The organism is Prochlorococcus sp. MIT 1303 (genome assembly GCF_001631965.1).
In the GTDB taxonomy this organism is placed as follows: domain Bacteria; phylum Cyanobacteriota; class Cyanobacteriia; order PCC-6307; family Cyanobiaceae; genus Prochlorococcus; species Prochlorococcus marinus_D.
Genome location: NZ_LVHK01000036.1, coordinates 1 through 55,736, shown reverse-complemented (window position 1 = coordinate 55,736; position 55,736 = coordinate 1). Strand labels below are relative to the sequence as shown.

Below are 55,736 nucleotides of genomic sequence, written 5' to 3'. Positions count from 1 at the left end.
CCTCAACCCCATGTGGCGGCAAGGCATGTATGTCATGCCCTTCATGACCCGCTGCGGCATTACTGGCAGCTGGGGGGGCTGGAGCATCACCGGTGAAACCGGTGTTGATCCAGGCCTCTGGAGCTTCGAAGGTGTTGCTGCCGCTCACATCATCTTCAGTGGCCTGTTAATGCTGGCCGCAATCTGGCATTGGACCTACTGGGATCTTGATCTTTGGCTAGATCCACGCACTCAAGAGCCTGCATTAGACCTTCCAAAAATCTTCGGCATCCACCTGACACTTGCAGGTGCTGTTTGCTTCGGCTTTGGAGCCTTCCATCTATCTGGACTTTATGGTCCAGGGATGTGGGTCTCTGATTCCTATGGACTAACAGGTCATATGGAAAACGTCGCTCCTGAATGGGGAGCGGCTGGCTTCAATCCATTTAGTCCAGGCGGCATTGTGGCGAACCATATTGCTGCAGGAATATTTGGATTCCTTGGTGGCCATTTCCAAATGCTCAACCGCCCACCTGAACGGCTTTACAAAGCCCTTCGAATGGGCAATATCGAAACAGTCCTAGCCAGTGGCTGCGCGGCTGTTTGCGCTATCGCCTTCATCGTTTCAGGAACGATGTGGTATGGATCTGCTGCCACACCTGTTGAACTGTTTGGACCTACTCGTTATCAGTGGGACCAAAATTTCTACAGAACTGAAATCAACCGTCGTGTCCAATCAGCCATGGATGACGGCGCTACTCAAGAGGCGGCTTATGCCGCTATCCCTGAGAAGCTTGCCTTCTACGACTACGTAGGCAACAGCCCTGCAAAGGGTGGTCTATTTAGAGTTGGCGCCATGGTGAATGGCGACGGCCTTGCTACTGGCTGGCTCGGTCACATCTCTTTCCAAGACAGGGCAGGTAATGATCTCCAGGTACGCCGGATCCCGAATTTCTTCGAGAACTTCCCTGTATTACTTGAAGATCAGAACGGCGTCGTTCGTGCTGACATCCCCTTCCGCCGTGCTGAAGCAAAGAATTCCTTTGAGCAGCAAGGCGTGACGGCAACCATCTATGGAGGTTCTATGGATGGAAAAACCTTCACTGATACCGCTGATGTAAAGCGTCTCGCTCGTAAGGCTCAACTTGGTGAAGCCTTTACTTTCGACCGCGAGACCTATGCTTCAGATGGTGTTTTCCGAAGCTCGCCTAGGGGCTGGTTCACCTTTGCTCACGTCAACTTTGCGCTCTTGTTCCTGTTCGGTCACTGGTGGCATGCAGCTAGGACCTTGTACCGCGACGTGTTTGCAGGAATCGATCCTGACCTTGGCGACCAAGTTGAATTCGGTGTTTTCCAAAAGTTGGGCGACTCTTCTACTCGTCGCGTTCCAGGGCAAACTTAAGCCTTCAACAGGAACTACACCTTCAGCTGATCGACCCTACGGAGACTCTCAATGGATGCTTTTGCTTACACCCTCTTAATGACCCTGGTGGTTGCCACTCTGTTCTTCGCGGTTGCATTCCGTGATCCGCCGAAAATCGGTAAAGACAGTGGCAAATAAAACGCCAATCTCTTCAAAGCCCCGCTTCGGCGGGGCTTTTTTTTGTCTTTAAGCACTTCTTACTCCAATCTCGTTGATCCAAATAATCATGCAGTCTCATTGTCTCGCAAAGGATTTACTGCACTAAAGCCTGAGAATGCAGTTCAACAGGTCCTTCTCAAGGCTCGAATTACTGTCTAGACTTAGTTCACTAAAATTGGAGTCTTACGGGCATGCAATGCCCCTCCTGCCAAAACACTGATAGTCGGGTACTTGAATCCCGCGCTGCTGATGCCGGGCGAAGTGTAAGAAGGCGCCGTGAATGCTTACATTGCGACTTTCGCTTCACGACCTACGAACGCGTCGAAACTGTTCCAATCACAGTTTTGAAGCGTAATGGTAATAGGGAGACTTTCAATCGCAGTAAAATCCTTAATGGCCTTACAATTGCCTGTCAAAAAACCGGTCTCGAGCAAGACAGACTTGAGTCAATGGTGAACGAGCTTGAACTGCAACTTCAGCAACGAAGTGGGCGTGAAGTGAATAGTGCTGAAATCGGCGAAATGGTTTTGGACCAACTATCGGAAATGAGCGAAGTCGCTTACGTACGCTTTGCGTCGGTATATCGTCATTTCCGTGGAATTAATGATTTCGTAGCAGCACTTGAAGGCATTCATGCCAACAAGGAACAGCTCGCAGCCGTTCGCTGAGAATAAGGAGTCAATCTGTAGAGTGATCAATTAATTCCGAAAGGTCGGCGGGCCACTCGGATTTCCTTGCGCACTGCCATAGGGCAGACCGCCATCCAACAATGTCTGCGACTCCTACTGAACAAGTTCAGGACTCTGCTGCTGAAAGCACTAACAGCGAGCAGGTAATCAATACCACTTCTGAAACAGCCGAAGCTGCCAAGCAAGCCTTGGCTGAAGAAGACCTGAGCATTCCAGAGGATGTCCCAACAGCCGATGACCCGAGCAGCCGAGCAGCCAAAAACGACCTGAGTGGAGCTGGATTCACCCTCGATGAATTTGCATCGCTACTGAGCAAGTACGACTACAACTTCAAGCCCGGTGACATTGTCAACGGCACGGTATTTGCCCTTGAATCAAAGGGGGCAATGATCGACATCGGGGCCAAGACCGCAGCCTTCATGCCCCTTCAGGAAGTGTCGATCAATCGGGTTGAAGGACTCAGCGACGTCTTACTCCCCGGAGAGATCCGTGAGTTCTTCATCATGAGTGAGGAGAACGAAGACGGACAACTCTCCCTTTCAATCCGCCGCATCGAATACCAACGTGCATGGGAACGGGTAAGACAGCTGCAAAAGGAAGATGCCACCATCTACTCCGAAGTATTTGCGACCAATCGCGGGGGTGCCCTGGTAAGGGTGGAAGGCCTGAGAGGATTCATCCCGGGATCACACATCAGCACCCGCAAGCCAAAGGAAGAGCTTGTCGCGGACTTCCTACCTTTGAAATTTCTCGAAGTCGACGAAGAACGCAATCGCTTGGTACTGAGCCATCGCCGTGCTCTGGTGGAAAGGAAGATGAATCGCCTCGAGGTTGGCGAAGTCGTCATCGGCGCCGTTCGCGGCATCAAGCCCTACGGAGCCTTCATCGACATCGGTGGCGTGAGTGGCCTACTTCACATCTCCGAAATTAGTCACGAGCATATCGAGACCCCCCACTCGGTTCTTAACGTGAATGATCAGATGAAGGTCATGATCATCGATCTCGATGCGGAGAGAGGTCGAATTTCACTATCTACCAAGGCCCTTGAGCCCGAACCCGGAGACATGCTCACCGATCCACAGAAAGTCTTTGACAAAGCCGAAGAAATGGCCGCCCGTTACAAGCAAATGCTGCTCGAGCAAGCCGAAGAAGGCGAAGATCCAGAAGTTGTCCCCCTCGACTAATCCTGATCGCTAGCCCATGCCTCAACTGTTGCTGAAGGGGACGCCCATCGGCAAGATCCAAGGGGTGCTGTTCGACAAGGATGGCACCCTTTGCCATAGCGAACCCCACCTGCTCACTCTGGCAAAAGGAAGAATCGAACAAGCCATTCGTAGGTTTCACCGAGGGAATGCCAGCGAAAGTGTGGTTTGCAAAATTCAGGAACTTCTCTCTGCTGCCTATGGACTCAACGCTGAAGGACTCGATCCAGGCGGAACCATCGCCGTAGCGTCAAGGCATCACAACCTAATCTCCACAGCAACGGTGTTCTGTCTGCTCGGAGAAGGCTGGCCACAGGCTCTTGCTCTGGCCAATGAAGTGTTCACAGCTGTGGATGCTCTTGAGAATGAAGGGCCCTGCCTAGCAACAACGAGAACTCTGCTACCAGGTGCCCTTTCGCTCTTGCAAGCGCTGCGACAACAAGGGGTGATCTGCGCCGTGATTAGCAATGACAGCGCCTCAGGGATTGAGACCTTCCTGAACCAAAACAATCTTCATGACACGGTGACCGAGCTCTGGAGCGCTGAGCATCAACCAGCCAAGCCCAATCCAAATGCCGTCAAAAGACTCTGCCAGTTAATGGGATTAGCCCCCGCCCACTGCGCCTTGATTGGTGATGCCGATTCCGATTTACAGATGGCTCGCCAGGCTGGTATAGGTCTCAGCCTTGGTTACATGGCCGGCTGGAATCAACCCCCAACACTGACGAACTACCACCACCTCATCCACCACTGGAATGATCTAGTCGTCAAGGCAGACCCTAAAATTACGCATAACTTCAGTTCTCCATGAGCCGTTACGTCTTCACCTCTGAGTCCGTCACAGAAGGGCATCCCGACAAGATCTGTGATCAAGTGAGTGATGCCGTTCTAGACGCCCTACTCGCTCAAGACCCGAGCAGCCGAGTTGCCTGTGAAACAGTTGTCAATACAGGGCTCTGCCTCATCACAGGCGAAGTGACCTCAAACTCCCAGGTTGATTTCATCCATCTTGTTAGAAACGTAATCCGCGAGATTGGCTATAGCGGTGCTCGTGCAGGTGGATTTGATGCCACCAGTTGCGCCGTGCTCGTTGCCCTGGATCAACAATCACCAGACATCGCCCAAGGGGTTAATGAAGCCGACGACCATTCAGGTGATCCTCTTGACAAGGTGGGAGCCGGAGACCAAGGGATCATGTTTGGCTACGCCTGCGACGACACCCCTGAGCTGATGCCCCTACCGATCAGCCTCGCCCATCGCCTTGCCCGTCAACTCGCGGCAGTCCGTCATGACGGGTCTCTGAGCTACTTGCTACCTGATGGGAAGACCCAAGTCAGTGTGGTCTACGAAAACGACCGTCCTGTCGCGATCGACACGATTTTGATCTCCACTCAACACACCTCGGAGGTAGAGGGCATCTCGGATGAGAATGGAATCCGTGAGCGGATCACTCAAGACCTCTGGACCCATGTCGTAGAACCAGCGACTGCTGACCTCCCCCTCAAACCCAATCGTGAGGCGACCCGCTTTTTAGTCAATCCAACCGGTAAGTTTGTGGTCGGAGGCCCACAGGGGGATGCTGGCCTTACTGGCCGAAAGATCATCGTAGATACCTACGGCGGCTATGCCCGCCATGGTGGTGGAGCCTTTTCGGGCAAAGACCCAACCAAAGTGGACCGCTCTGCCGCCTACGCCGCTCGATTTGTGGCCAAGTGTCTTGTAGCAGCAGGCCTCGCTCAACGTGCAGAGGTGCAACTCAGCTATGCCATTGGCGTGGCTAAACCCGTCTCGATCCTAGTGGAATCTTTTGGCACCGGAAAAGTAACGAATGACGAACTCACAGCCTTGGTGCAAGACCATTTTGACCTGCGACCTGGTGCCATCATCGAACAATTCAAGTTGCGAAAGCTGCCTCAGCAACGCGGAGGACGGTTCTACCAAGACACTGCTGCCTATGGCCACTTCGGCCGCCCTGATCTAAATCTTCCCTGGGAAGACGTTACGGACAAGGCCTCCACTCTGCTTCAAGCAGAGGCCCAACAACAAAAACAGGGAAGCAGCCTCTAGAAACCCCATGCCTAACTCGTCCCTGGCGCTCGGCATCGACCTTGGCACCAGCGGCGTACGGCTTGCCGTGCTCAACGAGCACGGCAAGCTGATCCACACAAGCACAGCGGACTATCCAAAAGGGCTTGAGATCCCTGAAGACTGGAAAACCTGCTGCACAGAGCTAATTCGGGCTTTGCCCACCAACCTTCGGCTGGCCCTGAGGGCATTAGCCGTGGATGGCACATCAGGAACTCTGCTGGCCTGCGACCACACTGGGACAGCCCTTAGCAGAGCCCTTCCATACAATCTGAGCTGCCCGGAGCAAAGGCAAACACTCATCTCCCTCGTATCCCATGGAGAACCAGCCTCAAGTGTGAGCAGTAGCTTGGCAAGGGCTCTACGACTAATCAGCACACATGGCCAAAGCGTTCTGCTACGCCATCAAGCGGACTGGATCAGCGGCTGGTTGCTAGGCAATTGGTGCTGGGGAGAAGAAGGCAACAACCTGCGCTTAGGCTGGGATTTAGTCAATCAGACCTGGCCTGCCAGCATTGCCGAAACAGCCTGGCGGGCAGCACTTCCTGAGATCGTAAGCAGCGGCAAAGTTCTGGGTACGGTGGCACCTGAGCAGTCCCAAAGCCTTGGCCTACCGAAACAACTCCTCGTAGTAGCAGGGACCACCGACGCCAATGCTGCTGTTTTAACTGCCAATGCAGGTCCCGACGACGGCATCACCGTGCTGGGCAGCACCCTTGTGCTGAAACGTTTTACGGAAGGTCCAATCCGTGGTGCTGGCATCACCAACCATCGCGTTGGCGGACGATGGCTCTGCGGCGGAGCCTCCAATGCCGGTGGCAGCGTCCTTCGACAACTGTTCAGTGATACCGAGCTCAAAGAGTTAAGCCGCCAAATCAATCCAGAGTTCAACAGTGGTCTAATGCTGCGCCCTCTTCCCGGCCCCGGCGAACGCTTCCCAATTGACGATCCCACACTCGAACCACAGCTAACTCCACGACCTGTGAGCGATTCCCTCTACCTCCATGGCCTACTGGAAGGCCTCGCACGCATCGAATTGCAAGGCTGGCAACGTCTCAAAGAACTTGGCGCGCCCCCTCCCAAGCAAGTGATCAGCCTGGGAGGAGGTGCACGCAATCCCCAATGGCGTCGATTAAGAGAACGGATCCTTGGCATACCCGTCAAGACTTGCACCAACCCACCAGCTGCCGGAGTAGCCCGTCTGGCCTTGCAAGCGATCTCTCCTCAACACAACTTGGTTAGTACCAAGCAAGAATCGGATCACCAGCGCTGAATGGTGCTAACCAAATGGCATGACCACATTTTGACTGGACTGGTTGTCATGAAGAAAAGTTCAATGAGCTTCAATGTGATCGAACTAGAGATACTTCCGTCTTTAACAACGCTTTGACTAACTCCTCTTGGTAAGAGCTCACTTCAGGCTCTCCAATCTCTAGTCTCAAAATTTCCAACACCACTGCTGATGAGCTCCGACCCCCTCACCCCTGATGTCAGTGCACGCATCTGTCGCCACATGAATGGCGACCATGCCGAGGCTGTCATGAATTATGCGCGTTACTACGGAGGAATTAAAGACCCCCAAACAGCCAAGATGATTTTAATCACCTCGGAAACGATGGAACTTGAAGTGGATGGGGATGCCTTAGAGATCAAGTTCGACCACACCCTCACCGATAGTGAAGATGCCCATCACACTCTGGTGGCCATGCTGAAAGCCATGCCGAAATCATCTGGCTGATATGGCCTCATCAGGGAACCCTGCCATAAGAACAAGGGGAATCCTTGTCTCAGAAGCTGAACTGCATTGCTTTCATCCCTGGTTCGAGCAGGTCATGCCCTGCTCATGCAACCCCAGTGCCCCATCTGCCGGGCAACGATCACCTCAGATGCCGAGTCTTCCAAGCCTTGCCTGAACTGTTGCATGAAACTCGATCTACCAGCCGATGGCTTAAGAGGCCTAAGTCCCCTGAACTGGCGGACTCTGGGTTGGTACGAAGGTCATCTCCGCCGACTGTTGTTGAATCTGCGTCGCGATCGGAAGCTCTCAGCGATCCACGCCTTAGCAAAACTGCTGACCCCGCTCGTCCCCATCAACGCTGTGCTGGTCCCGATTCCGAGCTGGGAAAACCTAAACCGAGCAAATCCTTTACCCCAGCTTCTGGCCAATGGCTTATGCCGTCCCTGCCATGGCCTCTTACGCCGCCGCTATGCAACCGTGGGTCAACACCATCTCGACCGACAGCTACGCCAGCGAAATCAAATTCATTCATTCGAGGCGGTGCCAGGCCTTAGCAACAACTCAACTGACTGGTCCTTTCATCGGGTTTGGATTGTTGATGACATCCTCACCACCGGTGCCACAGCTCTGGCAGCCAAGAATTGCTTGCAAAATCTTGGCCTGACTGTAGGCGGTGTTGTCTGCCTCGCCAAAACTCCTAAACATCAATCCTCTCAACAATCACAAACGTGATCTTGATAATCAACCCTGTTTAAAACCAATATTTAAGGCTGGGTAAATTGCTGACAGCTCAAAATCATTGCGCCCCTTGGAAGATTATCGAGCAAAAAACAATGACAACCATTCGCCTCAAGAGCGAAGTAGCAATTCAACCGCCACCACTGCTAAGGCTGGCAGCAAAATAGAAACTAAAACAACGAAGTAGCACGAAAATGCAATGATTTTAGACGAGACAAGCCCACAGAGATGAGCCGCGAAAGGATTCCTCCCCAGAGACTGCTGCGATCAAACAGCCAATTCCAACCTCAGCGATCCCAAGCCTCTAAAGCTTCCACAAACCTCTTCTGATCGCCCAACCATTTAGGAGCAAAATGAATACGCCCAGTCTCCAAATAGATGCACACCCAATGCCCTAATCAAGGTATTGCTGAGCAAAGATAATTCTGGCAGAGAAGTCCAACAATTGGTGGAAGGGTTAAAGAGATATCCCGAGCAATAGATCATCCACCGAGAACTTGGAACAATTCCGATGACTGCAGCGAACGCCAGCATGGCTACCGCCAGGCACAGCCTTTACCCTCAATTAAAAGCGCATAGGGCAGAGAATACAGAAAGCCAACAGACCGACAAGATCAACTGCTCGAACACGACACCGAGCCAAACTGGCAGCCTGAGCAATCAGGAGAATTCCTCTAGCCAGATGGGCCAACCAGGAGGAAACAAGCAGGCTGATAGCGCTTTGTCCAACAGACTGCCCCCAGCCCCCGAGCATCAAGTCATAGAAGGGAGGGTGTGAGTCGGTTTTCAGCTAATCGAAGATGGAAAGGCCTGCAAGCTAAAACGCCTGGATCACAGTGCGCAGCTCATCACCCCAAAGACTAGAGCGATCGATCAGGCACAAGGCTTTGATGGCAAAAAACAAGCTCACCATCAACGCAGGGAAGCCAACGCCAGTGCTGAACTACTGATGACCTTTGGACTGCCCCCTGCAGCATCATGATCATCGCCGCCAAGAGGCGATTGGGTTTGCGCCACAGCAAGGTTTTTGACCCAGCGGTCTAAGGCAATGATTTCATCGCCACCCTGGCAAGGCTTTGCCTCACCCAGTGATTTAAGATTCCGAGGTCGCGAAAGCGACGCGCCGGGATAGCTCAGTTGGTAGAGCAGGCGACTGAAAATCGCCGTGTCCCCAGTTCAAATCTGGGTCCTGGCATCAATTTAAGATGCCCATTGCCGTGTCTTTCTCTCCGTCCAACGAAAAGAGCGACCGCCTGTTCAATAATGCAGACAATTTTGCGATGATATTTGATGAGGCCTGGAAAAACTATCAGTCTAAAAAAGAGGAGAATAAGCTTAGTCAGGAGACTAAGCTAAATCTAGTCCTAGACACGATCAAGGACCATCCATTCCTATTAGGATCTCCATCCATTGCCAAAGAAGTGGCTCAATTTCGCATCCGACTTCTTGATCTGATCTAAAATATAGATCAGGATGAAAGCAGATTTGTTTGCGCATCCTCCACGCATTGAGTATCGCCAACATCATCGTCAAAGGTCCCATCCCCATTCTCAAGACCCTGATCAACATTCCCCTCTGCCTGGAAATCTTCTGTCTTCAAATTAAAGGCTTGGTCTGATTCACTATTCTCAGGCTTAACCTCTTTAAGGATCTGACCTTCTGATGAAATAGCGTAAGTGAGGTTGAACAAAGTTCATCGGTCTGGATCAACATCTAAAAGCCCCTGCAGGTGCCTCACGCGCTCCTCACTATCAACAAGGAGCTTCTTAGTGGCTTGATGGCAGCCATCATCTTTCAAAAATTGACTACTCTCAAGTATCGCGACCCTTTCTTCAAGCTGAAGTAGCCTCAAAATCAAGGCCTCACTCAACTGACTAAAACCATGCAGTTGCTTACTAAGCAACTTTTCAACAGAGGCCTGGTTTTCACTGACCGTCATCAGATATTTCCTCCCAGAAAGAATCTTGCCGATGGTATCGGTGCCAAGCTCGCTGTCCATCTCACAAGCTTCAACGAGGCAAAGTTGGTTTCATGACATCTTCTCCAATTGCTACCACGAGACCAAGACAAGATTGAGCAGATGAAGCAAGCAGCGATTGGCTGGTGGCGTAATTTTCCAGAGATTAGATAGAGCTTGTTTTAGTTAAGGCAATCGCCTGGGTCAATGGCCCGGCAGCGAAACCGAGCCAGACAGTTCGCAAGTATTTATACCTAAGGGAGTACTGATTGCTCTTCTCCTCTCGCCTGCTAGAGACTGACAAGGATGAATCTATAGGTTGATGACCTTATATCCAAGCCAAAAAAATCATGAAGCCATGCAAACTGAAAACAATTAAAGATTTTGGCTTCCAGCTCACAGGAAGACACCTCTTGCTTGTTTATCATGGCCAAAGGGAGTTGATTTCCCTGCAAACCATTGAGCTTCGAAAGGGCTAAAGCCTGAACTTTCCATCACCGTCGTTCCCCATGCCTCTGTTTCGCCCCCCTTCAAGTGAACAACCCGGTGATCAATCTGCCCTAACCCCCTCAGGGAAAGAAATTCCCATGGCGATGTCGATGATGGTTGACTCCATGGTACGCATGATTCAAAAAGCCAGTGGCAATCAGCCAAGTGTTAAAAACGAAGACTCAAACGAATCTCTTGATGAACATTGAGCAGTTCGTTGATCAAAGTGAAGGGACATGGCGGTCAATGCGAAGTAGCCATTCACTAGCCTTCCAACAATTTGAGGAAGTACTAAGCGAGATTCGCATCCAAAAGGTGAATACCGAAGAGCCGGAAGTTATCCAACTCCTGAAGTCCACGACAAGTCTCAACAGAATGCCCGTATCGCCGTTCAAAATAGAATGGCAAGCTGAAAGTGACTGGGAGCCAAATGTAAAGTCAGAGGACACATCGGGCTCATGCCTTTTAATACCTATCCCAAAAACCCATCAGAAAGGGGTGATCTTAAGAAGTATGGGCTATGCAGAAGCTGAAAAAGCTGTCTCAAATTACGAATTCCTATCAGATGGGACTTGCCTGCTGATGACCAAATATGGGCAATCTATTGCTGAAGAGAGAATCTGGTTTGTTTCCAAACACATTCGGTGCCGGTCATCTGTTCTACGAACATCAGAAGGCTCAGGCGTCCTGCAAACATCTTTTGCCTCAGAAGTGCGCAGTCTAAAAAACTAAAGGGTCAACAAAACAAGATGCGTCAGAGTTCTTTACTAGGTTTCGCCAAAACATTAGCTGCTCACTACAGCAACAAGGCACAAGCTCAGAAAGATCCAATCAACTTTGCCAGAATCAATATCTACTTTAGGCCACTATTATGGGATGTATTTCAAGGGCCTGGATATTATTCAGAGCAAAGTTATGACTATGCGCCCTGGCGTCCTTATCGCCAGGGCGTGCATAAATTACTAGCAAACAAAGAAGCATTCATATTGGAGAATTATAGTTTGCAAGAACCTAAGCGCTTTGCTGGCGCAGGGTTTTACCCTGACCTGCTCAATCACCTATGCGCTGATACGCTCCTTCCGCGACGCGGCTGCGCTATGCACTTCAAGGAAGTAAAACCAAACCAATATCGAGGACAAGTTGAACCTGGTAACAACTGCCTAGTTCCTCGCAACAACACCATGACTTATCTGGTCAGCGAGGTGGAGTTTGATGAAAAAATTTGGATTAGTCGAGATCGCGGATTTGACCCAAAAACACATGAACAGCTCTGGGGCTCAAAGCACGGACCACTTCACTTCCAACGTATTGTAAATCTAGGCGATCATCTTAACGAAAGCTGGTTGCGCTCTGCCTCACACTGAATTAACACATCCAAGAAAATAGTGATGTGTCGTGAGACTGAAATAACAAGAGGGAGAAATCCCATGACAGTTCAATGCATCTATCAACTGTCCCATGCACTCACATCCTGCTTTCCAGGCCCACTAAGCCATTGCCGTTTTTTACCTTGCGAAAGCCAGGAACTCTCGAACACTTAGGGATAAGAGCATGAGGGAATTAATAGGCACAATATCTTGACAGTTAGCCAGCAAAATAATAATACTAATAAAGTACTACATCTATAATCAATGCTACTGCCAGAGATTCACAGGCAAGGCGAATCAGCAAAGAAGAATACCCCTAAATTACAGGAGGAGAAGCCCCGATACGATTCATCTCAAGACTGTTAACCTTAGCTCGAACAAAGCGATGTGGGTCCTCCTTATTTTTAGCCACATTCTCTACCAATGCGCCCCATTCTTCTACATGAAGCAAAGGCTCAATAGCCAATAACGCTGCATATCGACAGGCCCAGTAAGGAGACTTGCCTGGGTTCAGCCATTGAGACAAATAGGAACAACCAATCTCGGGGCTATATTGCATCAGTGTGAGAATGGACGCCGGTTTGAATTTAATAAAATCAGGCCAACGCCTATCAAGTGCAAAAAAACATAAATCCTGAATTTTCTGTTGTGCTGTTTCCGGCCAATCGGTCATACATCTAAAAAGAAGCATAAAGAAATAGAGCGCGCCATAATCCTTCTCGGCTCGTTCCCAGCATTTCAACAACAAAGGCCAAAGCTCTTTTGGATTACGACTACGCAAGGTCTGAACAGCAAGATAACAGCGACTGAAATCAGTCGCGAATAGTTCCTCTATCAGGAAAGCATCTGTAGGAGATTCATCATAATGATGCACCAGATCAAGATCATCTGGGTCATCACGCATCAGCCCATCCAAAATAACCAACAAATCAAGACCATTCTGCTGCCCCACCTCTTCAGGCCAAAGAGCATTCAAGGCCCGCATTCGAAAGGTCGGAGATACAGGTGCCCTTAACGTGGCCTTAAGTAAGTCAAACTCACCTGCATCGATAACATCCTGAATTGCAAGATGACGATCCATCTGAACAGGAAGAGTAAGATGCAACTCCAACTCCACCAATCGAGCTCTTTGCCCACAAAGTTTAAACACTGCAGCAAGGGCAGCACCACTAACCCCAGGGTTGGCATGATCCTGCAAAGACTTAATTCTTGGAGCCGCTGAAGCCACCCCAAGACAAGACAGGCTCTGAATCAACACGCGCCGATGCTGCTTGGGATCATCTAGCAAGGTCATCATGAGTTGATGTAGACCAGGATCCTGACAATCCAACTCTTGTAGTGCCCAAGCCGAAATCTCAACCAAATATGGATCACTGCTTGTGAGGCAGCGACCAATGGCAGGAATTGCAGCGGTACATCGAAGACGAGCCAAGCCCTCAACGGCCTTTTTACGGGCAATCACAACAGGAAATTCAGAGGACTCTGACTCAATCAGGCGCAACAAGGCCCGTTCAGTCATGGGTCCAGGGAATTTGCTTAGGTGAAAGGCTGCCTTGTAGTAATCACTGGCCAACTCCAACTTATTGATAGGCGTACAAAGAATCTTGAGAGCCTCTTCCTGGCTGAGAGATGGAAGATTATCGAATGGGCTCTTCAGCTCTTTCACTAGATCAGAATATGAACGATGAGCAAGGCCGAAAGGTTGACCAAGTCATTACTCTGGAACACTGCATTCCTATCTCAGTCATCTTTTAAGAAATATTAGGCAATCGTGAACTCTGCTGTTTTGCGAAAGGGACTCATATCACATTAGAGGCATGCTTCCTGGACGAAGCTGGAATAGAAAAGTATTGCTACCAACTGACAATGAATCAGAGAGTCAATAGAGGCAGCATTCATTGAAATATCTAATGCCCTAATTGATCCTTATCATCTTGCCAAGACCCTCAAAAACCTCTCAATCAATCGTCCCCTCCCATAGCATAGTAGCCTCAGCATTGATTACGGAATGACTCTTTACAACTGACAAAGAAGCCAAATATCTACCCCAATTCAACACAGAAAACACTAGCCAGATTTCAGTAAGTACAATGTGATAGATGCTTCGAGCGAAGATGCATTCATTAAAGAGGTGGAAAAATCATAATACAATGCATCGGTAAATTCATGAGTTTATATTGCTAGCTGTTCAGGGGTAGGAGCTTCTGTTGCTACTAGAACGATAGCTTCAATAATGGTTGACTGATTCAGCCAGAAAAGCTTACTTCTATCTCTTTCCCCTAATGCGACAAAGCAGAAAAATAACAAATAATGCCCAGAGCTCCATGGATAGCTGCTAAAAGAATCATTAGCCAAAGAGCAAAACAGTAAGTTCAAAGCCAGGGTAGCAGGAAATCTATGCGCCAATTGAGGCCGCAAAGTATTATCGACTTGTCCATTCCTTATCGACAAAGAAATCTACCATCATTTGCTTAATGGAAATGCCGTGCTATTACCTGCCCAATTGAACGAACTTATGAATAGCTCACACAGATCAGCCTCAACCAAAGGAGCCATTTCTGCTTCCGTACTACAACCTGTAGCTTTTGATTCATCAATATGAGTCATATTGATCAGCAATAAATCATGTTTTGAGATAAAAAAGATGCATGAATAAGCAAGGGATTCCATTCTATGGAAATAGAACGCAGGGCTAAAACTCTTAGGACATTGACTGATATACAATCTGGGAAGGACTCGAGACTTGCGCAAGCATTGGTAATAGCCTTAAAAACAAGGCAAACTTTCAACCATCCAACAAGAGGACTGGAGTGCCTCAATAATCAATTTTGACTCTGAACAATCAAGCCTCACTGAACAGTTTATCGTCGCTTTACTGACCACTATTACATCGACAATTCAATCACCCCAAAAAAGGGAACCTCTAATGGCTTCAGATCAATGACATTAAAGACCCTTTTAGCTTCTATCACCATCCTGAGGCTGTTCTAGCTAATAGCAATTATCAAGCTCTTGGAATCCACAATCTCCAGCACACCCAAACTTAACTGCTCAGGAAGCAAACCAAACACAATCCTAGGATCCTTTTAAGGTCCAAAAAATATCGCAATGACTCTGACTATGCCTTTAACGAAGGCATAGCAGCCAACCTTCACAAAGCAATCAGGATGGCAAGGGGGTTGACTAACTTCAACACTAAAGAAACACGGCGGAAATTTTAGGCCAAGATCCTCCCTAGAAAAATTCCAAGAGAGTGAAGGAACAATTTCTACTTAACGCCAAAATCCTGCACAATTCACATACGTCATCATGGTCATGTTGTTATTCCCTTACCGTTCTATCGGGCAGGTTTGCATAAGGGCCTGAACCATCAAAACAGTGGATCTCTCGGCTCTAGTGATTACCTTGCTCACATCGATAATGCATGCATTCTCTTCTCAAGTCGACAACATTGACACAGGACCAACCCTTCAGCATCAATACTGACGAGTCGTTGCTGAATGAAGACGAAGCCGCTGAACTGGCCGATGAATTAAAGGCTCTGCTCAGACGTGGAGACACACCGAAAGCCGATGCAGAGCAGATTCAACGCATGGTGTCGGGTCTTGGCGATCATCGAGGATTGCTTCGACGTACCTTTGCAGAAAGTCTCGGCGTCGTAGGCAAGGCAGCGGTGCCAGCACTTTGTGCGGCCCTACACAAGCATTCCAGTGCCACGGTGAGGCGCGCCGCCGCAAAGACCCTCAAACTGGTTGGCGATCCAAACACCTTGCCAAATCTCCTCGAGGCCCTTCTAAACGATCCAGACCCTGTCGTTCAAGGATCAGCAGCAGGAGCCATGGCGATTTTTGGTGCAGATGCAGTAGAGCTCCTGCTAGAGGTAATCATGAATCCAAACAGCACAGCAATGCAATGTGGATTCGCTAGCTGGGGGCTGGCCTTTGTGGGAGCTCAAGCACCTGATGCTCTTCGCAATGCCGCCCAATCCGACCATGCAGAAATTAGAGCGGCAGCCATCGCAGGCCTGGGAGAGCAAATACAAGCCTTGGGTGATACGGATGCTCGAGAGCTTCTCCTAGGAGCTTTAGTTGACCCTGCAAGCGATGTGCGGGCTGAAGCCACCATATTGCTTGGCAAGCTACACGAACCATCCTGGGCACAGCCAATGTTATTGGCCAGGCTCGATGATTTACACCCTCAAGTCCGAAAGAATGCTGCCATGTCTCTAATGAAACTGAAGGCAACGGAAACACTCAATGAACTGCTTGAAAGAAAGTCTGCAGAACAAGACGAGAGCGTCAATAGAATTCTGCAGTTAGCAATTGATCAGCTTTCGAGCGAAGATCTAAAAAAACCATAATGATGAAAGCTAGTCATTATTTAGTACTGGGATTGCCTGCATTACGTTGCTCTAATGTATTGAGAGCATCAATCACGCTCCCTCGCAACAAATCATCAATTAAATCGTCCGCCTGAAGCTCTTTCAAGCAAGCTTCAGCCGCAGGAACATCAACTTCCCCAAGAGCAGTTACTGCAATAGCGGCCAGCAAGATATTCTTACTTTTGCAACTCTGTAGCAGAAGTGGAAACCCCTGATTGCCGAGAAGAGATAAAAGCGGAACCACTGTAAGTATTAACTCAGGAATATCATCCTGTAGAGCCAATTCGACAACCTCCATGGCCTCCTTTGGGAAGGCTTCACCAGGGAACTTAACTGCCACTTGCACAAAAGCCTTGAGACAACTTGTGCGAACTATTCTATTCTCACTGGCATGAAATATCTGCACCAAAGGGAGCAAGGAGCGTCTACCAAATACACCAAGGGCTTTTACAGATGCTCTTCTAAGTTCAATATCCGTCTGATCCAGATTGGCCAGCAGCCTAGGCATTGACTCCTCAGGCCAGTAGCGAGACATTTTCAAATAAGCTTCTTCTTTGATTTGTGGATTTGGATGAGCAAAGTCATCAAATAAATCCTCAAGATCAGGCTTGCAGTTTTCATCCTTGCTCATGTATGTAGGCTCAGCACATCTCAAGTCACTAGCAATAAGAGTAATTCAGAAGAGCTTGGTGGAGATCTTCAAATTAAATAGATTCCTAATGCTTTTACAGACAAGGACAACCAAGCCAAAAAACAAGCTGCACAGACCTTGAGAAGTAGCCGCCTAAAGGCATTGAGGTTCAGGATAGAGCATTAATCAGGTAGTTAAGAAGGTCCTTAAACTCGTTAGCAGCTTGCTGATCCATATCACGAGGAACACATACGCGCTCACGGATGTAGCTAAAGGCCTCGATGTAGGCAGAAGTAGGGATACCGAGTGTGCGAAACACTTCTCGAACACCGGCAATACCCCACTCATCAAGAGGGCCAGTGCTACCTGCTATCAAGCAATAGTTAATCAGGCGCAAGTAGTGGTTGATGTCTCTTGCACACTTGTCCCTAGTTGCAAGATCATACTTACCATCGCTGTAAACAGCTTTAAGTGCATCAGCAGTCACATTGTCTATGCCAGAAGCCAGCTTCTCAGCAGCTTCCATGCGGGCAGCCGCACGATCGAAGGATGCCTTGACAGCTTTAAGGTCACTTATATCAGGGAAACGACCTGCTGCATCTGCTGCAGTGATCACTGTTGTGACAGCAGATTTCATCGTGTGATTCCTTTTATGGAAGTGTGATAGTTAACTTGGAGAAGATTACGAATGATTCAGCTCAGGGAACTGATCACACGATCAAAATAGGAAGCAGCTTCTGCAGCAATGCCCTGGCAGTCAGAACCCTTACCAGAGATGCCCTGGAAAGCAGAGGGACCAGAATTTGTATCAGTAATGATAGCGACAGTAGCGGCCTTCATGATCTCAACAGCACGAACTGCGTTCTTGATAGGCACGCCCAGCGCGTCGTAGGTCTCTTTGAGACCATTGAGGCAACGATCATCCAGAACAGATGCATCCCCAGCCAAGAGGGCGTAACTGACATAGCGGAGGATGATCTCTCCATCGCGCAAGCAAGCAGCCATGCGGCGAGTGGGATAGCAGTTACCGCCAGGCTGGGTCATGCCTGTGTTCTCGCAAACCATGCCGCTCACTGCATCCGCTGCAATACAAGAAATGTGTTGCGCGATTGCATTAGTTGCATCGATTCGAATGTTGGCATCCGCAACGTGCTGACGAAGAGAAGCCAAATCGGCACTGCCGAGGCAAGCCCCTTTGGCATCAGCACCAACTACAGCGCGAGAGAATGCGTCAAGCATTGGCAAGCCGGACAGGACTGGGGGTTAGGGAGCTTCTGAACCATTAAGGGAAGACTCCAAAAGCTAGATGGACATTACCACTTGCATATAAACCTCTTAATGCGGGTGACGCCTTAAGAAGCCTGCATTAAAGCGGCAAGACATTTGCGCTAATGGGTTTTGCCCCCCTTGATTGGGCTGAAGACGAACGCAATCGTAAGCCTCAATACCGAAACCCAGCCAATCAGCAAGCAATCACGCAACGGTTCGTCACTGAAGCATCCACGCAGCCAAGACACACTGCTTGATTAAAATTTTGGACTTCGGCACTCCTACAGAATCCAAGCCAACCAGAGCAGAAGCAACCCATGCAAGGCTTCATTGAGTTGCGTTGATCATTGCTCGAAAAGCTCGATGTTGACCTCCTCTAAAGGGGTTCTCTTACTTGAAATGATGCTTAAATCTTCAAGTGTAGGCTTAAAGATGAGTTCTTAAAACCAATGCCTGAAGCCACACGAGAAGAGCTACAGGAGACCATTGGGGATCTCAACGACTATCGCAAGCGATTACGAAATGAAATTATCTCGATTGGGCAAAAGCTAAGGATGCCTCAAAAAAAGATCGATGCCTCATTAGCCGAACATACCGAATTGCAGCGAATCGACTTGATTCTCACTGAGCTCGTCGCACAGCGTGATCAGAATTAATTCAGCCTCATTGCCGTTGAATCCTGTTCAAGTGCGAATCCTTCTTTTAAGGTCTTACTGAAACTGCCATTTAGCCTCCTAGGGTCAATCAAGACATCCGACTTCAAGCACCTTGGCGGTAGCCCTTGCGAGCCAATTGAGAGAAGGCACCAAGGCCGCCCACACGATGGCCGAAAACACTGGTTTCGTGAGCTGTTTCCTTAAAGGTGTGGTTGATCAGTCCAGTTATCGCATGCTGGTGGCTGATCTCTATTTCGTCTACTCCGCATTGGAAGCAGAAATCGGCAAGCTGCGTGAGCAAAAGCATCCGGTGGTGGCACCTGTTGGCTTCCCCGAGCTCAATCGCTGCGAGGCCTTAGAACAAGATTTGATTTTTTATTTCGGCAGCAACTGGCGCAATCTGGCCAAGGCAACGCTGGCGGCTGAGGAGTATGTGGCCCGTATTCACACGTTGGCTCAGGAGTCGCCTGAGTTACTGGTGGCTCATCACTACACCCGCTATCTCGGGGACCTTTCAGGCGGTCAGATTCTCAAGACCATCGCCCAGAAGGCCATGAAGCTAGGGGGCAATGACGGCGTGCGTTTTTATATCTTTGATGACATTGAAGACACCAAAGCGTTCAAGACTCTTTACAGCGCCACCCTTGATAGCCTGCCGATCAATCAGCAGACCGCCGAGCGCATGGTCGAGGAGGCAAATATGGCCTTTCACTGCAATATGGCCATGTTCAAGGAGTTGGAAGGCAACCTAGTGGCTGCAATTGGAAAGGTCCTGTTTGGATTCCTCACGAGCCGCCAACGAGGCGGCAGCACTGAGGATGCGGTGGCCTAAGAGGAAAGCAAGAGGTTGACGGAGAATCAACTCCTTCAACTGGTCAACACTTTCAACCTGGCTGAGGATGAAATGCTTGCGATCACCAGTCCCTATAAGACCACTCTGGAGATCGAACAATCTGAGTATGTGATTGGCCTATTCATCAAACATGCCATGAACCATCAAGCCACTGATCTTGAGAAAATCTTCAACTCAGCCCAAAGAAGTGAGGGGTCACATTTAGATGTTTGACCCATTACTTGAGAAACTGCACTCCAGCATCCGAATACAAGGCGGAGAAACTGCAGCAGTTCCTGATGGTCTTAGGGAATGTCGAAACGAGAAAAAAAACAGCTTGATTCGAAGTTGGCTCTGGCAGGTACCAGGGTTCCGTCGCTGGAGGGTCTCGCGACTCGATGCAGGGGAAAGCCTTCAGGTCCTCAACTCAGTGGCCTATCCGAACTACAACATTGATCAGCCATTGATGGGATTGGACTTGTTGTGGTTTGGGAAGAGACAAAAACTAGTAGCGATCCTTGACTTTCAACCCCTCATTCAAGATCACTCCTACTTAGAGCGCCACTTCCAGGGACTCAAAGCCCTCCAAAATCGTTTCCCTGAACTGAGTGGAGAGGAGACGATGCGATTGTTCGATCCCAATCAATACTTCTCCCCCTGGTTACTTTTCTGCAGAGGCGGCGCCGAAAAAGCCACCAACTCCTTACCTGAAGCGTTCAACGCTTTCCTGCACTGTTACTGGGAGCTTCACCAACAAAACAGCGATAAGGCCTCCCTAATCCCGGCGGCCGAAGTCAAACAACTACAGATCGCTTATGACATTTACAGCGCTGAGCGTGATCCAGCCCACGGCTTGTTTACGAGTCATTTCGGCAAGGCATGGTCTGATCGCTTCCTACACGAATTCCTGTTTCCTGCCAGCACTAAAGCGGATTCATCTCCGCCGTCAGACGCAGACTATGACCTACCTCGATGAAACCCTTACGCCTAAGCAGCCTTGATCCAGTCAGGATGCCCGAATGGCGATGGGCGCCGTTCCTCAGCCATGCCATCAACGCTTTAATACCACTGAAGCCTGAGCCATACCCAGTGGCTCCAGAGTTCCTGCAAAGAGAAGGGAAAACAGGCTCCAAATCTCAACCCATCAAGGTGACAACATGCACCTGGGCTTGCAGAACCAAAAAGTTCAGACAGGTGCGAGCCGCATGCGTGGAGGCCGGCAGTTCAGCCTCGGTCTTGAATCTCGTGATAAACCCTTATCACACCTTAGATCTTCCGTTCTTCGGTGCAGACTTAGTAACACTTCCATCTGGGCACCTTTTAGCACTGGACTTACAGCCAGCAATCACAAGTGACGAACGTCATACCAAACAAGTCTGGGAACGACTGATGCCAATCTTTGAACAATGGAGAGTTCGCCTCCCTGAGGGAGGGCCGATACCAGAAGAAGCTAAACCTTACTTTTCACCAGGATTTCTCTGGACTCGCCTACACCTGGGCAGTGAAGGAAACCAGCTGATCGATGAAGTCATCATGCCGGCATTTAGAGACTACCTAAACCTTTACTTAGATCTTGTCGAAATGGCAGAGGAGGTCTCCCCTCAACGTGCCTTCAAGCTGCTGGAAGGTCAGAAACGATACTTGAGCTACAGAGCGAAAAAGGATCCAGCAAGAGCCATGTTGGCCCGCTTCCATGGTCACCAATGGACCGAGTCTTATATCCATAACGTTCTTTTTGACCTCTAAGAGCTCTCATCAAGACCCTACAAAGTCTCAGATGAACTCATTGGAAAACGAGATTCTTTTGTGCATTGTTGACTTCAACTCAACAAACCTGAGCTAAGGCAAGCCATCAATAGACTTACAGACCCTTGCAAGTGCAATCAAAGATGCCTCAGTGGTATGCAAAGCGATTCACGCTCATCCCGCAACGCTTGGAGTCTGAATGAATCATCGGCTGCTGTTCGTTTGCCTCGGCAACATCTGTCGCTCCCCCGCTGCAGAAGGGGTTTTCCTGCATCAACTCAAAAGCCAAGACATGGAGAAGCACTTCGTGGTGGATTCCGCCGGCACCGGTGGATGGCACGTTGGCAGGCCAGCGGATTCGCGCATGCGTAGTGCTGCCCAGCAGCGAGGGATCCTTCTACCCAGCCGAGCGAGACAGATCACCCTCGAGGATCTGCAGACTTTTGATCTAATCCTGACCATGGACGCAGATAATTTGGCGACTGTTCAGAGCCTGGCCACCGAAGTCGGCCCTATGGCAACTGCCAGGATCGAGCCCATGCTCAGCTATGCCACCAAAACATCACTTGAAGAGGTCCCAGACCCTTATTACGGAGGAGATGCAGGCTTCGAGAAAGTTCTCGATCTGCTTGAAGACGCCTGTGAAGGCCTACTGATTGCACTCAGCTCCCAGGTGTAGGCCAAACCTCCTCGGGAACCTGCACTCGAAACAGATCGATCAAAGTCTCAATCACCTCCTCAATCGACATGCCGTCACTGATCAACTCAGTGGCATCTTCAGCTTGGCGCAAAGGAGCAACTTCGCGGGTGCTATCCATTCGATCACGTTCCTCGATTTGTGTTTCCAACTCAGCCAGATCAGGAACCGGGAAACCACGATTGTCCAGGTCCAGAGCGCGACGCCTGGCACGTTCAGCCGGGCTGGCGGTGAGGAACACCTTCAACTCTGCATCTGGGAAAACGGCCGTACCAATATCCCGTCCTTCAGCAACCAAACCGCCTCGTACACCCATCCTCTGTTGCTGAGCCGTCAAAGCCTTACGAACACAGCCGTGAGCAGCAACCACTGAAACCGAGGACGTCACTTCCGGCGATCTGATCGCCTCTGTTACGTCGTGACCATTGATCCGAACCTTCTGTGGTCCTGATTGAGATGGCTCAAGCTCAAGCTCAAGATTCTCAAGGATGGTTTTGACTGCCACAGGGTCGTGCGGATCAACATCATGTTGCTGGGTCAACCAAGTGACAGCCCGATACATCGCCCCCGTATCGAGGTAGAGCAGGCCAAGCCGTTCAGCAAAGGCTCGTGTCACGGTGCTTTTACCAGCACCGGCAGGCCCATCTATAGCAACAATTGGCTGACGAGACATCAGAAAAGTGTGATCGATGAGACGAGTCTCCCCGCACCGCACAGCCGCCGCCAGAAGGCAAAGCTTGCGGCCAGCATGCAAAGGCTGCAGGTTAAACGCATCGACCGTTTCTACATACTCAACCTCCAAGCCAAGTTGCTCCCATGCGCACCGGAGCCCTGCAAGATCAACTGCTCGTCCATCCTGAGACTCCCGAGCAGCTCGAGCAAGTAGCTGAGGCAAGGCCAACGCCTGCTGGCGCTGTTGAGTCATGAGGTAACGATTACGGGAACTACAAGCCAAGCCATCGTCATCGCGCACCGTGGCGACCCCATGCACCCGCACCGGCAACCCCAACTGGGCAACCAAATGGCGCAGGATCACCAATTGCTGCCAATCCTTTTCGCCAAGCACAAGCACCTCTGGCCGAACTAGAGCCAAAAGGCGAGCCACCACCGTGACCACACCATCAAAGTGACCGGGCCTACTCGCCCCACACAAATGTGCCTGAAGATGAGAAGGAACCTGAATCCTGAACTGGGAAGAAGCCCCCCCAGGAAAAACCTGATCAACTGAAGGAGCCCAGAGTGCAGAAGCACCTGATCTTGATGCCAACTCACAGTCGGCCTCAAGATCACGAGGATAACTATCGAAATCCTCAGCAGGGCCAAACTGCAAAGGATTCACGAAAACACTCACCAACACAGCGGCTGGTTGAAGGCTGCCAAATCCTTGAACTGACTTGATCAGCTGGCCATGAGCGCGGTGCAAAGCGCCCATGGTGGGGACGAAATAAACCGAAGACTGCTGATGCTTACGCCATCGATGTAACTCAGCCGTTGAACTGAGAACAGAAAAACTCAGCGCAGCACCTCAAGACGCACTTGGGCAATACCACTCGATATCAAACCAAGCTCATGGGCAGCACCATGAGCAAGATCGATGACGCGATGAGCGATAAAAGGGCCGCGATCGTTGATTGTCACAACAGCTGAGCGATCATTCCAAAGGTTGGTCACCCTTACCTTGGTACCAAAAGGCAAGCTGCGATGAGCAGCTGTCATTGTGCCTGGCCTGAAAACTTCACCACTTGCAGTTCGGTTTCCGAAGAAGCCCGGGCCGTACCAGCTTGCTTCACCAGTGCTCACTTGAACAACAGTGGGAGTTGGCTTGACAGGTCGGTTGAGCTTTGCAACTGGAACGATTGGTAACGCTTGTGGTGTCTCAACAACTGAATCAACAGTTAAACCAGTAGCGACATCAGCATTGCCTTGATCTGAGCTTCCTTGATCTGAGCTTCCTTGATCTGAGCTTCCTTGATTGGCGGACAAAGGAGTCGCAAGAAGCGAGATTCGTTCAAGCAGAGCTTTCTTGACCTGTTCCCTGGTGACCTTTTTGTCGAGGTCAAGATCACGAGCAAAGGCTGGTAACAGTGCAGCACTGCTGGAGCAAACACCAGCAAGAACAAGAAGCGAAACGGAAAATTTCATTACTAGCAGACGACACTTGAATGAGGAGAAAAAATCATCCCCAGCAGGAATACGTCCTTCAACCAACCAAAGTTCCCCAAACCGTACGAATTACATCCTCTCTTTAGGAGAGCTCGAACAGCACCTCCTCGTCAGATTGATGCAACTTTAACCAGCTAAATAACAGATCCTCACTGGACTTGCAAGGGTCAGAGCCATGCCACGCTGATCAGCCGCACTGATGCCATCCAGAGGCCCCGCTAATGCAAGACAGGACAATTGCGACATTGGCTGAATGGAGGGCGGCAGAGGAGGATCTAGGGAGGGCCAGTCGAAACCATGGACTACAAGACCGCGGGCGTTGACGTCCAAGCAGGCAGGGCATTCATCGAGCGGATCAGATCTAGCGTCGAAGCCACCCACCGCCCAGAGGTGATCGGTGGTCTGGGAGGGTTTGGAGGCTTGATACGCCTCCCCGCAGGGCTAAACAAGCCTCTGCTTGTCGCAGGAACTGATGGAGTCGGCACCAAGCTCGAACTAGCTCAGCAACATCAAGCCCACTACGGAGTAGGGCTGGACCTGGTTGGAATGTGTGTCAACGACGTCATCACCAGTGGCGCTGAACCCCTCTTTTTCCTCGACTACATCGCCACCGGAACCCTCAGCCCAGAGGCCATGGCACAAGTTGTGGAGGGAATTTCAGAGGGCTGTCGCCGCAGCGGCTGCGCCCTCCTAGGAGGAGAAACCGCCGAGATGCCTGGGTTTTACGACCCAGGTTGCTACGACCTAGCCGGCTTTTGCGTAGCAGTGGTAGAAGAAGACGAGATGATTGACGGTCGCAAGATCAAGCATGGAGATCAGATTATCGGTGTGGCAAGCAGTGGCGTTCATAGCAACGGGTTCAGTTTGGTGCGCAAAGTGCTCGCTCTTACTGAAGCCAATAAGAACACTCGCTTCGGATGCGACAACAAACCTCTAATCGAGACCCTGCTAACCCCTACCACCCTTTACGGCCAGCTGGTAAGAAACCTCCTAGAAGCAAAAGTTCCACTCCACGGCATGGCACATATCACCGGTGGAGGCCTACCAGAGAATCTTCCCCGATGTTGTCCAAAAGACTTAGTTACCGTCATAGATCCAAGCAGCTGGACCAGACCAGAACTTTTTCAATGGCTCCAAGATGCTGGCCAGATTCCAGAGCATGACCTCTGGCACACATTCAATCTTGGAGTGGGTTTCTGCCTAGTGGTCGCAGAAGAAGCAGTACGTGATGTCCTGCAGGTTTGCAAAGAACAAGCTCTTCAAGCTTGGCCTATTGGTCAAGTCGAAACTGCCTCTCCCTCAACCGGAGAGAGATTACGAGGGCTACCCAGCTAAAGCATTGCATCGCAAGGGCTCTTGAGACGCAAGATCTCTCTAACTAATTACATCGGACTTGTACGAGCCTATTCTCGAGCCGATGTTTAGACACGTCCTCAAGTAATATTTACCTATGCAAGCCGAGAGAATATTTCGGCAACAGCGTCGTCAGATCTAACTTAAATCCAATGCCCTTTGATAGCCCCCAGCGCATAACGCGTCGCCGTAGCTCAGCAGGACCTGTGCCTCCAAGACGGCAAATCAATAGTGATTACGACGATCGCAACGCCCCCCACCGTCAAGGTCAGGGTCCGAGGCCAACCTTTTTAGCCCTGAGGGACCACGGCAAGGTTTATGTCGCAGACCTCCCCAATCTCTCTGACGGGCAACTGGTCCACATCTGCAAAGAAGCTGAGGAAGTTCTTGAAAGCCTGGAGCGTCGCATCAGCGATCTCGAACGCGAAGCACACAACGGTTTCGGTGATAGCGACACCTTCATCAAGGCATCCACCAAACGAGATGTGACTCGTCGCTTCATCCGAGCCATCCAAGGTGAGCAAGAACATCGCCTCAGCAATCCAGCCCTACGCAGGGCGGCCGCTGAATCTCTGCCTCGCACGTTCCTCGAGATCTCACGCCACCGCTTGCCTGGAGCAACTTTTGATTCACTGCTTCAAGAAGCTTTGGCAGCCTGCGAACTGAAGGAACTTGACTCCGGCATTGCTCCAGAGGCACCCGTCAAGGTAGTCCCCATCCGCGCTACTGCAACCACTCTTCCGGTCGTGGTGACACCTGATCCAAATCTTCCCAGCTCAACCAGCGCCTGATAGGGGTTCATTACTCCAAATGGATGGCCGTCCCCTGTATAAGTACTGCCAACCGAGCTAATCGAAAGACTCTAGAAATTGCAACGTCAAGGTTGAGATGCTTGGGCCCACTCCTGTTTCACCAGCGCTCCCATCTGAAGGGGCATGATCACAAAATCGAATCAAATCGCCATCCTCGCGATCATGACGAGAACCGGCAAATCATCCGATCCATTTCACTCCAGAAAACCTCTAAGGGGAAAGGAGGCAAAAGCGGTTGACACCCCAGAGGATGGAGATGTCCTTTGCAACCACTGTCGGCGAACCGCAATCAATGGCATACGTTGTCTGGGAATGTGTGTCGCTGATAGCGACTATTAACTAGATGCGCACTCCGATTGTTCCCCTCTTACTGATCAGCCTATCCATGGTTGCTGGAACAAGTTCAATCGCCGATCCACGCCAAGCTATTGGTCGCTTTGAAACGATTGCTAGCAAATGTCAATACAGATTGGGGAGCGGCTCTCTGCAGACTTGCAAGGTTGTTCAGATGGATCGCAAGACAGCAACAGTGACCGGGGTACGCTTCATCGGCCGAGGCGTAGTACACGGGTCCAGCCGTCATCTCACCTTTGTCGCCAACGCACCGGATGAGAGCATCCCATTAAGCTGTATATCAGGCAGCTGCACCCTGAACAAGAAAAGATGGACAGCCACGGTGAGCAGCGTGGCAGAAAGCAAGTTTGATGGGCGAGGGGTTGCAGAAGGACTGCCTCAAGCCTGGCCGGTAAAGGGTGATTGTGAGCTCTCTTTGAAAAAACTCCGCTGCAGGGCACGGGCCATGAGTGGAGAGATCCTTACCGGAGAAGCCCAACTGTGAGAGATCAGCAAGAGCGCGCAACTTCAAGGCGAGGATCCATATAACTGGCTAGCGAACCTACCTGCAAACTTGTCGATCCTGCGCACCACAAGAAGACCCAGGGCCAAATCCGGCTCGTTGTAGCTTTCGTGAAGGAAAAGGCTTGCCCCTTTAGCAGTCAGAGAACAGCAATGATCTTTTCTAAGCAGTAAAGAAAGCGCTTAAGATAGCTCAGCAGAGGCAGCAGAACTCAGTGAGCAGAAGGGCATTAGAGCTCTAGAACGGGTTAATTCAATCCGGACTAATACTGAATTGACAACTTCATTTTACAAGAGAGAATGAGAAAAAAAGAATCCATGCAATTTGGCAAAGTGAAGACTTGGGAAACTTCAAAATTGACCAGCCAAAAGTGAACCAACATCACTCCCAAATTGCATTGTGCAGACAGCAAGAACCTAATCTAGCGGCATGACTCTTTCACCCATTTAGCAGCGATTTCATCGCCCAATGCGGATGCCTCTCTCCAATCAGCACAAGCACCTGTTAGGTTGCCATCATTCTCTTTTGAAATTCCACGATTTAGGTAAGCAACCGCAAGTTGAGAATCAATCTCTAGCGCCTTATTGTAATCAGCAATTGCCGCTCGATTGTCACCTGATTTCCTATTTGCAACACCGCGATTGTTATATGCAATAGCATGCCTGGCGTCAATTTCCAGAGCCTTGCTGTAATCATCAATCGCACCTTTATAATCCTCTAGTTCATCCTTTGCATTACCACGATTATAATATGCAAGAGCATACTGAGGGTCAATGATTAATGCCTTACTAAAATCTTCAATTGATCCCTGATAATCACCAATCCCATATTTAGCATTGCCGCTTTTAATATAAGCATTTGCATCATTCTCTTCCCCCTCGCTTCTTGCTGAGACCGCCACCCCGGCAACTCCCACAACAGCCGCAGAAACAATCACCAGGGGTTTTCCTACCCGAAAGAACGACAAGCCAACAGCAGTGACAGCAGCTGTGGCAACACCTACGGCAAAGGCAGCAGTACGGCGTGGCATTGAGATCATTCTCCTATTGACTCACCCTAGACAAAAGGTGCCCCTCTCCCAAGAGGGAAGCAGTTTTTTGGCATCAAGATTAAAAAGGACACCCTCAACCGACGTCCTTAAACCCGAAACTAATTTTTGGGCATCTACGACCTCAGACTGATAAGCAATTTCAAGCCGGGCGAAATCCAAGCTTCAGCAAACAAAGCAACCCCTCCCTCAGGTGCCTCCATTGCAGAAACGAACTGCTGCAGAGACGCTCATACCGCTGTTCCTTGTCTCTTCAATACAGGCATTAAAAAACTTTGCTTCCTGCTTAAGCGGATACAACTTGATCGCAATTGCCAAAAGAGCAAATGCTGCTATCCACCTTGCGGCTAAACCTCCAGCCCCAAATGCATACCAAAGGATCCGCCTACTACCGGAGGAGCTAGCGCATTTCTTGGACTTCTTGGATTTCTTACCCTTGCCGTTGTCCTTTGCCATTGAATCAGTGATGATTAAACAAACACTAGGCTGTTCGAGCTCAAAGCAGCTTTAGGTCTTCCAAAAGAGCGCCAGGATGGTAGAACAAGACCAAATCAACATTCCAAGCAGCACCTCATTCACTCCACAACAGCGTTGAATTTGCCTTGCTGAAATTGGCTTGCTTTCTCCAGACTGATCAGGTGGAAGTGAGCAGCTCACCAATCCCAACGAAAAACCCAGGAAAGGCCTGATGCTTGGCAGGAATAAACAAAGATCCTAGATCGAGCTCTACCCCCTTCAGATCACCACGCAATCAAAGACACACCTGCAAGCAAGAGTGTTGTAACTACAAAACCAAGACCAAAGACAATTGCCCCTATTCCTGTATTCCAATAAATAGACATGGTTAGCAACTCATCTCCTTTCTTTAAAGATTGATCTGGCGATGAGCCCAGCTGAAAAGACACATAGTCATTGATCCATACCTGTGTTGCTGATCGATAGGGTGATTCGGTTGTCACAAAATCGACAACCTCTATGACTCTCTCTTTAATTGTCGCTCGTGTCACTTATACAACCGCCCTTGCAATCAAGGTGATAGCAGCAAACAGAACCGCTGAAACGAGGAATCCAACCGCAAAAATACCTGCAACTATGCCTGTATTCAAATAAACGGAGACAGTCGCTAACTCCTGTCCTTTTTTTTCTGCCACTGATTTTTTCTCTGCCACTGGATGAAGCTGAAGGAATCAATATCCTATCGCCCCACCTCTTTGGATTACTTGTGACCTGCTCTGCAGAACCTTCGCTTGAGGACGGAAGGACTAGCAAGGTCTGTTCGGGCTCATCAAGAGCTCATCACCCTCCACCTGTATGTCCAATACCCTCATATGGCAACAATCGACCCATGAGCCAATGTTCTGACCCTCCAAAGAGCAAGCAGGCCCACAAAAGAAGAAACGACAATCCACTGGCAATTGCTTTTACCTCAATGATCATGACCACCTCATTGGTGAAGGGAGAGCTCAACCCGCGTTGAATGCTGTCTCTTGCACCACAACAGGTTCCCCCCCATAAAGATAAAGAGCCTTAGGTTCAAGCCTGAAATAGAGCACCGCATCGGATGCCCTCAAGTACAGGCCTCATTTTCTGAGTATCTGCGTCATAGGACTCCTAAATCAATCCTGAGCATTCGGAATCAAAGCATCAGCAGGTAAAGCCGATCCCTTTGATTGACATTCAAGCGCTTAGACAAAGACCCCCAGCGAGCACTTCATGTCAGAGCGCCGATCATCAAGCTGAGGCATTAAATGAAGCAGAGTGCTGCCTTAACTTTCACGAGGCCATCAGCACTAGAGGGAAAGAAGTTGGCAGACCACAACTGCAAATTGCTTTGGCAGCAATCGATGAAGGTGATGAATTGGTAGTTGTGAAGTTGAACCAACTAGAAAGAAGCCAAGTGGAGGCGATTGCAAGGCTCCACGACCTTCAGAAGAAAGGCATCTATATCTGAACACCGGATGCTCTTATCAACACAAGCGCAATAGGTAAATTGACGCCAGTCCTTCTTGGACTTCTTTCTGGTCTTGCTGAAGTAGAGCATTCGCTGGCCCGAGAAAAAACACTTGAGCACATTCAGCACCGCTTGAAAACAGGAGAAAAATTTGGAGGGCGATCCAAGAGAAATGCTGCAAAGGAGAGTTTGATGCTGAGGTTGAGGGATGAAGGGTGCTCTTATCAGCCCATGAGAAAACAAACAGAACTTGCACTCTCAACAATCCTCAGGATTATCATGAGAAAGGAAGCATTAGCCGCATGAACCTGATCGAAGCACACAAGAGATCTATTGAACGTGAAAAGAAGAAGCTTGGGCTGTCTGACTATGGGTTGCTCTGGATTTCCTTCCTAAGAGGAGCATTTGTCGCCCTGATCATTGAGAGGTTAATCGTCCATTAATGAAAACAGTCTTACTTGGCCTCATCGTTGCCCTTCTCTGGTCTTCGCCTCAAGCAAGAACCACGACAGCCAATGGGCTCAGGATGGCGGCAAACTGGTTGGATCCAAAGGAGGATCCAAAGGAGGAACCAACAAAGAGCCCCAAACACATAACAATCCCAAACCCTTTATATGTTGAGCAAGAATAAAAATAGAGCTCATTTCTAATTAAGAGATCAAAACTATTCAATGGCCTCTATAATGAGAGATGAACAAACTTCAAAAAAGGCGGCAGAGCAAAGAACACCCTCCTCCTACGCTGTTGAAATGAGAATTGTACTTCAACCATTTTCATATTTTCTCTTATTTCCTGCCCATTGAGCAAATAAGATCATGAGCGATGTTAGCTTAAGCACAGCTGGTTTATTGCCCTCATATGAAAGACGCTAATGAGCAAGTTTTAAGCGAAGAGAGCAAAGAGGTATGGCGAGATCATGTTCTTCAAGAAATAGTTAATTTTCTTGGGTCCCGCAAGGACGAAATTTATGAGAACTATGCCAAACAGAGCGAAGCAAGACTCTCCAAAGAAGTCATTGAGGGTGAAGGCTTGATGGACTTTGAACTCGCGATTACTTTCCTACGAGACAAGAAAAAATGGTTTGGACTTGGCTCCGGTTTCTTCAAGGCTAATCTCATTCGTTAAGTTAATGGAATCGTGACAACGTTGGTTGAGAAGTAGCCCAACTCCCCTTCCGCTCCCCTTCCGCTTTTGCAGAGAACTAAGACGAGAACACGCCAGTTACTGCAACTTGTTTGGAGGACATTGTCGAAGGCGGCACCCAGATTCGAACTGGGGATAAAGGATTTGCAATCCTCTGCCTTACCACTTGGCCATGCCGCCGCCAGGGAGACTCAATTCCCTGCAGCGGATCGTATCAGCCACTCTGCTAGCTCTCTGCTCGTGATTTGCAACGGGCATGGCGAGGATCTGATTGCACTACGGGTGTTGGAGGCCCTACATCGCAAATGTCCGAATCTGCCCATTGAAGTGCTTCCCCTCGTAGGGGTAGGACAAGCTTTTGAACATGCCTTAGCCGCTGGATGGCTTAAGCGCCTGGGCCCTTCAGCGCCCTTGCCAAGTGGTGGCTTCAGCAATCAAAGCTTGCGGGGACTGATTGCTGATCTTGCCGCCGGACTCACTCTGCTCAGCTGGCGACAGTGGCGATGTGTGCGCCGCTCAGCCAAAGCTGGCAAAGCCATTCTGGCAGTAGGAGACCTGTTGCCCCTGCTCATGGCATGGAGCAGTGGTGGAACCTATGGCTTCATCGGCACACCGAAAAGTGATTACACCTGGAGAAGTGGACCAGGCCGGGCCTTGAGCGACCACTACCACCGTCTCAAAGGCAGTGAATGGGATCCCTGGGAATGGGCCCTAATGCGATCTTCGCGATGCCGAATGGTTGCCGTTCGTGATCATCTCACCGCCAGAGGACTACGACGGCACGGGGTCGCCGCAAAGGCGCCTGGGAACCCAATGATGGATGGATTCAAGGTCGAATCAATTCCTACCGCCCTCAACCGATGCCGGCGACTGTTATTGCTCTGTGGAAGTCGAATGCCCGAAGCAGGCATGAATTTCAAGCGACTCCTTGAAGGCCTAGGCCAGCTCGATAGCGATTTACCGCTAGCAGTACTTGTAGCCTTTGGCTCCCAACCCAGCCTCAACCAGCTCGAAGCGATTCTCAGAACCGATGGATACCTACCATCCACCACCCCCATCGACACCCTGGGAGCCAAGGCCTGCTGGGTCAAAGGTACACAACTCTTGCTGCTCGGGCCTGGTCAATTCAACCGCTGGGCGGCCTGGACCGAAGTGGGCCTTGTCACTGCTGGAACCGCCACAGAACAACTTGTCGGTCTAGGCATTCCGGCCTTATCCATGCCTGGAGCAGGACCACAATTCAAACGACAATTCGCCATGCGGCAAAGTCGTCTCTTGGGAGGAGCCGTACTGCCCTGTCAAAGCAAAGAAGAACTGGCAGACAGGCTGCAGAGACTGTTAAAAGACGACTCCCTTCGACAGCGATTAGGCAGGATTGGCAACAGACGAATGGGAACAGCTGGCGGCAGTGCTGCACTCGCAGCACTGATCTCACAGCTTTTATTAGGGCATACGAGAGCACCTAGGCAACGCTCTGTTTGACACGCCATAGCGGATACTGAACGCTTGCAGCACCACTGCCATCGCGGCCATGCAGGACCATGCCTTAGTGAAAATCTGCGCCGAACTGGCCAGCTGCCTCAGCATTAGCCTTGCCTCGGCCCGAAGAAAGGTTGACCTGACAGCAAGTCGAGAGGAGGTTAGGGATCTTGAAGGCCGCAAGGCCATTGCCGAACGTCTACTTGAGGAGGCTCGATCTCGTCCAACAGAAGGAGAAAACACCTCAGGCTCTCAACTCGACCGACTTCTGGAAGCTGTGGCCAGTGAAGAGAACTTCATGGTTGAGGACTAAAGCCCACGACACTGGTCAATGTTCAAAGATCTGGGTAAATCGCAAACGATCCAGTTCCGCGATGACAGGAATGCAGCTGAAACAACGCTGAGCAATCTCCCAGCGCCCCTCACGTCGCAACATCATTTCTAGACGGTGCCTAGCCGGAAGCAGATATCGAGCATCGTTGGCTGCATAGGCCAACTGAACATCGCTGAGTTCCTCAACCCTTCCCCAATCACTGCTCTGAGCCTGCTTATCCAGTTCAACTCCAACCAACTCCATCACCACCTCCTTCAACCCATGGCGAGGGCTATAGGTTCGTGCAAGGCGACTGGCCACCTTCGTACAGAAAATGGGCAAAACGGAGATGCCCAATCCGCTAGCAAGTGCGGCCACATCAAAGCGAGCAAAGTGGAACACCTTTTCAACAGAAGGGGCCTCCATTAGCTTCTGCAAGCGAGGGGCAGAGGTCTGACCCAAACCGATCCGCACGCATGCCACATTGTCGGCAGGGTCACAAATCTGCACGAGACAGAGACGGTCACGGCCATGAATAAGTCCCATGGCCTCTGTGTCTACCGCAATGGCAGATGCTCTGAGATATCGATTCGCCCAGTCTGAGTCGAGATCCCCATCGAAAACGACAAAGCTTGCAGGAGCTTGAGAAAAGTCGGCCATTAAGCAAATGGCGCAGGGCCAGGACAGATCCTCACCACTCTGAAGGGCCACAGCGCCGGCTTGCTCATTTTGCTGATTTGAAAACGGTGGCGAGACTGGGTTGAATCAGGCATGGTCACTCGCTCACCTTGAGCATCCGACGCATGCCCTCGCTGAACTGTCTGGCCGATATCAAGCAAGATTTTTTCTACCACCGCCACAGTTTCTCGATCGAGGAGCAACCGTCTACAGGTTGCTGATCTACTTGCTCAAGACAGTCAACTATCAAGCAAGAAGCTTGCATCAACTAGCGCTGAGGCAGCCACGCCATCGGCTTTCGAAAGGCATGCTGCAAAAAGCCCTGAATTTTCTAAAGAACTAAGCCTCATAAAGCGCCACCAAGCAACGCTGCCCAAAACCTGATCCAACCCAATCGCATGCTTCAGCTCCTCGCTTCAGCAAAGGCTGATGCAAAGCGACCGATAGAGCCCTGCCATGGCATCGTAAAGACCTAGAACAGATGGGTACATCAGCACCCATGCACGAACGCGATGCCGGCGGTCTTCTCCTCGACCCTGCTACTCACAGTGCTACTGGCCATCGGCCTGGTGTTCTTTCTGCGGGCAGCAAGTAAAGACCGAACCACGGTTGTAGATGTTCACTCACCGCGTCCCCCACTAGAGGTCCTCAATGGAATGATCCACTGGCTGGAGGAACGAGGCTGGAAGCAAGATAGTGGCGATGCTGATAGACAACTCCTTCGCTTCAGTGGAAGCGTTGCCTCCAGCCAATCGCTGGCAGTCCTGTTGTCCCTATACGCTGCAGTTGGTTCAGGATGCCTTGGACTGGTTGTCCGCCAGCTTTATCCCCTACTGGACTGGTGGCCACTTCTGCTTATTGGTCTGGGCCCACTCGCAGGATTGATCTACAGCAATCGCGCCAACCGCATTGAAGCCGTTGAACTTCGCTTGATCAGCGCCAGCGACGACGAAGGCAGCACCCTGCGGCTGAGGGCCCATCGCGACGAACTGATTGCCATGGAATTGGAACTCTCCCAGCCCCTTGAGCTAGCTAGCGATGGCTCTCTTCTATCCTCTCCAATCTGAGTGATTTCAAATCTCAACGGGAGAGGCAGGAGCCTATTGATTCTGAGCACAGCTTTCAGCTTGGGGATCAACTTGCTTGGCCAGGCCACTTCCGCAGAAGCACCATCTCCGCCAGCTATTGAATCTCCTTCAAGAACAGCCCCGTCTCAATCACCGATTGAAGAACTAAACACCGGGCCCCGCACACGCTTAAGGGGCAATTGGGTAGGTCGCCAACCGGTGTCTCCCTCTTTAAAGATTGTTGTCATGGCAGGACACGCAGACTCTCAGGGGATGCATGGCTCAGGAACCCCAGGTGCTGCAGTTGATCAAAGGGGAGAAGCGCCGATGGATCCCCGCATGCGGGATGAACTCTTTTGGAACCGGAAAGTACGCGATGCAGTCGTTGCCCTCAGCAAGCAAAAAGGGCTCAATATCATCGGCTACGACCCAGGAGCACTCTCAATTGCTAAAGCGAGTGATCCACGTACCAACTGGTCAGTAGCCCGCCGCCTTTCTAGGCAAGGCAACTACATCCTAGAAATTCACTTCGATGCATACAGCCCGCATGGATATGGATCTGGACTGATCCCGGCCCTCAATCGCAACCTCAACCGAGTGGATGAAAGTCTTGCTCAGAGCTTCGGTCGATTTCCCAGACTCTTCCGGGGAGGACTTGGTGGACCACGACGAGGGATCAGCATCCTTGAAATCGGAATGCTGGAAGGGATTCTGGAGGCCAATCTCCGCAACCCCAAAACCAGAGAAGCAACCATTCAAGCCATCGCCCTTCAAGTCACCGATGCTTTGATGCTGGGAGTACGTGGAAAGACGTCTACGTCTTCTAATCCACCGCCTGGTGTGGTCGACAACGCTCCTCTAACGTCGAATCCTCAAACCAATTCTGAGGTCGAGTAAACAAATCAGTGAGCAAAGCCTCCCTTGAATCAGCTGGTGCGACATATCCATACTCCCAACGAGCCAATGGTGGCAAAGACATCAAGATCGACTCAGTTCGGCCATTGGTTTGCAATCCGAAAATCGTGCCCCGATCCCAGACCAGATTGAACTCCGCATATCGCCCACGGCGATACAACTGGAATTGACGTTCTCGGTCGCAATAGGCCTGCTGCTGACGTTTCTCCACAATCGGCACATATGCCGGCAAGAAAGCCTTCCCACAAGCCTTGGCCAGCTCAAATAACTGATCCCAGCTCTTCGGATGAGGCCCTAACTCCCTTGAGACCTGTGCAGCTGGACCCTCAGGGTTTTGACCTTTGTAAAGCACTCCAGATCCATCCTGGTAGTCGTAAAAAATCCCACCCACACCACGGGTCTCACCACGGTGCTTCAGATAGAAATATTCGTCACACCAAGGTTTAAAGACCTTGTGGAGCTCAGGTCCAACCGTATCGCAAGCCTGCTTGTGAACGCGATGAAAATGGCGGGCATCTTCCAGATAGGGATAAAACGGCGTGAGGTCAGCGCCACCGCCAAACCACCACACCGGCCCCGCCTCGAAATAGCGGTAATTAAGGTGAATCGTAGGCACATAGGGATTGCGCGGGTGTAGCACCATCGAAGTGCCGGTGGCGAACCAGGGATGCCCCTTTGCCTCAGGCCGCTGATTCAGAATCGACGGAGGCAACTCCTCGCCGTGCACCTCAGAGAAATTAACGCCGCCCTGTTCAAAAACTCGGCCCTCACGCATCACCTTGGATCGCCCACCACCCCCTTCAGGCCGCTCCCAACTGTCAGTTCTAAAAGATTGGCCACCATCAAGACTCTCCAGTTCATTACAGATCTCATCTTGCAATCCGAGTACCAATTCACGTGCACGTTCGCGCGAGTGAGGAGGAGGACCTTGGCCAACATTCTCAGAAGCACCCATAACCTTGCCAATCAAAGTAGGAACCATACAGACAACAGTAATAGAATTGCGTTGTATTTTGCGCCAGAGCAGCTCTGTTTTTGTGTCTTTTCAGATATCGCCCTTGAGAACTGTCACGAGAGTCCACACATAGGATCCTCTCACCTGAAGGAAAGGCATGGTCACAGCCGAGCAGGCACACAATGCGCTTGATCAAGTCAAGGATTCAGGCAGCGGCCGCTCGGCTATTGAAATGGGCTGGATTGACCAGGTCCGTGTCATTCCTCCTCGCGCCGTCATCCGCCTCACCTTGCCTGGATTTGCCCAAAGCCAAAGGGATCGATTGGCACAAGAAGCTCGACAAGTACTGCTAGAGCTCAACGGCATCAGTGAGGTGCAGATTGAAATTGGGGAGACTGCCAGCCAGGGGCCTATAGGCCAGGCCGGCCATGGACAATCTGCCGAGCCCCAGGCCATCCAAGGGGTTCGGCAGATTGTCGCCGTAAGCAGTGGTAAGGGAGGTGTTGGCAAAAGCACCGTGGCCGTCAATCTGGCCTGCGCACTAGCCCAAGAGGGCCTAAGCGTGGGACTGCTCGATGCTGATATCTACGGACCAAATACTCCAACCATGCTTGGAGTCGCTGATCGCACGCCTGAGGTCAGCGGCAACGGTCCTGAGCAATGCATCATCCCGATCGAAAGTCATGGGATAGCAATGGTGTCGATGGGTCTGCTGATCGAGGAGAACCAACCCGTAATCTGGCGCGGCCCGATGCTGAACGGGATTATCCGCCAGTTCCTCTATCAGGCCTACTGGGGGGAGCGGGATGTTTTGGTGGTCGATCTACCTCCAGGCACTGGCGATGCACAGTTGTCACTAGCGCAGGCAGTTCCCATTGCGGGGGTGGTGATTGTCACCACCCCCCAGAAAGTTTCACTGCAGGATGCTCGCCGAGGACTGGCAATGTTCAAGCAAATGGGCATCAACGTGCTCGGCGTGGTCGAAAACATGACCGCCTTCGTACCTCCCGATCAACCAGAGCGTCGTTACGCCCTATTCGGCTCTGGAGGGGGAGAGCAGCTGGCGATGGAAAACAATGTCCCTCTGCTGGCACAAATCCCTATGGAAATGCCTGTGCAAGAGGGGGGTAATGAAGGTAGCCCCATCGTTCATAGCCGACCCGAATCAGTGAGTGCCAAAGCCTTCAAGCAATTAGCCAAACAAGTTCTGGATTGCGCCTCCAAGGCCAGCTGACCATGCATTCAAGCCAGAGGCGGCGACGCAATGGTGGCAAGTCCTTCCGTTCTAAGGGGCATCTACGCAGATGGTGGAAAGAACTGGATCTAGTGCTCTGGGGGGTGCCAGTGGCCATGGTGATGCTTGCGGGCGTCCTGATCGCCAGCACTCAAAGACAGGCTGATTACGCCGACTGGTATCACCACTGGATCACCGCTGGATTGGGATGCTTGGTCGCTCTGTTGCTGGCCCGATTGCCAGTCCAGAGACTGCGGCCGCTATTAATTCCCCTCTACGCACTCACTGTTCTGAGCCTGGTAGCCGTTCGCCTAATCGGCACCTCCGCCCTAGGCGCTCAGCGGTGGATCAGCATTGCTGGGGTGAATGTTCAGCCATCTGAATTCGCCAAACTGGCAGCAATCCTCCTTTTGGCAGCAGTACTCGACCGCCACCCGATAGAACGCCCCATCGACCTGATGAGGCCTTTGGCCGTGATTTCTGTGCCCTGGACACTGGTCTTCCTGCAACCGGATCTCGGCAGCTCACTCGTGTTCGGCGCCCTGCTAGTGACGATGCTCTATTGGGCTGACATGCCCTGGGAATGGGTCCTGTTGCTCCTATCACCTCTAGCCACAGCACTCCTTGCAGGGCTATGGCCTTGGACTCTCTGCGCATGGCTCCCTCTGATGGGTTTCCTGGCCTATCGCTCACTGCCATGGAAACGCCTGGCAGCTTCGCTCACTTTGGCGCTGCAAGGAATCGTGGCTATTACCACCCCTTGGCTTTGGTTGCATGGCCTCAAGGACTATCAAAGAGAACGGCTGGTGCTGTTTCTCGATCCCACCAAAGACCCCCTAGGTGGTGGCTATCACCTCCTGCAAAGCACTGTGGGCATTGGCTCTGGCCGGCTATTTGGCACAGGGCTGCTGCAAGGTCAACTCACCAAGCTACGTTTCATCCCCGAGCAGCACACCGATTTCATCTTCAGTGCTCTTGGAGAAGAAACTGGCTTCATCGGGACCATCCTTGTCGTAACAGGCTTCGCGCTACTAATGGGACGCCTACTACAAGTTGCCAGAGAAGCCCGCACTGACTTCGAATCACTGGTTGTCATAGGCGTCGCCACGATGGTGATGTTCCAAGTGGTCGTGAACATCTTTATGACCATTGGCCTTGGTCCTGTAACTGGTATCCCCTTACCATTTATGAGCTATGGCCGCTCAGCAATGGTGGTGAACTTCGTAGCACTTGGACTCTGCCTTTCGGTGGCACGCCGAGGCCACACAAGACTCAATAACTGGTGAGCGATTCCATCTCGCTCACCACGATCCAACAACGACTTGCAGAAGGTGTCACTCCTGGCCGGGTCGATGAAGCCACCGTTCGACGTCTGTGGTGGGCAGCCCTGGACACCTTGCAAGACGACATCCTGCTGCCAATGGATCCTGAGAAGGGGCTTTGGCTGGCAGCACCCCTACCTGCGCTCTATGAGCCAAGACTGCTCGAACGCTTAAAAGGATGGGTCTGGGCACCAGACGAGCTCGAAACACTCCATTCTCCTCAAGGCGGCCTCTTGCCTCCCAGTCGCGTGAGGTCATCAATCCATGAGAAAAGCAATTCAGCTGTCGGGGGCTATCAACGGTTACCACTGCGCCAAAACGATGGTCATGAGCCCCTTCTGCTGATCATTACCCCGGATGTTCAAATTGCCCTAGCCCTGCATGGCAAACCTGCAGAGCGCCATCTATTAATGCGCAGTGATCCAGAAACCCTCAGTGATCTCTTGAAGATGCTGGACCTGAGACTGAACAGCGAAGACCCTGGCCATGCCATTGCGCTTCGTCAGGCTTTGGCAAACCTAGGACCTTTACAAAGCAACCCTGAACTAGAAAAAATCTTCTGGCCTCGACTTGCGGAACGGTTGGCCGGCATGGCCCCAAGTCTCACACTGCAACCGATTCCTGAAAGATCACACCCGGCCAAGTTCAGAGAAGAAGCCAATCAAGAAACGAGTACTGAACTCATTCTGCTGGAGGCTCTCACTCATGAGGTGCGAACCCCACTAGCGACCATCCGAACCCTGATCCACTCCCTGCTGCGGCGAAGTGACCTTCCTGGTGTCGTAGTCAAACGTCTCAAACAGATCGATGCTGAGTGCACTGAGCAAATTGATCGATTCGGTCTCATTTTTCATGCCGCAGAACTTCAGCGGCAGCCACCAGAAGCGTCCATGCTCGCCCATACCGACCTCGGCGCCATGCTGACAATGCTTCATCCAGCCTGGCGTCAGCAGCTCGAACGCCGCGGGGTAGGACTCCAGATCGATATCACCCCTGATTTGCCAGAAGTTCTTAGTGATCCAAGACGTCTTGAACCGATGCTGGGTGGATTAATTGATCGCACGAGCCGCGGCCTGCCAGCAGGTGGCAGCCTATCGCTCACGCTTCGCCCTGCGGGCCCCCGCCTAAAGCTTCAAATCCTCAGCCAAATACCAAATCATGAAGATCAAGGAGCCAGCAGTAGGGATCAAAAGGCTGCTCTAGGCCCAGTGCTGAGCTGGGACCCCAAAACCGGCAGCCTGCAACTCAGCCAAGCTGCAACCCAACGAATGCTGGCTAGCTTGGGTGGGTGGCTAACACAGCGTCGGGACAAAGGGCTCACAGTATTTTTTCCCATCGCTGATGAAAAAACTTGAACTCCAAAGCAAGCCACAATGTTGACGGGTGTGAAGCTTGCTGCCAAGCAGTGCCATAGAGCACAAAACGCAGTGCTACTTTTCACCAGTAACGGTATGCCGATTCTCGAGGTTACTCATGACAGCAACGGCGTTAACAGGTCAGTATCCCAAGTATCTAGGGAGCACCGGGGGCCTTCTAAATTCCGCTGAAACCGAAGAGAAGTACGCCATCACTTGGAGCAGCTCAACAGCTCAGGCGTTCGAACTACCCACTGGCGGCGCAGCTGAAATGAATGAGGGCGAGAACCTCATGTATTTCGCTCGCAAAGAACAATGCCTCGCATTAGGCACTCAACTGCGTACCTTCAAACCCAAGATTGAAGACTACAAAATTTATCGCGTCTTCCCTGGTGGTGACACCGAATTCCTGCATCCAAAAGACGGCGTATTCCCCGAGAAAGTCAATGAAGGGAGGGCTATGGTGAACGTCAACAATCGCCGGATCGGAGAAAACGCCAATCCAGCTAAATTAAAATTCAGCGGGCGCAACACCTACGACGCCTGAGTTCCTTTCGCCTGAAGGGTACGGGGATCTTCAACCACTCGGCACCAGCTGCGAAGATTCCCTCATGCTCAGCTCTGATCGTGACCATTTCTTTGAGATGGCTGCTAGTGGTGCCAATTTCATTCCTTTGGCCCGCAGTTGGCCAGCGGATCTGGAGACCCCTCTAACAACTTGGTTAAAAGTTGGGGCAGACCATCCCCCTGGGGTTTTACTCGAATCGGTCGAAGGGGGTGAAACTCTTGGGCGTTGGAGTGTGGTTGCCTGCAATCCACTTTGGACAGCCACCTGCCGAGGGAATCACCTCAAACGTCGTTGGCGAGAAGGACAAACCGATGAAGCCATCGGCAACCCTTTTGAAGGCCTCCGGCAATGGCTTGCTCCTTATCGCACAGCAACCCTGCCAGGCCTACCCCCCCTTGGCCAGCTCTATGGAATGTGGGGTTTTGAACTGATCAAGTGGGTTGAACCCACAGTGCCCGTTCACTTAAGGGACAACAACGATCCGCCTGATGGCATCTGGATGCTGATGGACAGCATCTTGATCATTGATCAAGTCAAACGCCTCATCACTGCCGTGGCATACGCAGACCTGAGTGGCGAGCAAACGGCTAACGAAGCTTGGGACAAGGCACAAGCACGCATTCAAGACCTAGAAAAGTGCATGGCGGAACCACTTGCGCCGATTCAGCCACTGCAATGGCAACCAAAAAGTCAATCTCCACCTTCCACCATCAGTAACTACAGCCAACAAGGCTTTGAAGAGGCAGTTCAAACGGCCAAGCAACACATCGCCGCAGGGGATGTGTTCCAGCTTGTGATCAGTCAACGGCTGGAGACCAGAGTTCCTCAACAGCCACTTGAGCTCTACCGAAGTCTGCGGATGGTGAATCCTTCTCCATATATGGCTTTCTTTGACTTCGGCGACTGGCAGCTGATTGGTTCAAGCCCGGAGGTCATGGTCAAGGCGGAGCCTGTTGCCGATGGCATTAAGGCCAGCCTTCGGCCTATTGCCGGCACGCGTCAGCGTGGCGGCAACGAACTTGAGGACCGCAATCTTGAAGCAGAGTTGATGGCAGATCCCAAGGAACGTGCCGAGCATGTGATGTTGGTTGATCTTGGCCGCAATGACCTTGGACGCGTTTGCAGGCCGGGCAGTGTGACGGTGAAAGAGCTGATGGTGATCGAGAAATATTCCCACGTCATGCACATCGTCAGTGCAGTGGAAGGTGTGCTTGCCAAAGGCAAGGATGTTTGGGATCTACTCATGGCCTCATTCCCAGCAGGCACGGTCAGTGGCGCCCCAAAAATCAGAGCCATGCAGCTCATTCATGAGCTCGAACCCGACTCACGAGGCCCTTATTCAGGTGTGTATGGGTCCATCGATCTCAACGGTGCTCTTAATACAGCTATAACCATTCGCACAATGATTGTGCGGCCCCATCCTGAAGGCGGCTGGCAAGTCAAGGTTCAAGCAGGCGCTGGTGTTGTGGCCGATTCCATCCCCACCAAGGAATACGAAGAGACCCTCAACAAGGCAAGGGGAATGCTCACAGCCCTGGCCTGCCTCGAGTCCCACAAGTCATGAATACCCGGCTGCTACTTAAGGGGTTCGAAGTGGAGCTGTTCACAGGACGCTTCAGCGGTGAGCACGTCGGCGTAGCTACTGCCGTAGCAAGCGATCTTGCTGATTTCGTCACAGAACCAGACCACCGAAATCTGGAATACATCACTGAGCCAAATCAACACTACGGCCCATTGAGGGAAGCCCTGCTGGCTCCTAGGCGAAGACTGCGCCAATGGTTGGTTCCACGGCAGCTCACATTGATTCCTGGTAGCACCCTCAGCCTGGGCGACAGTCATCACTTTGAACGATCAGATCCGCTCAACCCCTATCACGATTTGATTGAGGCCAACTACGGCACCAGGGTGGTCACCACCAGTGTTCACATCAACCTAGGGCTTGAAGATCTACCGCTGCTGTTTGCTGCGCTGCGCTTGGTGCGTTGTGAAGCAGCCCTCTTTCTTGCCCTGAGTGCAAGCTCCCCCTTCCTCGATGGCCAGCCGACGGGAAGCCACTCTCAGCGATGGCTGCAATTTCCACTCACTCCAGAGCGGGTACCACTCTTCCAAAACCATCCTGACTATGTCGCTTGGGTTGAAGCACAACTGGCCACTGGCACGATGCAAAATGAGCGTCATCTATGGACCTCAGTACGGCCAAACGGACCTCGCCGCCCCTATCAACTCAACCGTCTAGAGCTGCGCATCTGCGACTTAATCACCGATCCTGATGTTCTGCTTGCAGTGACTGCCCTAATCGAACTGCGCGTACTCAGCCTTCTTCAGAACCCAAGCCAACTGGATCCACTCAAAGTGAGTCGACTAACCACCGCTGAACTTGCTGATCTTTGTGATGCAAATGATTCTGCTGTCGCTCAAATGAGCCTGGACGCAACCCTGCACCACTGGCGAGATGGGAGCCCCATCCTTTGCCGCTCCTGGATCGAGACAATGCTCGAGGGAATCATTCCGATCAGTAGAGATCTGGGCCTGGAGAAACAACTTGCACCGCTGCATAGGGTCCTAAATAAGGGCAATCAAGCCATGCAATGGCTACAGAACTATGCCGATGGCAAGCCTGTGCAGGCTGTCATTCAAGACAGCATTGCCGAAATGAACGCCGAAGAGCTCAAAGCAAGCAAAGCCGAGGCCATTTTGGGATGATCATGGCCAAACCTGAGTCCACTAGCGCATCGATGCAGCAGTCTTCCGCCCAAAAACCTGATTGCGATCAGCCCAGGGCAATCGGGGAAGGGCAGCAGGCAGGACGCTTACTGCAGAACCGCCTTGAACTGGTGGAAGACCTTTGGCAAACGGTGCTACGCAGCGAATGTCCACCGGATCAGGCAGAACGACTACTTCGACTGAAGCAACTCAGTGAACCTTTGGCCCTTGAAGGTGCAGATGAGAACAGTGCCAGCACAGCAATCGTGCTGTTGATCAAAGAGATGGACCTGGCAGAAGCGATCACCGCAGCACGCGCCTTCTCCCTCTATTTCCAACTGGTGAATATCCTCGAGCAACGGATCGAGGAAGACAGCTACCTCGCAAGTATGTCTTCTGGCAAAGAAAACAATCGCCAAGACAAACCCTATGACCCCTTTGCTCCACCGCTCGCCACGCAGACAGACCCAGCCACATTCAGGGAGCTGTTTGAACGACTTCGCCTTCTCAACGTGCCACCAGCTCAGCTGGAGACCCTTCTACAGGAGATGGATATCCGCCTAGTTTTCACTGCTCATCCCACTGAAATCGTCCGTCATACCGTTCGCCATAAGCAACGCAAGGTTGCAAGCCTGTTGCAAAAGTTGCAATCAGATCCAACAAAATCGACATCTGAGAAAGAAAGCCTGAGACTGCAGCTTGAGGAGGAGATCAGTCTCTGGTGGCGGACCGATGAGCTTCATCAGTTCAAGCCCTCCGTTCTGGATGAGGTGGATTACGCCCTCCACTATTTCCAACAGGTGCTTTTTGATGCCATGCCCCAGCTACGGCGTCGCCTGATCACTGCAATGGCCGAGAGCTATCCGGACGTACACATTCCACAAGCTGCCTTCTGCACTTTTGGATCTTGGGTTGGATCAGACCGAGACGGCAATCCTTCCGTTACACCAGAAATCACCTGGCGCACCGCCTGTTATCAACGTCAGCTGATGCTGGAGCGCTATGTCAATGCCGTTCAAAAACTCCGTGATCAACTCAGCATCTCCATGCAATGGAGCCAGGTAAGCACTCCACTGTTGGAGTCACTGGAAATGGACCGGCTTCGATTCCCCGAGGTTTACGAGGAACGAGCAGCCCGCTATCGACTCGAGCCTTATCGCCTCAAACTCAGCTACACCCTGGAGAGGTTGAAACTCACTCAACAACGCAACCAGCAATTGGCCGAAGCAGGCTGGCAAACCCCACCAGAAGGCCTCAACCCCAGTCCAAATCTAATTAATGCGGGAGAAGCCCTTCACTACAAATCAGTAGCAGAATTCCGCAGCGACCTGGAACTGATCCGCAACAGCCTGGTCAGCACAGATCTGAGCTGTGAGCCTCTGGATACCCTCTTAAATCAGGTCCACATCTTCGCTTTCTCACTAGCCAGCCTTGACATCCGTCAGGAGAGCAATCGCCACAGCGATGCTCTCGACGAATTAACACGCTACCTAAATCTCCCTAAGGCCTATGGCGACATGGACGAAAACGAGCGAGTGCAATGGTTAATGGAGGAACTACAGACTCGCCGCCCCCTGATCCCCTCTGCCGTTATCTGGTCGCCCAGTACAGCAGAAACGGTGGCCGTGTTTCGCATGCTGCACCGACTGCAGGAGGAATTCGGCAGCCGAATCTGCCGCACATATGTGATCTCAATGAGTCACACAGTTTCCGATCTACTCGAGGTGCTGCTGCTAGCCAAAGAAGCCGGCCTCGTGGATCCGGCGGCTGGTCATGCCGAACTGCTTGTGGTACCCCTCTTCGAAACAGTAGAGGATCTCCAGCGGGCTCCAGCAGTGATGGAGGCACTTTTAAGTTCACCTGTCTACCGCAATTTGCTGCCTCGTGTCAGCGAACAGGTCCAACCTCTGCAGGAGCTGATGCTTGGCTATTCGGACAGCAACAAAGACTCCGGATTTCTATCCAGCAATTGGGAGATCCATCAAGCCCAAATTGCCCTGCAAGATCTAGCTAACCGCCAGGGTGTGGCTCTGCGCCTTTTCCATGGACGCGGTGGATCTGTTGGCAGAGGAGGTGGCCCTGCCTACCAAGCAATCCTTGCCCAACCAAGCGGGACCGTACGCGGCCGAATCAAGATCACTGAGCAGGGAGAAGTGCTGGCATCGAAATACAGCCTGCCCGAGCTAGCCCTTTACAACCTAGAAACATTCACAACGGCCGTCCTACAAAACAGTCTGGTAACCAACCAGCTGGATGCCACCCCAAGTTGGAACCAACTGATGACCAGACTGGCTGGCCGTTCACGTGAGCACTATCGGGCCCTCGTCCACAACAACCCTGATCTGGTGGCCTTCTTCCAACAGGTCACGCCGATCGAAGAAATCAGCAAATTGCAAATCTCCAGCCGTCCTGCTCGACGCAAAAGCGGCGCCAAAGACCTCTCTAGTCTTAGAGCAATCCCCTGGGTATTTGGCTGGACGCAAAGTCGATTCCTGCTACCGAGCTGGTTTGGCGTGGGAACAGCATTAGCCGCCGAAGTCGAATCAGACGCTGACCAGCTTGACCTTCTGCGCAGACTGCACCAACGCTGGCCCTTCTTCCGAATGCTGATCTCCAAGGTGGAGATGACCCTTTCAAAAGTAGACCTAGACCTGGCCCATCACTACATGACTAGCCTTGGCAGCGAAGATTACCGTGAAGCCTTTAACCGTATCTTCGAGATCATCGAAACGGAGTACAGCCTCACCCGCCGGTTGATCTTAAACATCACAGGACAACCCAGGTTGCTCGGAGCCGATCCCGCCCTACAGCAATCAGTCGATCTTCGCAATCGCACGATCGTGCCCCTTGGTTTTCTGCAAGTGGCCCTGCTTCGCAAACTGCGTGATCAGAACCGGCAGCCACCAATGAACGATGCTGGCGATGGTCGTACTTACAGCCGCAGCGAACTGCTAAGAGGCGCACTGCTCACCATTAACGGCATTGCTGCAGGCATGCGCAACACCGGTTGAAACCACCGTGCTTGCCTTTCTTCAACAGCCCGAACTCCCCCCCGGCTTCCGGCTAGACCTTGAACAGCCACCCAATCCTCAAGCACTCAACAAACTTCTCGCTCGTTGCAGAGAAGCCACTCACACCTCAGAGCAATGGGCCCTGGCCTTTGAGCGAAGCGTTTGGCATCTAAGCATTGTTGAACAAGAAAAAGGAACCCTGGTTGGTTTTGTGCGCGCCACAAGCGACCATGGCCTCAATGTCAACCTCTGGAATCTCGTCGCCCAACCCGGCTCATTACAAGCACAATTGCTTGCAGTTCTCGTGCATCAAGCGCTTGAAAATTTGCGCCGAATTCTGCCTGGTTGCAGCATCTCAATATTGGCACCTGCCATCTCCCTCAAAGCATTGAAGGATCAAGGCTTCATCGTTGATCCTGATGGCATACGAGCGATGAGTTATCGACTCCGCTAAGTCGTTAAGTCAACATCATTATCGGATCCTTCCTGCAGCGATCAAAACCACGCTTTTAACCCAAGCATGACGAGAGAACTGCAGCACTCTGACCATCTTTGCTTGACCGACTACAACATGAATTGAGATCAGCGCCTCAGCTGAACGATGCAGCTGAAAGCTCTTGAAGAGTATGGGAGCTAAAGCAAATACGAGCATGGAGGGACTCGAACCCCCGACCCTCAGAACCGGAATCTGATGCTCTATCCAACTGAGCTACATGCCCACAAATATCGGCTGGATGCCGCTATATGAGAGCAACTCTCAAGCCCCCTCAATCAAGGTACCTTAACCTCATGCCGCTCCAAGACCGATTCGGCTTCACCAGCTTGAACTGCAGGGGTACCGCAATTACAGCAGGCTTCAGCTGGAGTTGACGGAAAATCGGCTGCTGGTCATTGGCCCCAACGGCATCGGTAAATCCAACCTTCTCGAAGCCGTAGAGCTGCTCGGCAGCCTGCGCTCGCATCGCGCCAGCAGCGACCAAGACTTGATCCACTGGGAAGAACAGCGTGCCCTACTTCGCGCCATTGCTGATGACAGTGAGAAGCTTGAACTGGAATTGCGGCGGCAAGGAGGTCGACAAGCCCGCCGCAACGGCAAAACGCTCACCCGGCAATTGGATCTAATCGGTCCACTGCGTTGCGTGGGGTTTAGCGCTCTCGATCTCAATCTCGTTCGAGGCGAGCCTGCCCTGCGGCGCCAATGGATTGATCGCGTCGTACAACAACTTGAACCGATCTATTCAGATCTGATCAGTCGCTACAACAAGCTGCTGCGTCAGCGAACCCAGCTATGGCGTCAGTGGCGCCACATCCCGATTCAAGAGCGTGATTCCCTCTTGGATGCCTTCGATGTACAGATGGCTTTAGTCAGCACACGCATTCATCGACGTCGCAGTCGAGCTCTCGCCCGCCTTGAACCACTTGCAGCCCGATGGCAGGAAACCCTCAGCAAACACAAGGAACGGTTGCGACTCGACTATCAGCCAGGCAGCCACCTGGAAGGTGAGGAAGCGGAAGAACCTTGGCGGTTGGCGATCGAAACTCAACTCCTAGACCAGCGCAGTGAGGAGGAACGGTTAGGAAGTTGCCGGATCGGTCCTCACCGCGACGAAGTGAGATTGCTACTCAACGATTTAGAAGCGCGCCGCTTTGGCTCAGCAGGACAACAGCGAACCGTGGTGCTGGCGCTCAAGCTTGCCGAACTAGAACTCGTAGGCGAACTCTGCGGTGAACCCCCTCTGCTGTTATTGGATGACGTTCTTGCGGAACTCGATCCCGGCAGACAGTTGCTGCTGCTCGAGGCTGTAGGAGAGAAGCATCAGTGCCTCGTTAGCGCGACCCATCTAGAGGGCTTCCAGGATGAATGGCAACAGCGATCACAGATCATCGAAGCAGGATCTTTAAATCTCTCGGGAGAGGTCCGCTAAGGTGGCGAGCTGATTTTTATTGCCTTGATGGAGAGAACCCTGTCTTGCTTGCATCCCAATCCAGGATGGGAAGACACCAATTACCAAGACAACACAAGCTCCATCAATCACAGCGCCACCGACATGGTGGGCAAGCACTGCATCCTCGAGCTTTATGACTGCGATCACGCCAAGCTCAATGACGAAGCCTTTCTAAGAACCACGATCACAACAGCAGCGAAGCGTGCTGGTGCCACTCTTCTCAATCTGATCACCCACAGATTTGAACCTCAGGGGGTCACAGGGCTTGCCCTTCTAGCTGAATCGCATCTCTCCATCCACACATGGCCTGAGAATGGTTATGCCGCGGTGGATGTCTTCACTTGCGGCGATCAAACGATGCCGGAACAAGCTTGTGAGCTCTTACGCCAGGAACTTGGTGCCAAAAGCCATGCACTAAAGAGCTTCCAACGGGAAACACCAGCAGCTCTAGCGACCGCAATACGCCATCCAAAGGCTTAATACAGCGAGCGACCTGCCGAAAGCAATACTGAAGCACTTGAGTGGTCGTCAAGGGCACTCCTAGAAGCCAAATGTATCTCACGCCTACTCACATGGCCCCATTCATCCACCTTCCGGTTCGTGGTGGCTTGAGATTCAGAGGCTGGTGACTAGTCAAGCCTCCTGTCATGCTCAAACTTATCCAAATGCTCTTCTTCTAACCTCAACCTTTGCTCTTCCCTTTTTCGATCATCGTCTCTCTTTCTCTCTTCTAAAGTAAGAACTTGCCCCAACCCAATCACCATTCCATTCAGTTCATCAAACCTTTTGTTCATTAGCCCTAGCATTTTTTCTAAGTCTTTGATGGCTAATTCTGTTTGACTGAGCTGTTCTTGAGACTCCTTCAGCAATTCCGATGTAGGCTTCATAGCAAATCTTGAAAAGTATTTGAATACAGAGACATTTCCTAGCGAAAGAGTGACCACAACGTTCTAACCATTTGACTAAGTCGTTCCAACCACTTATCTACAACCACAACCAACACTGGATATTTAGAGAAGGAAGATAAGATCCTAGTCAATACAAATCCCGGAGCGAGAGAATAATTCAACATGAACACAGGTTCGGTTTACTCTCCATTTTTCAGCCATGAGTAATGGTATGCATACAATTACTCATGGCCCTTAAGTACAGGGGTAGTTGTCAGGGCATCTAAGACCTACGGTCTTCAAGTTCCGTTTTTCACCGAGAGGGAAAGGGCGTTCAGTAGGAAAAACTTCTGATTGTTCGTCCTCTTGACTCCAAAGCAGCCTCTCTAGCTGCTGGAATTTGATGTGCAGAAATGCTCATGGTTGATTCTGCAAAAGTCTGTATTGTTTGCGAGCTGGAAGCGCAGCCGCAGGTTTGCCACCAGCACACCCAAACAGCATTGAGTACTTGGATAAGAACACAGCCATTCGTGAGGCAGAGGTGCTTCGGATTGAGGCGTCCCTCGCCGCAAAGCCCCATAGCCAACAAACCTTGACCAACCTCCCAGCTACCAAGAAGACGACTAGTAGTCGCTCTGCTCGCCCTGAATCAAGCTCAAAGCAAAACTAAAAGTCCTCCGTTTTGCCTTCGTTATCAAGATGCAGACCTACAAGGGATAGGGCATCTCACCAGCCACCCTTGTGAGCCATCGCGGGCTAAGACCCGGCGGAGCGAGCTCTAGCTAGTTGATTCCTCTCAAGCCCCAAATCAAGCTGTTGTTGCCCTACTCGCCCAGCTGGTGGAGCAGCAAGAACGACATTTCAGGCTTGTGGCCTATGGCATCAGCCAAAGCAGCAAGTTCAATCATCCGCAGATCGCAGCGCAGTCAACAGGAGTAGCGAAAGGGAGACAGCCGCAAGCCATTGCAAGCCTTCAATGCACTTGGCCAGTGCGATTGAGCTTGCCACTGACCAAACCTTCCAGATCAAGGCTAATGGAGGTGAAACCCAGCGCAAGGAAATGCGCGACAACCTGCTCACGATCCAACTCAAGCACCACATCCTCAATCCGATCAGCGGGAACTTCAATGCGTGCAGCCAAGCCCTGGCTGCGCACTCGCACCTCAGCAAAACCAAGCGTTCTTAACCAGGCTTCAGCAAGACCAACCTGACGCAATCGTTGAGCGTTGATGCTATTGCCATAGGGAAAACGTGATGCCAGGCAGGGCTGTGCAGGCTTATCCCACCAAGGGAATCCAAGAGCTCGTGAGATCTGGCGTACACCTGCCTTGCCAATCTCCAATTCAGCCAGCGGAGAACGCACACCCGCTTGACGGCCAGCCTCAATGCCAGGTCGATGCTCTCCCAAGTCGTCGTGATTCACGCCATCCACCACCTGAGCTCCACCGGCTGATTGCGCAATCGAACCCAGATGCCGATGTAATTCCCGCTTACAAGCAAAACAACGGTTTGTGGGATTACTGCTATAGGCCGGATCATCCAATTCCTCAGTCATGCATTCCTGGTGACGAATCTCAAGCCAGGCAGCCTGCTGACGGGCCTCATCGAGAAGCTCAGGGGCAAGTGCAGGAGAAACCCCTGTCACAGCAAAGGCTTGAGGCCCAAGTTGTTCCCGCGCAATCGCTGCTACTAGTGCACTATCAACTCCACCGGAATAGGCCACACAAACACCTCCAAAACTGGCAAGACGCTTGCGCAACATCTGCAACTGGGCATACTCCCGCTCCGGCAGAGGTTCCAACTGCCGAAACACCGCTGCACCAGCCGTCCCAGCACCCACCTTCTCAGCCCATCGATCTCGTTAAGCTCCAACCGTAGAGGACCCGTCAATGGCTTCGCAGACGGCAGCATCCAAGACACCCAGAAATCGCCAAACATCAAGCGGCAGAAGAGGACGTGGGATTGGCATCGCGACCGCAGCCGAAAGCAATGAACGCAGTCATGGCCAACTGCACATCTATGACGGCGAGGGAAAAGGTAAAAGTCAGGCCGCTCTTGGTGTTGTCCTACGCACCATCGGGCTCGGTATCTGCGAGCAACGACGAACCAGGGTGCTGTTGCTTCGATTCCTAAAAGGCCCAGGCCGCGCCTACGACGAAGATGCTGCCATTGAGGCACTGCAACAGGGCTTCCCTCACCTGATCGACCAAGTGCGCACTGGTCGAGGGGAATTTTTCATCGCCGAGGACGCTACCCGTTTTGATCGCCAAGAAGCCCAACGCGGCTGGGACATCGCCAAGGGAGCCATTGCCAGCGCCCTCTATTCAGTCGTTGTGCTGGATGAACTCAATCCCGTACTGGATCTAGGCCTGCTGGCTGTTGACGATGTGGTCAAAACACTCACCGATCGGCCTGACGGCATGGAAATTATCGTCACCGGACGGGCCGCTCCACGAGCCCTGGTTGAGGTGGCCGATCTGCATTCCGAAATGCGCGCCCATCGTCGTCCGGAGCCTCAGGATGACAGCGTCATTCCCTTCCTTCCCACCGGTGGAATTGAGATCTACACCGGTGAGGGCAAAGGCAAATCCACCAGTGCTCTAGGCAAGGCCCTACAGGCCATTGGCCGTGGCATCAGCCAAGACAAAAGCCATCGCGTATTGATCTTGCAGTGGCTTAAAGGTGGCAATGGCTACACCGAAGACGCTGCCATTGCAGCCCTAAGAGAAAGCTACCCCCATCTCGTTGATCATCTGCGCTCCGGTCGTGATGCCATCGTATGGCGAGGTCAACAACAACCGATCGATTACGTCGAAGCAGAGCGCGCATGGGAAATCGCCAGAGCCGCCATTGCCAGTGGGCTCTATAAAACTGTGATCCTCGATGAACTCAATCCCAGCGTGGATCTTGAACTGATTCCTGTGGAGCCGATTGTTCAGACCCTGCTCCGAAAACCGGCTGAGACGGAAGTGATCATCACGGGGCGCTGCAAAAACCAACCTGCCTACTTCGATCTAGCCGGCGTCCACTCAGAGATGGTGTGCCACAAGCACTATGCAGAACAGGGCGTAGACCTCAAGCGAGGCGTGGATTACTAGCCCTTAGGGACGAATAGCTATCCGCGATTCGGATGATTAGAAATTTCGATCGAACATGCGCCGCTCTCAGCAACGAACAGAGCATCAAACGAACAAGCAAATAATAAAGAGAAGCTATGCCGAAAGCCTGCAATATGGCTCAGGAGTTGGCTCTTCTATATTAAAAAACTAAATATGCATTCTTTGCATATTGCCGGCTCAAAGGCAACTCAATGGATGCCTGTCTATGCGAAATGTGCATAACGAGAAAAAGCATTAAGCTCTGGTATGATTAAAGAAAGGATTGGATCCTCAAAACCAGACCAATCGATCTAAACCAGTCAAGTCAGTCACTACTGTTTACGGAGGCTGGAGAATGCTCGAATCAGCTCTCACCCATAACGAATCATTGCAGGAAAGCAGAGTAGAGGCCATGCAAGGGCTAATTAAAAGGTAAATAAGATGGAGCCAACTAAGACCTATAATAATCTTGATGAGTACTCAGTTGGCCTCGTTCCAGAAGGATTAACAAGTAAAAATCCGTCTGTAATTGTTCAAGACAGGGACCTCAGCCACAATGATACCGGCACAGATATTCTCTCTACAAATGACTCCATAAGCTTTGGAAGTAAAACATATTCGCTAGATTCAAGCACACAAGGCAATTACCTATTTAGTTCTCACGAATATCTTGAGCGGAGTCACTGGATTGATGTTGATGGCAATATTGCTCTTCATGATGGCTCTATTCCTACAGATGGAATGCAAGGTAATCAAGCCGGTGATGACATCATCATTGGTTTTGATCGCGTTGATTATTGGAGCAGCAGTGGACACAATAATTACTCCATAGCTCGCCTAGAAGATGATCAAGGTGATTACCTTCTCGTACAAGACCGTGACCTTGGGGAAGGCAATCAAGGCACAGATATTATTCGTGATGCCAACTACCTATACATTTACAATCAGGACTTCTCCTTAGACGCAGCTGATCACAACTATCTATTTGATTCCTACCAATACACAGACAAAACTCACTGGATTGATGTTGATGGCAATATTGCTCTTCATGATGGCTCTATTCCTACAGATGGAATGCAAGGTAATCAAGCCGGTGATGACATCATCATTGGTTTTGATCGCGTTGATTATTGGAGCAGCAGTGGACACAATAATTACTCCATAGCTCGCCTAGAAGATGATCAAGGTGATTACCTTCTCGTACAAGACCGTGACCTTGGGGAAGGCAATCAAGGCACAGATATTATTCGTGATGCCAACTACCTATACATTTACAATCAGGACTTCTCCTTAGACGCAGCTGATCACAACTATCTATTTGATTCCTACCAATACACAGACAAAACTCACTGGATTGATGTTGATGGCAATATTGCTCTTCATGATGGCTCTATTCCTACAGATGGAATGCAAGGTAATCAAGCCGGTGATGACATCATCATTGGTTTTGATCGCGTTGATTATACTGGAAGCAAAGACGAGTACAGCATCCAAAAGCTTCAAGACTCGAGTGGATACTATTATTCCGTAGAGCATACTAATGACGATGCTATTGATGCAAATCAAGGCAATGACATCATTAGGAATGCGAATGGCTTCACTGATATCGTCTTTGACGACGAGGTTTTAACAGTTACGACAGGAGCCAGAATATCAACACCAACTTATGCACTCTTTACTTCAGAATCAACTCTAAAAGAAGGAGAATACCTAACAACAAATATCAGCACAGAACATGTCGCTCTCGGCACTGAACTGTTCTGGCAGCTAGAAGGAGACAACATCACACAACGAGACCTAAGAACTGGTCATCTCAGCGGGTCCAATCATGTCGATGCCGATGGCAATATCTCTTTTTCTCACTCTCTTGCACAAGACCTAACAACAGAAGGGCTGGAAAGCTTTATCGTCAAACTCTTCTCTGATCAAGCACGCCAGCAACTCGTTGCTCAATCAACCGCTGTTGAGATCAACGACACCTCAACAACATTAGAAGATGGTTCTGGTGCAGCAGCCTTCAACTACAAGCTCTTTAGTGCTGATTCCATCCAGGCTCTTGATCAATTAGCTGTCTTAGGTCAAGGCGTTGATGGCACTGATCGCTACAGACTAGAAATCACAGGCCAATCTCTAACAGATGGCTACAACCTTGAGGGTGCTGATATCACGCTTAAGTTCAATCCACAGATCTTCCAAGCCATCAATGCCTCTGATATTCAAATAGGCACCGATCTTCCCCTTGCTAATGCTGTTCATATCGATAATGCAACAGGAGCTATTCGTATTGCAGCATCAAGCCTCTCAGATCTCAATCAAGGCGAATCGATTTCAGGAGAGCGGATCCTTGCTTCCATTGCCCTTGATTTTGATGAGCAGACGCTCCAAACCGTTGGCAAGAAAGCCGATGGCAGCTTAACGGTAAGCCCGCTGATGTTTGAAATCGAGGCCAATCAAGAGGAAACCATCTTCTCAAGATCATTCAGCTCCGATATCGATGGCAATCAAGATTTAGCCGGTGCATACACCAACCGTGACATCAAGAGTCTGGCTGATCTCGGCGGTGATATTCATGTTGATGGAACAGAAGTCAAGCTCTATTCAGCTGGCATCAACATCAATGAGCTTGATGATGGCCTCGTCCTTGGTACTCAGCGCGTGATTGGCTCTGATGCCAACTTCACCAACCTGATCCGCTCTGGTGATACCGTTTCAGTAACAACAGAATGGCTCAATATTGGCAATACAGATGCCAATAACATTCAAGTTACTGCCTATAACAACACGAATGCCAAGTTAACTGGCCATCAATTCGTTGATGACATCAACAGTGTTAAGAGCGGT

64 protein-coding genes and 3 tRNA genes (1 of these 67 running past the window's edge) are annotated in these 55,736 nt (G+C 51.1%); 47 read left to right on the top strand and 20 right to left on the bottom strand.

The features are described 5' to 3' along the window. The 12 genes from psbB to PMIT1303_RS03890 form a co-directional block, all read left to right on the top strand. A protein-coding gene (psbB, locus tag PMIT1303_RS03945) for a photosystem II chlorophyll-binding protein CP47 (protein WP_063397604.1) crosses the window boundary here: on the top strand, positions 1-1,381 show its 3' portion. It extends 152 nt beyond the left edge of the window; the window shows 1,381 of its 1,533 coding nt (coding positions 153-1,533); the start codon falls outside the window, past its left edge; the stop codon is at positions 1,379-1,381. Positions 1,382-1,432: 51 nt separating this feature from the next. Continuing rightward, positions 1,433-1,540 carry a photosystem II reaction center protein T gene (locus PMIT1303_RS03940; RefSeq protein ID WP_011131033.1) on the top strand — a complete coding sequence of 36 codons (108 nt, stop codon included), beginning with the start codon at positions 1,433-1,435 and terminating at the stop codon, positions 1,538-1,540. Positions 1,541-1,752: 212 nt separating this feature from the next. Beyond that, positions 1,753-2,229, top strand: coding sequence for a transcriptional regulator NrdR (gene nrdR / locus PMIT1303_RS03935; protein ID WP_063397603.1), 477 nt, complete (start codon positions 1,753-1,755; stop codon positions 2,227-2,229). A 101-nt stretch (positions 2,230-2,330) separates the two neighbouring features. Beyond that, a complete protein-coding gene (locus PMIT1303_RS03930) occupies positions 2,331-3,434 on the top strand; it encodes a 30S ribosomal protein S1 (protein ID WP_063397602.1) in 1,104 nt (367 codons plus the stop codon). Positions 3,435-3,450: 16 nt separating this feature from the next. After that, entirely contained in the window at positions 3,451-4,263 is an 813-nt protein-coding gene (locus PMIT1303_RS03925) for an HAD family hydrolase (RefSeq protein ID WP_063397601.1), read from the top strand. Further along, complete coding sequence (metK, locus tag PMIT1303_RS03920; RefSeq protein WP_063397600.1) at positions 4,260-5,519, top strand: methionine adenosyltransferase; 1,260 nt, start codon at positions 4,260-4,262, stop codon at positions 5,517-5,519. Before PMIT1303_RS03925 ends, metK begins: the two co-directional genes overlap by 4 nt. Before the next feature lie 7 nt (positions 5,520-5,526). After that, positions 5,527-6,810: an FGGY-family carbohydrate kinase gene (locus PMIT1303_RS03915; RefSeq protein WP_063397599.1), complete on the top strand. Its 1,284-nt coding sequence runs from the start codon at positions 5,527-5,529 to the stop codon at positions 6,808-6,810. Positions 6,811-6,999: 189 nt separating this feature from the next. Next, complete coding sequence (locus PMIT1303_RS03910; RefSeq protein ID WP_011826823.1) at positions 7,000-7,275, top strand: DUF2470 domain-containing protein; 276 nt, start codon at positions 7,000-7,002, stop codon at positions 7,273-7,275. A 66-nt stretch (positions 7,276-7,341) separates the two neighbouring features. Next, positions 7,342-8,007, top strand: coding sequence for a ComF family protein (locus PMIT1303_RS03905; protein WP_231901301.1), 666 nt, complete (start codon positions 7,342-7,344; stop codon positions 8,005-8,007). Positions 8,008-8,524: 517 nt separating this feature from the next. After that, positions 8,525-8,791, top strand: a complete 267-nt coding sequence (locus tag PMIT1303_RS13955; RefSeq protein ID WP_231901299.1) for a hypothetical protein — start codon at positions 8,525-8,527, stop codon at positions 8,789-8,791. A gap of 344 nt (positions 8,792-9,135) precedes the next feature. Beyond that, positions 9,136-9,208: transfer RNA gene (locus PMIT1303_RS03895), tRNA-Phe, on the top strand. A 10-nt stretch (positions 9,209-9,218) separates the two neighbouring features. Then, positions 9,219-9,473, top strand: a complete 255-nt coding sequence (locus tag PMIT1303_RS03890) for a hypothetical protein (RefSeq protein WP_063397597.1) — start codon at positions 9,219-9,221, stop codon at positions 9,471-9,473. An 8-nt stretch (positions 9,474-9,481) separates the two neighbouring features. Here the strand turns inward: PMIT1303_RS03890 and PMIT1303_RS13950 are convergent, their stop codons facing one another. Then, a complete protein-coding gene (locus PMIT1303_RS13950) occupies positions 9,482-9,703 on the bottom strand; it encodes a hypothetical protein (protein ID WP_063397596.1) in 222 nt (73 codons plus the stop codon). A 3-nt stretch (positions 9,704-9,706) separates the two neighbouring features. Beyond that, positions 9,707-10,012, bottom strand: coding sequence for a hypothetical protein (locus PMIT1303_RS03880; RefSeq protein WP_063397595.1), 306 nt, complete (start codon positions 10,010-10,012; stop codon positions 9,707-9,709). Positions 10,013-10,479: 467 nt separating this feature from the next. Here PMIT1303_RS03880 and PMIT1303_RS03875 point away from each other — a divergent pair, with 467 nt between their 5' ends. From PMIT1303_RS03875 to PMIT1303_RS03865, 3 genes are read left to right on the top strand one after another with little or no spacing between them, the layout of a single operon-like run. Further along, complete coding sequence (locus PMIT1303_RS03875) at positions 10,480-10,668, top strand: hypothetical protein (protein WP_011826832.1); 189 nt, start codon at positions 10,480-10,482, stop codon at positions 10,666-10,668. Continuing rightward, positions 10,658-11,191, top strand: a complete 534-nt coding sequence (locus PMIT1303_RS03870; RefSeq protein ID WP_063397594.1) for a phycobiliprotein lyase — start codon at positions 10,658-10,660, stop codon at positions 11,189-11,191. The genes PMIT1303_RS03875 and PMIT1303_RS03870 overlap by 11 nt, the downstream gene beginning before the upstream one ends. Before the next feature lie 17 nt (positions 11,192-11,208). Beyond that, complete coding sequence (locus tag PMIT1303_RS03865) at positions 11,209-11,823, top strand: chromophore lyase CpcT/CpeT (RefSeq protein ID WP_063397593.1); 615 nt, start codon at positions 11,209-11,211, stop codon at positions 11,821-11,823. A 319-nt stretch (positions 11,824-12,142) separates the two neighbouring features. On the opposite strand, the gene PMIT1303_RS03860 is transcribed toward PMIT1303_RS03865, so the two are convergent. Both PMIT1303_RS03860 and PMIT1303_RS13945 read right to left on the bottom strand, forming a co-directional pair. Then, complete coding sequence (locus PMIT1303_RS03860; RefSeq protein ID WP_063397592.1) at positions 12,143-13,492, bottom strand: HEAT repeat domain-containing protein; 1,350 nt, start codon at positions 13,490-13,492, stop codon at positions 12,143-12,145. Positions 13,493-14,289: 797 nt separating this feature from the next. Then, the gene (locus PMIT1303_RS13945; RefSeq protein WP_231901297.1) at positions 14,290-14,496 is read right to left on the bottom strand and encodes a hypothetical protein; all 207 of its coding nucleotides are present in this window, start codon (positions 14,494-14,496) and stop codon (positions 14,290-14,292) included. A 754-nt stretch (positions 14,497-15,250) separates the two neighbouring features. Between PMIT1303_RS13945 and PMIT1303_RS03855 the strand changes: the two genes are divergently transcribed. After that, on the top strand, positions 15,251-16,186 hold the full coding sequence (locus PMIT1303_RS03855) for a HEAT repeat domain-containing protein (protein ID WP_156486897.1): 936 nt from the start codon (positions 15,251-15,253) through the stop codon (positions 16,184-16,186). Between the two features lie 16 nt (positions 16,187-16,202). On the opposite strand, the gene PMIT1303_RS03850 is transcribed toward PMIT1303_RS03855, so the two are convergent. From PMIT1303_RS03850 to PMIT1303_RS03840, 3 genes are all read right to left on the bottom strand, one after another. Then, a complete protein-coding gene (locus tag PMIT1303_RS03850) occupies positions 16,203-16,838 on the bottom strand; it encodes a HEAT repeat domain-containing protein (protein WP_063395061.1) in 636 nt (211 codons plus the stop codon). Between the two features lie 169 nt (positions 16,839-17,007). After that, positions 17,008-17,475 carry a bleomycin hydrolase gene (locus PMIT1303_RS03845; RefSeq protein ID WP_011826840.1) on the bottom strand — a complete coding sequence of 156 codons (468 nt, stop codon included), beginning with the start codon at positions 17,473-17,475 and terminating at the stop codon, positions 17,008-17,010. Positions 17,476-17,531: 56 nt separating this feature from the next. Further along, positions 17,532-18,077 carry a bleomycin hydrolase gene (locus tag PMIT1303_RS03840; protein ID WP_011826841.1) on the bottom strand — a complete coding sequence of 182 codons (546 nt, stop codon included), beginning with the start codon at positions 18,075-18,077 and terminating at the stop codon, positions 17,532-17,534. Between the two features lie 152 nt (positions 18,078-18,229). On the opposite strand from PMIT1303_RS03840, the gene PMIT1303_RS14210 reads away from it, so the two are divergent. The 7 genes from PMIT1303_RS14210 (at position 18,230) to PMIT1303_RS03810 (ending at position 22,020) form a co-directional block, all read left to right on the top strand. Continuing rightward, positions 18,230-18,364: a hypothetical protein gene (locus tag PMIT1303_RS14210; RefSeq protein ID WP_255359755.1), complete on the top strand. Its 135-nt coding sequence runs from the start codon at positions 18,230-18,232 to the stop codon at positions 18,362-18,364. A 192-nt stretch (positions 18,365-18,556) separates the two neighbouring features. Then, positions 18,557-18,763 (top strand): hypothetical protein, encoded by a 207-nt coding sequence (locus PMIT1303_RS03835; protein WP_011826843.1) that lies wholly within the window; start codon positions 18,557-18,559, stop codon positions 18,761-18,763. Positions 18,764-18,875: 112 nt separating this feature from the next. Further along, positions 18,876-19,595, top strand: coding sequence for a heme oxygenase (biliverdin-producing) (locus PMIT1303_RS03830; RefSeq protein ID WP_011826844.1), 720 nt, complete (start codon positions 18,876-18,878; stop codon positions 19,593-19,595). 15 nt (positions 19,596-19,610) lie between these two features. Then, a complete protein-coding gene (locus tag PMIT1303_RS03825; RefSeq protein WP_063397591.1) occupies positions 19,611-19,829 on the top strand; it encodes a hypothetical protein in 219 nt (72 codons plus the stop codon). Next, a complete protein-coding gene (locus PMIT1303_RS03820) occupies positions 19,822-20,571 on the top strand; it encodes a 15,16-dihydrobiliverdin:ferredoxin oxidoreductase (RefSeq protein WP_063397590.1) in 750 nt (249 codons plus the stop codon). The genes PMIT1303_RS03825 and PMIT1303_RS03820 overlap by 8 nt, the downstream gene beginning before the upstream one ends. Next, positions 20,568-21,341 carry a phycoerythrobilin:ferredoxin oxidoreductase gene (locus tag PMIT1303_RS03815; RefSeq protein WP_063397589.1) on the top strand — a complete coding sequence of 258 codons (774 nt, stop codon included), beginning with the start codon at positions 20,568-20,570 and terminating at the stop codon, positions 21,339-21,341. The genes PMIT1303_RS03820 and PMIT1303_RS03815 overlap by 4 nt, the downstream gene beginning before the upstream one ends. A gap of 199 nt (positions 21,342-21,540) precedes the next feature. After that, positions 21,541-22,020 (top strand): low molecular weight protein-tyrosine-phosphatase, encoded by a 480-nt coding sequence (locus tag PMIT1303_RS03810; protein ID WP_011826849.1) that lies wholly within the window; start codon positions 21,541-21,543, stop codon positions 22,018-22,020. Here the strand turns inward: PMIT1303_RS03810 and PMIT1303_RS03805 are convergent. Further along, the gene (locus tag PMIT1303_RS03805; protein WP_074159198.1) at positions 22,004-23,554 is read right to left on the bottom strand and encodes a bifunctional pantoate--beta-alanine ligase/(d)CMP kinase; all 1,551 of its coding nucleotides are present in this window, start codon (positions 23,552-23,554) and stop codon (positions 22,004-22,006) included. The two genes, PMIT1303_RS03810 and PMIT1303_RS03805, sit on opposite strands and share 17 nt — an antisense overlap. Further along, entirely contained in the window at positions 23,551-24,180 is a 630-nt protein-coding gene (locus PMIT1303_RS03800; RefSeq protein WP_063397587.1) for a septal ring lytic transglycosylase RlpA family protein, read from the bottom strand. The genes PMIT1303_RS03805 and PMIT1303_RS03800 overlap by 4 nt, the downstream gene beginning before the upstream one ends. 318 nt (positions 24,181-24,498) lie before the next feature. Here PMIT1303_RS03800 and purM point away from each other — a divergent pair, with 318 nt between their 5' ends. The 4 genes from purM to PMIT1303_RS03785 all read left to right on the top strand — a co-directional run bounded on the left by purM (position 24,499) and on the right by PMIT1303_RS03785 (position 27,204). Continuing rightward, complete coding sequence (purM, locus tag PMIT1303_RS03795; RefSeq protein ID WP_063397586.1) at positions 24,499-25,536, top strand: phosphoribosylformylglycinamidine cyclo-ligase; 1,038 nt, start codon at positions 24,499-24,501, stop codon at positions 25,534-25,536. A 170-nt stretch (positions 25,537-25,706) separates the two neighbouring features. Next, entirely contained in the window at positions 25,707-26,345 is a 639-nt protein-coding gene (locus tag PMIT1303_RS03790; RefSeq protein WP_063397585.1) for a hypothetical protein, read from the top strand. Between the two features lie 183 nt (positions 26,346-26,528). Further along, a complete protein-coding gene (locus PMIT1303_RS13750; RefSeq protein WP_231901295.1) occupies positions 26,529-26,705 on the top strand; it encodes a hypothetical protein in 177 nt (58 codons plus the stop codon). 4 nt (positions 26,706-26,709) lie between these two features. Continuing rightward, positions 26,710-27,204, top strand: a complete 495-nt coding sequence (locus PMIT1303_RS03785; RefSeq protein ID WP_063397584.1) for a hypothetical protein — start codon at positions 26,710-26,712, stop codon at positions 27,202-27,204. 439 nt (positions 27,205-27,643) lie between these two features. Here the strand turns inward: PMIT1303_RS03785 and PMIT1303_RS03780 are convergent, their stop codons facing one another. From PMIT1303_RS03780 to PMIT1303_RS13265, 4 genes are all read right to left on the bottom strand, one after another. Next, a complete protein-coding gene (locus PMIT1303_RS03780; protein WP_231901293.1) occupies positions 27,644-28,252 on the bottom strand; it encodes a tetratricopeptide repeat protein in 609 nt (202 codons plus the stop codon). Positions 28,253-28,459: 207 nt separating this feature from the next. Beyond that, positions 28,460-28,726, bottom strand: coding sequence for a hypothetical protein (locus PMIT1303_RS03775; protein ID WP_063397582.1), 267 nt, complete (start codon positions 28,724-28,726; stop codon positions 28,460-28,462). 284 nt (positions 28,727-29,010) lie between these two features. After that, positions 29,011-29,277, bottom strand: coding sequence for a hypothetical protein (locus PMIT1303_RS03770; protein ID WP_063397581.1), 267 nt, complete (start codon positions 29,275-29,277; stop codon positions 29,011-29,013). Continuing rightward, positions 29,278-29,439: a hypothetical protein gene (locus PMIT1303_RS13265; protein WP_155724717.1), complete on the bottom strand. Its 162-nt coding sequence runs from the start codon at positions 29,437-29,439 to the stop codon at positions 29,278-29,280. A gap of 497 nt (positions 29,440-29,936) precedes the next feature. Here PMIT1303_RS13265 and PMIT1303_RS13940 point away from each other — a divergent pair, with 497 nt between their 5' ends. From PMIT1303_RS13940 to PMIT1303_RS03755, 3 genes are all read left to right on the top strand, one after another. Then, positions 29,937-30,221: a recombinase family protein gene (locus tag PMIT1303_RS13940; protein ID WP_231901291.1), complete on the top strand. Its 285-nt coding sequence runs from the start codon at positions 29,937-29,939 to the stop codon at positions 30,219-30,221. A 132-nt stretch (positions 30,222-30,353) separates the two neighbouring features. Further along, positions 30,354-30,527: a hypothetical protein gene (locus PMIT1303_RS13935; protein ID WP_231901289.1), complete on the top strand. Its 174-nt coding sequence runs from the start codon at positions 30,354-30,356 to the stop codon at positions 30,525-30,527. Positions 30,528-31,079: 552 nt separating this feature from the next. After that, on the top strand, positions 31,080-31,346 hold the full coding sequence (locus PMIT1303_RS03755) for a hypothetical protein (RefSeq protein WP_063397579.1): 267 nt from the start codon (positions 31,080-31,082) through the stop codon (positions 31,344-31,346). Positions 31,347-31,473: 127 nt separating this feature from the next. Here PMIT1303_RS03755 and PMIT1303_RS03750 read toward each other — a convergent pair. Next, positions 31,474-31,544, bottom strand: a tRNA-Cys gene (locus PMIT1303_RS03750). Between the two features lie 54 nt (positions 31,545-31,598). Between PMIT1303_RS03750 and PMIT1303_RS03745 the strand changes: the two genes are divergently transcribed. Continuing rightward, positions 31,599-32,846 (top strand): lipid-A-disaccharide synthase-related protein, encoded by a 1,248-nt coding sequence (locus PMIT1303_RS03745; protein WP_063397578.1) that lies wholly within the window; start codon positions 31,599-31,601, stop codon positions 32,844-32,846. Between the two features lie 49 nt (positions 32,847-32,895). After that, complete coding sequence (locus PMIT1303_RS03740; RefSeq protein ID WP_369818701.1) at positions 32,896-33,156, top strand: hypothetical protein; 261 nt, start codon at positions 32,896-32,898, stop codon at positions 33,154-33,156. A gap of 15 nt (positions 33,157-33,171) precedes the next feature. On the opposite strand, the gene PMIT1303_RS03735 is transcribed toward PMIT1303_RS03740, so the two are convergent. Together PMIT1303_RS03735 and PMIT1303_RS03730 are read right to left on the bottom strand one after the other, a co-directional pair. After that, entirely contained in the window at positions 33,172-33,816 is a 645-nt protein-coding gene (locus tag PMIT1303_RS03735) for a ribonuclease D (RefSeq protein WP_063397576.1), read from the bottom strand. Beyond that, on the bottom strand, positions 33,816-34,037 hold the full coding sequence (locus tag PMIT1303_RS03730; RefSeq protein WP_063397575.1) for a hypothetical protein: 222 nt from the start codon (positions 34,035-34,037) through the stop codon (positions 33,816-33,818). The genes PMIT1303_RS03735 and PMIT1303_RS03730 overlap by 1 nt, the downstream gene beginning before the upstream one ends. Before the next feature lie 309 nt (positions 34,038-34,346). Between PMIT1303_RS03730 and PMIT1303_RS03725 the strand changes: the two genes are divergently transcribed. Continuing rightward, complete coding sequence (locus tag PMIT1303_RS03725) at positions 34,347-34,901, top strand: cofactor assembly of complex C subunit B (RefSeq protein ID WP_011826868.1); 555 nt, start codon at positions 34,347-34,349, stop codon at positions 34,899-34,901. A gap of 36 nt (positions 34,902-34,937) precedes the next feature. Beyond that, positions 34,938-35,798, top strand: a complete 861-nt coding sequence (locus PMIT1303_RS03720) for a hypothetical protein (protein WP_063397574.1) — start codon at positions 34,938-34,940, stop codon at positions 35,796-35,798. On the opposite strand, the gene hemF is transcribed toward PMIT1303_RS03720, so the two are convergent. Then, positions 35,725-36,798: an oxygen-dependent coproporphyrinogen oxidase gene (gene hemF, locus PMIT1303_RS03715; RefSeq protein ID WP_063397573.1), complete on the bottom strand. Its 1,074-nt coding sequence runs from the start codon at positions 36,796-36,798 to the stop codon at positions 35,725-35,727. The genes PMIT1303_RS03720 and hemF overlap by 74 nt on opposite strands. A gap of 130 nt (positions 36,799-36,928) precedes the next feature. On the opposite strand from hemF, the gene PMIT1303_RS03710 reads away from it, so the two are divergent. From PMIT1303_RS03710 to PMIT1303_RS03675, 8 genes are all read left to right on the top strand, one after another. Next, positions 36,929-38,005 (top strand): Mrp/NBP35 family ATP-binding protein, encoded by a 1,077-nt coding sequence (locus PMIT1303_RS03710; protein ID WP_063397572.1) that lies wholly within the window; start codon positions 36,929-36,931, stop codon positions 38,003-38,005. Between the two features lie 2 nt (positions 38,006-38,007). Further along, the gene (rodA, locus tag PMIT1303_RS03705; protein WP_063397623.1) at positions 38,008-39,291 is read left to right on the top strand and encodes a rod shape-determining protein RodA; all 1,284 of its coding nucleotides are present in this window, start codon (positions 38,008-38,010) and stop codon (positions 39,289-39,291) included. Beyond that, entirely contained in the window at positions 39,288-40,682 is a 1,395-nt protein-coding gene (locus tag PMIT1303_RS03700) for a HAMP domain-containing histidine kinase (protein WP_156486896.1), read from the top strand. Before rodA ends, PMIT1303_RS03700 begins: the two co-directional genes overlap by 4 nt. A 118-nt stretch (positions 40,683-40,800) precedes the next feature. Next, entirely contained in the window at positions 40,801-41,229 is a 429-nt protein-coding gene (locus PMIT1303_RS03695; protein ID WP_063397570.1) for a photosystem I reaction center subunit II PsaD, read from the top strand. 64 nt (positions 41,230-41,293) lie between these two features. Next, positions 41,294-42,814 carry an anthranilate synthase component I family protein gene (locus tag PMIT1303_RS03690; protein WP_063397569.1) on the top strand — a complete coding sequence of 507 codons (1,521 nt, stop codon included), beginning with the start codon at positions 41,294-41,296 and terminating at the stop codon, positions 42,812-42,814. After that, positions 42,811-43,953, top strand: coding sequence for a glutamate--cysteine ligase (gene gshA, locus PMIT1303_RS03685; protein ID WP_063397568.1), 1,143 nt, complete (start codon positions 42,811-42,813; stop codon positions 43,951-43,953). The genes PMIT1303_RS03690 and gshA overlap by 4 nt, the downstream gene beginning before the upstream one ends. Beyond that, on the top strand, positions 43,950-46,964 hold the full coding sequence (gene ppc, locus PMIT1303_RS03680) for a phosphoenolpyruvate carboxylase (RefSeq protein ID WP_156486895.1): 3,015 nt from the start codon (positions 43,950-43,952) through the stop codon (positions 46,962-46,964). The genes gshA and ppc overlap by 4 nt, the downstream gene beginning before the upstream one ends. Further along, entirely contained in the window at positions 46,936-47,418 is a 483-nt protein-coding gene (locus PMIT1303_RS03675) for a hypothetical protein (protein ID WP_063397567.1), read from the top strand. Before ppc ends, PMIT1303_RS03675 begins: the two co-directional genes overlap by 29 nt. A 191-nt stretch (positions 47,419-47,609) precedes the next feature. Here PMIT1303_RS03675 and PMIT1303_RS03665 read toward each other — a convergent pair. Continuing rightward, positions 47,610-47,683: transfer RNA gene (locus PMIT1303_RS03665), tRNA-Arg, on the bottom strand. A 108-nt stretch (positions 47,684-47,791) separates the two neighbouring features. Between PMIT1303_RS03665 and recF the strand changes: the two genes are divergently transcribed. Continuing rightward, positions 47,792-48,889: a DNA replication/repair protein RecF gene (gene recF, locus PMIT1303_RS03660; RefSeq protein WP_231901305.1), complete on the top strand. Its 1,098-nt coding sequence runs from the start codon at positions 47,792-47,794 to the stop codon at positions 48,887-48,889. 27 nt (positions 48,890-48,916) lie between these two features. After that, the gene (speD, locus tag PMIT1303_RS03655; protein ID WP_063397621.1) at positions 48,917-49,390 is read left to right on the top strand and encodes an adenosylmethionine decarboxylase; all 474 of its coding nucleotides are present in this window, start codon (positions 48,917-48,919) and stop codon (positions 49,388-49,390) included. A gap of 149 nt (positions 49,391-49,539) precedes the next feature. On the opposite strand, the gene PMIT1303_RS03650 is transcribed toward speD, so the two are convergent. Further along, complete coding sequence (locus PMIT1303_RS03650; protein ID WP_197459764.1) at positions 49,540-49,854, bottom strand: hypothetical protein; 315 nt, start codon at positions 49,852-49,854, stop codon at positions 49,540-49,542. A 451-nt stretch (positions 49,855-50,305) separates the two neighbouring features. On the opposite strand from PMIT1303_RS03650, the gene PMIT1303_RS03645 reads away from it, so the two are divergent. Then, positions 50,306-50,467, top strand: coding sequence for a hypothetical protein (locus PMIT1303_RS03645; protein WP_156486894.1), 162 nt, complete (start codon positions 50,306-50,308; stop codon positions 50,465-50,467). Between the two features lie 303 nt (positions 50,468-50,770). Here PMIT1303_RS03645 and larE read toward each other — a convergent pair whose 3' ends face one another. Then, complete coding sequence (larE, locus tag PMIT1303_RS03640) at positions 50,771-51,610, bottom strand: ATP-dependent sacrificial sulfur transferase LarE (RefSeq protein WP_063397620.1); 840 nt, start codon at positions 51,608-51,610, stop codon at positions 50,771-50,773. Positions 51,611-51,686: 76 nt separating this feature from the next. On the opposite strand from larE, the gene PMIT1303_RS03635 reads away from it, so the two are divergent. Together PMIT1303_RS03635 and PMIT1303_RS03630 are read left to right on the top strand one after the other, a co-directional pair. Continuing rightward, complete coding sequence (locus tag PMIT1303_RS03635; RefSeq protein ID WP_156486893.1) at positions 51,687-52,895, top strand: cob(I)yrinic acid a,c-diamide adenosyltransferase; 1,209 nt, start codon at positions 51,687-51,689, stop codon at positions 52,893-52,895. A gap of 441 nt (positions 52,896-53,336) precedes the next feature. Continuing rightward, positions 53,337-55,736 (top strand): hypothetical protein (locus PMIT1303_RS03630; protein WP_197459763.1); only part of this gene is annotated, 2,400 nt, incomplete at its 3' end.

Bases quoted from the DNA above. Each gene is read 5' to 3' on its own strand.
- PMIT1303_RS03940 (WP_011131033.1), top strand. From the start codon at position 1,433: ATGGATGCTTTTGCTTACACCCTCTTAATGACCCTGGTGGTTGCCACT.
- nrdR (WP_063397603.1), top strand. From the start codon at position 1,753: ATGCAATGCCCCTCCTGCCAAAACACTGATAGTCGGGTACTTGAATCC.
- PMIT1303_RS03930 (WP_063397602.1), top strand. From the start codon at position 2,331: ATGTCTGCGACTCCTACTGAACAAGTTCAGGACTCTGCTGCTGAAAGC.
- PMIT1303_RS03925 (WP_063397601.1), top strand. From the start codon at position 3,451: ATGCCTCAACTGTTGCTGAAGGGGACGCCCATCGGCAAGATCCAAGGG.
- metK (WP_063397600.1), top strand. From the start codon at position 4,260: ATGAGCCGTTACGTCTTCACCTCTGAGTCCGTCACAGAAGGGCATCCC.
- PMIT1303_RS03915 (WP_063397599.1), top strand. From the start codon at position 5,527: ATGCCTAACTCGTCCCTGGCGCTCGGCATCGACCTTGGCACCAGCGGC.
- PMIT1303_RS03910 (WP_011826823.1), top strand. From the start codon at position 7,000: ATGAGCTCCGACCCCCTCACCCCTGATGTCAGTGCACGCATCTGTCGC.
- PMIT1303_RS13955 (WP_231901299.1), top strand. From the start codon at position 8,525: ATGACTGCAGCGAACGCCAGCATGGCTACCGCCAGGCACAGCCTTTAC.
- PMIT1303_RS03890 (WP_063397597.1), top strand. From the start codon at position 9,219: ATGCCCATTGCCGTGTCTTTCTCTCCGTCCAACGAAAAGAGCGACCGC.
- PMIT1303_RS03880 (WP_063397595.1), bottom strand. From the start codon at position 10,012: ATGGACAGCGAGCTTGGCACCGATACCATCGGCAAGATTCTTTCTGGG.
- PMIT1303_RS03875 (WP_011826832.1), top strand. From the start codon at position 10,480: ATGCCTCTGTTTCGCCCCCCTTCAAGTGAACAACCCGGTGATCAATCT.
- PMIT1303_RS03870 (WP_063397594.1), top strand. From the start codon at position 10,658: ATGAACATTGAGCAGTTCGTTGATCAAAGTGAAGGGACATGGCGGTCA.
- PMIT1303_RS03865 (WP_063397593.1), top strand. From the start codon at position 11,209: ATGCGTCAGAGTTCTTTACTAGGTTTCGCCAAAACATTAGCTGCTCAC.
- PMIT1303_RS13945 (WP_231901297.1), bottom strand. From the start codon at position 14,496: ATGGAATCCCTTGCTTATTCATGCATCTTTTTTATCTCAAAACATGAT.
- PMIT1303_RS03855 (WP_156486897.1), top strand. From the start codon at position 15,251: ATGCATTCTCTTCTCAAGTCGACAACATTGACACAGGACCAACCCTTC.
- PMIT1303_RS03850 (WP_063395061.1), bottom strand. From the start codon at position 16,838: ATGAGCAAGGATGAAAACTGCAAGCCTGATCTTGAGGATTTATTTGAT.
- PMIT1303_RS03845 (WP_011826840.1), bottom strand. From the start codon at position 17,475: ATGAAATCTGCTGTCACAACAGTGATCACTGCAGCAGATGCAGCAGGT.
- PMIT1303_RS03840 (WP_011826841.1), bottom strand. From the start codon at position 18,077: ATGCTTGACGCATTCTCTCGCGCTGTAGTTGGTGCTGATGCCAAAGGG.
- PMIT1303_RS14210 (WP_255359755.1), top strand. From the start codon at position 18,230: ATGGGTTTTGCCCCCCTTGATTGGGCTGAAGACGAACGCAATCGTAAG.
- PMIT1303_RS03835 (WP_011826843.1), top strand. From the start codon at position 18,557: ATGCCTGAAGCCACACGAGAAGAGCTACAGGAGACCATTGGGGATCTC.
- PMIT1303_RS03820 (WP_063397590.1), top strand. From the start codon at position 19,822: ATGTTTGACCCATTACTTGAGAAACTGCACTCCAGCATCCGAATACAA.
- PMIT1303_RS03815 (WP_063397589.1), top strand. From the start codon at position 20,568: ATGAAACCCTTACGCCTAAGCAGCCTTGATCCAGTCAGGATGCCCGAA.
- PMIT1303_RS03810 (WP_011826849.1), top strand. From the start codon at position 21,541: ATGAATCATCGGCTGCTGTTCGTTTGCCTCGGCAACATCTGTCGCTCC.
- PMIT1303_RS03800 (WP_063397587.1), bottom strand. From the start codon at position 24,180: ATGAAATTTTCCGTTTCGCTTCTTGTTCTTGCTGGTGTTTGCTCCAGC.
- purM (WP_063397586.1), top strand. From the start codon at position 24,499: ATGGACTACAAGACCGCGGGCGTTGACGTCCAAGCAGGCAGGGCATTC.
- PMIT1303_RS03790 (WP_063397585.1), top strand. From the start codon at position 25,707: ATGCCCTTTGATAGCCCCCAGCGCATAACGCGTCGCCGTAGCTCAGCA.
- PMIT1303_RS13750 (WP_231901295.1), top strand. From the start codon at position 26,529: ATGACGAGAACCGGCAAATCATCCGATCCATTTCACTCCAGAAAACCT.
- PMIT1303_RS03785 (WP_063397584.1), top strand. From the start codon at position 26,710: ATGCGCACTCCGATTGTTCCCCTCTTACTGATCAGCCTATCCATGGTT.
- PMIT1303_RS03780 (WP_231901293.1), bottom strand. From the start codon at position 28,252: ATGCCACGCCGTACTGCTGCCTTTGCCGTAGGTGTTGCCACAGCTGCT.
- PMIT1303_RS03775 (WP_063397582.1), bottom strand. From the start codon at position 28,726: ATGGCAAAGGACAACGGCAAGGGTAAGAAATCCAAGAAGTCCAAGAAA.
- PMIT1303_RS03755 (WP_063397579.1), top strand. From the start codon at position 31,080: ATGAAAGACGCTAATGAGCAAGTTTTAAGCGAAGAGAGCAAAGAGGTA.
- PMIT1303_RS03740 (WP_369818701.1), top strand. From the start codon at position 32,896: ATGCAGGACCATGCCTTAGTGAAAATCTGCGCCGAACTGGCCAGCTGC.
- PMIT1303_RS03735 (WP_063397576.1), bottom strand. From the start codon at position 33,816: ATGGCCGACTTTTCTCAAGCTCCTGCAAGCTTTGTCGTTTTCGATGGG.
- PMIT1303_RS03725 (WP_011826868.1), top strand. From the start codon at position 34,347: ATGCCGGCGGTCTTCTCCTCGACCCTGCTACTCACAGTGCTACTGGCC.
- hemF (WP_063397573.1), bottom strand. From the start codon at position 36,798: ATGGTTCCTACTTTGATTGGCAAGGTTATGGGTGCTTCTGAGAATGTT.
- PMIT1303_RS03710 (WP_063397572.1), top strand. From the start codon at position 36,929: ATGGTCACAGCCGAGCAGGCACACAATGCGCTTGATCAAGTCAAGGAT.
- rodA (WP_063397623.1), top strand. From the start codon at position 38,008: ATGCATTCAAGCCAGAGGCGGCGACGCAATGGTGGCAAGTCCTTCCGT.
- PMIT1303_RS03695 (WP_063397570.1), top strand. From the start codon at position 40,801: ATGACAGCAACGGCGTTAACAGGTCAGTATCCCAAGTATCTAGGGAGC.
- PMIT1303_RS03690 (WP_063397569.1), top strand. From the start codon at position 41,294: ATGCTCAGCTCTGATCGTGACCATTTCTTTGAGATGGCTGCTAGTGGT.
- gshA (WP_063397568.1), top strand. From the start codon at position 42,811: ATGAATACCCGGCTGCTACTTAAGGGGTTCGAAGTGGAGCTGTTCACA.
- ppc (WP_156486895.1), top strand. From the start codon at position 43,950: ATGATCATGGCCAAACCTGAGTCCACTAGCGCATCGATGCAGCAGTCT.
- speD (WP_063397621.1), top strand. From the start codon at position 48,917: ATGGAGAGAACCCTGTCTTGCTTGCATCCCAATCCAGGATGGGAAGAC.
- PMIT1303_RS03635 (WP_156486893.1), top strand. From the start codon at position 51,687: ATGGCTTCGCAGACGGCAGCATCCAAGACACCCAGAAATCGCCAAACA.